This window comes from Yoonia rosea, assembly GCF_900156505.1.
Taxonomy (GTDB): Bacteria; Pseudomonadota; Alphaproteobacteria; order Rhodobacterales; family Rhodobacteraceae; genus Yoonia; species Yoonia rosea.
Window position 1 is genome coordinate 2093144 of record NZ_FTPR01000001.1, and the last position, 55115, is coordinate 2148258.

Below are 55115 nucleotides of genomic sequence, written 5' to 3' on the forward strand. Positions count from 1 at the left end.
CCTGACCGCCCGCGTGAAGTGTCACGCGACACTGGCGGGTGTAACGGATGTGTCCGCGTCAAAGCGGACCTTGCGCACAAAAAGGGTCCGCGGACAAATCCTGCCTTCGCTACGGCTTCTCCAAACGCTGCTCTTTTTACGGCGCGCGGCCCGTCTTCATGAAGCAACCTTTCAGATGGATGACAAATAAGGTTGTTCTGGGCTGAGCCACGGATCAACCGGTCATGCTAGAAATCATCAAATTCCGGAACACTGCCAAGCCTTACGAGAAAGGTTGGCGTCCCGACTTCGCCGCTGTTGGGGTCTTCACTGACCATATAGGCATCAGCACCAGCGCAATCCTTGGACTGGGCTTCGCGCTCCGCTCTATTCTGGGCCTCAGCCGCTGTCGTATATTGAAACTGCTTGCCAATTTTCAGGCTTGCTTGCCCGTCATGGGTGGGCTTCTGCGCAATGTATGTTTGACAGATATAGTGCGTTTTCATTCCGCTCTCTTCTGAGTGCGACATCGGTAAATCCCCGGAGCTTCTGGTGGCGCTACTGAAGCTTGAAAATGCGCCGGCAGCAAGCGTGTTATCGCGTCTTAAACGCTTTGGGCGAGCCTGTGTTGTGAATTACCGCGAGGTCTTGGGCGGCGTATTCTGCTCCCTTTCGAGACGTGCGTTGCGCAGCCGATTAATCTTGACTTGCCTCTGTTCGGCATCATCGTCGGCCATTTTCCGGACGATGCGTGTTGTCTTGTCCATTTGCGTTTCCGCTTTCGGGGCTTGCGCTTTGAACACGCTTGTTTTTGTGAGTTTCGCCAATTTTTAGTCTCCTGGTTGAGTTAAGATGCGCATGTCCGGTCGGAGTGTTTCATACCAATGCCAGATGCTTGTCTGTGTCCGGGGTACCGCTCCGATGCGGCGTGATGTCGTGCCGCAGTAGTTTAAGCCCGACGTCAGGGGCGGCCATGGCACGCATCAACGCGCTGTAATTCATCTGAAACCGCATTTCGGACCCGACGCGCAGCGCCGCATGTTGCGTGCCGATGACAAGATGATCGCTCGTTGCACCGATAAGGACATTTCCATCAGGCATTGAAAGCCCAAGAATGTCTGTGTCCTGATGCCCAATGGCGAGGATCAATCGTGTGGTTTCTCCGGGGTTCGGCACAAGGCACAGTTTCGCCAAAGTGGCATCAGCAAAGCTGAGGGACGGGCGCACCGATTTAACGTCGGTCTCAATAATTTCGGCGACCAGTGTAAACGCATCCCTGAACATTCCGCCTATCTGATCTCCAGAGATCGGATCACTGCCCAAAAGAATTGCCTCGCCGATCCGCAGATCGTTGATGCGACCGGTGGCATGTCCTGCAAGTGCCCAAGGCAGGTTTGCAGAGTTGCCACCCGATACCGTCTGCAAGACCGGGCCACACTGCCGCTCAACGTTATTTGCAAGGGCAGATAGGGTTTCCATATTGGCTGCATTCGGTGCCACCCCGCTCAGACAAGCGAAGTTGGCTCCGATGCCTTTCAGCGCGACACCGGGCATGTCCACCACTTGCAGTGCAATATCGCCGAGGTCTTGTGGCACGATCCCTTCGCGTTGGTCCCCCATTTCGACCATCAGGATTATGCCGTGAACCCTGTTTTGACGGATGGCGGCCGCCGCAAGGGCAACTATCACACTCGTCTCGGTGTTGTAGCTTGCCTCACAGACTTGCACGACATCATCGGCCTGGCTCAGCATTGGCGTGCGGATCAAGGTGATCGGACATATCACCCCAGCTTTGCGCAACCTCTGCACATTGTGCAAACGCGCCTCTGCAAGACCAGCAACGCCACCGTCAAGCATGGCTCTGGCGATGATTGGATGCCCGCAAATCGCCTTGGTCACTCCGGTCACACTGATACCCCGTGCATTCAAGCGCCCGACAATAGTTCTGATGTTGTGGCGTAGCTTGCTCAGATCGACTTCTACGCGGGGGCTGTTCATATCGCGGCCACGGGTGTCCCTTGCTGCAAGCCGGGATAAGCAGCAAGAACCATGGCCAACAAATGTGCCGCTGGTCGGCTGAGTGCGTCGGTGACGGGCAGTCCAAGACCTTCGCTTTGTGCCGCGATTGCATCTGTGATCTCGGCGTCTGACATATCTTCGTGATTAAGTGTGACGCCGATGACATTGGTATCCGCAAATGCCTCGATCAACGCAATTTCGCTTGCAGGTGTGGGCATTGGCATGTTCGGGAAATCGCAGCGATGGGCGCGTTTTGGTGCGTGCTGAAGGATGACAGCGTCCGGTTGGCTGCCGCGCAGAATAAAAGCGGACGTGCAGAAGGCCGGATGACTTAAGGCGCCTTGGCCTTCGATCAGAATGACATCAAGTTGCTCTGCTTGCGAGGCTGCAACAATCGCACCCTCCAGTTCGCCACAGCAGAATTGCGGCGGCACAGCATCCATAGCCACACCATATTTTGCGCCCTGCATCAAACCCGTTTGGCCGGTGCCAACAAGCACGGTCTTGATGCCTTTTGCATTCAAGGCCCGCGCCAGAACGGTGGCCGTCGTGCGTTTTCCGATGGCACAATCGGTTCCAAGTACAGCAATTCGGAGCGCATCAACATTTGCGACACTGCCATCGAACAATCGCATGTCTTTGCTGGGCTTGGGTTTGCGGATGTCGCGGATAGTGACGTTTCGTTCAGACGCTGCAGCGGCAATTTCGGCGTCGTCGCTCAGATATTCATGCAAGCCACTGACGATGTTCATGCCACGTGCGACCGCATCCAGAACCACGTCACGATCAGCAGGCGAAAGCCGCCCTGAAGACGGCGCCATCCCGTAGATGAAGGTGTCGGGAACAACAGTTTCATTGGCCACAGCAGCATCGAGGTTTTCGAAGATCGGTATGTGGTTCATTGCCTTATCAAGAACCTGACCACTGTCATTGCCGCCATGGGCGCTATCGATGACAGAAAGTATCCTGTAGGCCTGTGAATGACGTACGAGGCCATTCGCGGTTTTGCCATCAATCCTGGCAAAGTTACCCTCGCAATAGACAATTGCCGTTGGCGACAATCCAGTCTGTGTGACGGATGCCGGTTGTGTCACCGCGTCACGCGCCAGCGGCGGCGCTTGCGCACCCCTGACAGGACGGCGGATGCTGTCTAATTTTAGAAGGTCGGCGTTCATGATGTTTTTCCTATTGTTGGTCGCACCGAGGGCAACCCTGTGGTCGCCATCACGTGTTGAAGCCATGGGTTTCGCGCCAAACACACGGCCTTTCAGAAGGCACTTGCCTTTGGACTTTCGAAAGTCCTGTTGCAGTCCCATCCGTCGCCACAGCTCTTTGCGCTGCCGCTTTCGGGCATGGATTGCGCGAATGCAGGCATTGCAAGAATAAACAGAGCGATGACAGGACCGAGGCCAAACACCCAAATCATTCGGGTGTCTGCCAAGAGACGTGTTCCGCAGGTTGTTTGAGGCAATTGCAGCCTTGATTTTGAATTATCATCCATCGAGCGCAAGCCCCGCCATGCACGCGTCTGCAAGGTCGCGGTTTGGCACGTCTGAACCAGGATGGGTCGCCCAGCCTGTTTCCATCATCGCTGTGCGGCGGCGATAACCAGAGAGATCCTGAAGAATGGCAAGTTTCGCAGTGCGTTCCGGATCAATCGCCGACATGTTGACGCAAACTGGCACCATCGCCAATGTTACTTCATCAGCTGCCAGTTCCCTCGCCATTGTCTGGGCATTGGCGCTCGTTGTCCAACCACCCCAGGAGAAGCCAACGAGAGAAGCTGCGATTGCGCCACCCAAAGCACCGTAGATGCTGGGTTTCGTCCATTCTGGAAAAGTCATTTTTTGGTCCTTTGACGGAGAAAGCGCCGCCTCACTGTTTTTATGCGCAGATAAATTCTTGCGTCAGGGCCGTTTCCAAGTCGTTTTGGCCGACAGGGCGCTGTTCATATCTGGTCGCAAGTCTTGCACGTATCCGGCCGCCAACGCGGATCAATCCACCGCATCGTTCGTTGGGTCGTGCGCGATAACATCGGCAAGCTTCCCAAACATCACAGCCTTGCTAAGGGGCGTGACAGCTGAATTTACATGATAGAATGTTGCCGTTCGCTGTGTCAGACGGTGCGCCTGAGCGGCAAAAGACGACAACTGTTGTATGACTGACCTAGTCTCTCGGCACCGGGATTACAACGTAAGCTGACTGGGTTCCGGTCTTAAGACCACCAACGCCTGCCAAAAGAAGAAGACACGCAAGCTTTCCCACAATCCGTCCAACAGCTTACCTGATCCGCTTGCCCACGATGACCATGTGATCGCGCAGATGATCGCAGTTGCCCAAAGCGCATGCTGGTCGGCGCGGGCATTCGCATGTGAACGTGTAAACTGTTTTGGTCAGAGCCCAATTGGTTAAGGCCGCGCCGCGAACCGCTTCGCAGTGGCGTCTTGCAATCCAATCAATGCTGTGTTTCGTTTTGAACTCTGAAAGCTGACACGGACTCTGTCCGAACGCATCAGAAGACAAATCACCATAATGGTGACCAGGGAGGAAACATGAAAAATTCAATGATCGGCGCGCTCGCCGTATCCACAATGCTGACGCCGATTGCCGCGTCTGCGCAAACAGAAATCCAGTTTTGGCATGCGTTTACTGGCCGTCTTGGCGAATTGGTCGCGGCGCAAGTTGAAGAATTCAACGCAAGCCAAAGCGACTATGTTGTCGTGCAAAGTCACAAAGGCAACTACTCGGAAACACTGAACGCTGGCATTGCGGCGTTCCGCGCGGGCGAACAGCCGCATATTCTTATGGTGTTCGAAGTCGGCACAGCCACAATGATGGCCGCCACAGGTGCCGTGCGCCCCGCATATGAAGTCATGGCACAAGCGGGTGGGGCCCTTGATCAAGACGCATATATCGGCGCGGTCAAAGGGTATTATACGTCCACGGAAGGCGACATGCTGTCCTTGCCATTCAATGCGTCTACACCTGTTTTGTGGGTCAACCGCGATGCAATGGCCGCAGCGGGCGTCGATCCTGACACTGACCTGTCCACATGGCAGAACGTCGATGCGGTGCTGACTGCGCTTCAGGAAGGCGGAGAGGATTGCCCTCTTGTCACCGCTTGGCAAAGCTGGATCCATCTGGAAAACTTCTCGGCCTATCATGACGTCCCATTTGCATCTCAAGACAACGGGTTTGCGGGTGTGGACACGGAATTGATGCTGAACGGGGAAGCGCAGATCGCGCATCTGACGGCGATGGGTCAATGGGCGCAGGATGGTAAATTCATCTATACCGGACGTCGCAATGAAGGTGGTGCGAACTTCCGTTCCGGCGAATGTGCGTTGTTTACCGAAAGCTCGGCAGGGTACGCAGGTATCACCGCAGAGGCCGAATTCGACTTTGATGTGCGTCCGCTTCCGTATTGGGAAGGCGTTGGCAACGCGCCACAGAACACGATCATTGGCGGGGCCTCTTTGTGGGTCATGGAAGGCCACGAGGCCGATGAATACACGGGCGCCGGCGCATTCCTGAACTTCCTGTCGTCTTCGGATGTCCAAGCCAAGTGGCACCAGGACACGGGCTATTTGCCGATCACAGCCGAAGCGAGCGCCGCAACCGCGGCCTCCGGTTTCTATGAAGCAAATCCCGGAACAGACATTGCGGTAATCCAGATGACCGCAAACGAGCCGACGGCCAATTCCAAAGGCCTCCGTCTTGGGTCGTTTGACCAGATCCGCGGCATCATCGACGAAGAGCTCGAAGCGATCTGGGCTGGTGACAAATCCGCCCAGGAGGCGATGGACAGTGCCAAAGAGCGTGGCGACGCCTTGCTGCGCCGCTTTGAAGCTGCGAACCGCTAGGTTCTAAACGGCAGGCCTCGTAGGGGGCCTGCCGATTGCAGGCGGGGAGACCATGGAAAAACGCGTCATATTTCGGGGCTGGTTACTGCCCGCATTGCTGATTGCACCGCAGGTTTTGATTTCCGCGGTCTTCTTTTTCTATCCGGCGGGTCAGGCGATATGGCAGTCGCTGTTCATACCCGACCCCTTTGGCCTGTCATCGCAATTCGTGGGCCTTGGCAATTTCGAATTTCTGCTGAGTGACAGGTTTTATCGCGCCTCCTTTGCGACTACGGCGGTGTTTTCCATCCTTGTAACACTGTGCTCGATGATCCCCGCCCTTTTCCTTGCCGTGATCGCGGACCGCTTGATCAAAGGGTCAGGCGTTTACCGCACGATGCTGATCTGGCCTTACGCTGTCGCACCTGCAATCGCAGGCGTTCTCTGGCTCTTTATGTTCAACACCCGTGTGGGCGTCGTGTCCTGGTACCTTGGCACCCTTGGCTATGACTGGAACCATGTGCTGAATGGTGGCGAGGCGATGGGACTTGTTGTTGTCGCATCCGCATGGGGGCGGATCAGCTATAATTTCCTGTTCTTTTTTGCCGCACTGCAGGCTGTGCCCCGCTCCGTGATCGAAGCCGCAGCCATTGATGGTGCACGGTTCTGGAAGCGGTTCTGGACGATCGTTCTGCCACTCCTGTCGCCAACGACGTTCTTTTTGTTGGTGGTGAACGTGGTCTATTCCTTCTTTGAAACCTTTGGTGTGATCCACACGATCACCTCTGGCGGACCGCAACAATCAACGACGATCTTGGTTTATAAGGTCTTCTCGGACGGCTTTGTCGGGCAGGATCTGGGGTCGTCCTCGGCACAATCCGTCATCCTGCTTGTCGTTGTGGGCCTGTTGACGATCATCCAGTTCAAGTTTGTCGAAAAGCGGGTGCATTACTGATGGCGCGTGAAATCCATGGCATGGTCGAGAAACGTGGTGCGGGCCTTTGGCTGACCCATGTCTTTATGATCATAGGCGTTCTGGTCATCTTCTTTCCGATCTGGTTGGCATTTGTGGCCTCCACGGTCACGCAGCCTGAGATCGTCAGGCCACCCATGCCCCTTTTGCCCGGCGACCAGTTCGTCGAGAATTACACCAAGGCGCTGTTTTCGGGCGTCAACGTCCCTGTCGCGACGATGCTTTTCAATAGTCTGATCATGGCAATCGGCATTGCCGTGGGTAAAATCGTGATCTCGCTGCTCTCTGCCTTTGCGATCGTCTACTTCCGGTTTCCGGGCCGGATGATCTTTTTCTGGATGATTTTCCTGACACTGATGCTGCCGGTTGAGGTGCGCATCGTGCCAACCTATGAGGTCGTTGCGGGCTTTGGGATGCTCAACAGCTATGGAGGTCTGATCTTTCCGCTGATCGCCTCTGCCACGGCCACATTCTTGTTCCGCCAGTTTTTCCTGACGATCCCCGATGAACTGGCCGAGGCGGCCCGCGTTGATGGCGCAAGCCCGATGCGGTTCTTCTGGGATATTGTTGTTCCGATGAGCCGGACCAATGTCGCGGCGCTGTTTGTTATTCTGTTCATCTATGGGTGGAACCAATACCTGTGGCCCCTTCTGATCACGACCGATCCGGAAATGAACACCATCGTCATGGGGATTAAACAGATGTTCCCATCAGGCGATGACACGGCTGACTGGCCTGTGATCATGGCAACCTCAATTCTTGCAATGATCCCTCCGGTGATCGTTGTGATCAGTATGCAACGGCTGTTTATCCGCGGCCTCGTCGATAGCGAGAAATAAGATATGGCAACGGTTTCCCTCAAGGACGTCAAGAAAAGCTTTGGCGCAACCCATGTGATCCACGGCATCACAACCGAGATCGAGGATGGCGAGTTCATCGTCATCGTCGGGCCGTCCGGCTGTGGAAAATCGACTTTGCTGCGCCTTGTTGCAGGGTTGGAGACATTGACCGCCGGTGACGTCTTGATCGGCGGCGAGCGCGCGAATGACAAGGAGCCGATGGACCGCGACATCGCAATGGTGTTCCAGAACTATGCGCTTTATCCGCATATGTCAGTGCGCCAGAACATGGGATACGGGCTGAAAATCGCCAGAATGCCCAAGGATCAGATCGACGCAAAAGTCGTCGCTGCCGCGAAACTGTTGCAACTTGAGCCGCTGCTTGATCGTAAACCAAAGCAACTATCGGGTGGGCAACGCCAGCGCGTTGCGATGGGCCGCGCTATCGTGCGAGAACCGGCCGTGTTCTTGTTTGACGAACCTCTTTCAAATCTGGACGCAAAACTACGGGTTCAGATGCGTCTTGAAATCAAAGAGCTACAGTCCAAGCTGGGTATCACATCGCTCTATGTCACCCACGATCAGGTCGAAGCGATGACGATGGCGGACCGCATGATCGTCATGAACGGAGGGATTGCCGAACAGATCGGTACGCCTCTGGAAGTCTACGAAACACCCCGCACGCTGTTCGCGGCACAGTTCATCGGAAGCCCCGCTATGAACATCGTGGACGCCGAGGTGAGGGGTGGGAAAATTCTGTTTCAGGGGCAGATTGTAGCAGAGGCCAGTGGCGCGGATGGGCCAGTAAAACTAGGCGTTCGGCCAGAACATCTTGTCCCAGATGAGGCAGGGCCGTTGCGTGTCACCGTGAAACTGGCGGAACCGCTTGGTGCGAATACTCTTTTGCATGGCGCAATCGAAGGGTCGGCCGATAGCTTTACGGTCAGCCTGCAAGGTGTCCACCAAGCCGCCCTCGTCAGCGATGTGCGCAGCTTTCACATCGAACAGGGCAAAGCCCATATATTTGACGTTGAAACAGGCCTGCGCCGCGCGGCAGATACTGACAAATCAGTCTCTGCGGGCTGAGTTGCACCAGCGGTTTCTCTAAGTCGTCACATCCATTCGCGCAGCAGTCGATTGCGGTGCATCAGCAGCGCCTTTGAATGCCAACCAGCGACGCGCGAGACCGGGCTTAGAGCTGCCTTTCGCTGCAGCTTCTTTGAACGTCAAAGATCCTTTGGTGCACGCGGCCTAGTAGCTGTACTCGGCATAAATCCGTTTCAGATCACCGTCCCAGTCGCCGTTGTAGTGCGCCAAAAGCTCATCGGCGGGTGTCATGCCGCTCTCGACGCTTTCGTGAAGCGCATTCAGGAAATGGGTTTCATCGGCAATCAGGCCACCGGCGCCCGGTTTCGCCCGGGCCTTCAGACCTGCGTGAGAAATGGCCACGACCTCGCGCGCCAGATCATGCATGTTGATCCCGTCAACCTGCGCCTGCAAACCATCGACCGAGGCCGCCACACGCAACGCTTCGCGTTGTTCGGCGGTCCAGTTCTTGCAAAGATCCCATGCTGCATCCAAAGCGGTTTGGTCGTACATCAAGCCGGTCCAGAACGCTGGCAACGCACAAAGCCGCCGCCAAGGGCCACCATCCGCGCCGCGCATTTCAATGTACTGCTTTACGCGGGCCTCGGGGAACACGGTTGTCAGGTGATCGGCCCAGTCTGACAAGAGCGGTTTTTCCCCCGGCAGTGCAGGCAATTCACCTTTCAGGAAATCACGGAACGACATGCCCAGCGCGTCGATATACTTGCCATCGCGATAGACAAAATACATCGGCACATCGAGAACCCATTGCACCCATGCCTCAAACCCGAAACCCTCTTCGAACACAAATGGCAACATGCCTGTGCGCGCCGCATCCAGATCGCGCCAGATGCGTGACCGCCAAGATTTATGGCCGTTGACCTTGCCCTCAAAGAACGGGGAATTTGCAAAAAGGGCGCAGGCCACGGGCTGCAACGCCAAGGCCACGCGCATCTTTTGCACCATGTCCGCCTCGGACCCGAAATCGAGGTTCACCTGCACCGTACACGTCCGGCGCATCATCGCCGTCCCCATGGTGCCCACTTTTTCCATATAATTGTTCATCAGCTTGTAGCGGCCCTTGGGCATCAGCGGCATTTGCGCATGCGTCCACTCAGGCGCGGCCCCAAGGCCGATAAACTTTACGCCGATCTCATCCGAGACGGATTTGACCTCGGCCAGATGGACATTCACCTCGTCACAGGTCTGGTGGATGGTCTCGAGCGGTGCACCGGACAATTCCAAAGCGCCACCGGGCTCAAGGCTCACGTTGGCACCATCTTTGGTCAGGCCGATGATCTTGCCATCTTCCTCGACACGGTCCCAGCCGAAACGGCCCTCAAGCCCTTCAAGCACCGCTTTGATCGACCGCTCACCTTCATAAGGCAGCGGAAGCAGTGAATCCTGACAAAAGCCGAATTTCTCATGCTCGGTGCCGATGCGCCAATCTTCTTTGGGTTTGCACCCTTTGGACAGGACTTCGGCCAGTTGATCGTGATTCTCGATGGGGCCGCCGCCGGACTGAGGAATGGACATGAGGCAACGCTCCGCTGTTGATCAAGTGTTATCGGAGACCTGCACCAAGCTCGGTGTCAATGCAAGAGCGGCTTGACACGGCTCCATACTGTTACCCGCGCATCAGGTGTGTGTGACAGCACATCCAGCACGGTGTTGGTTTTGATGTCGGGCAAGGCGGCAAAGACGTCGAACAGACCTTCGGCCCCTGCCGCGTTGATCGGAATCGAGAGCACATGTCCGTCAATGCCCGTCAATATCCAGCTTGGGTCAGGATGGCTTGTGGGGTCTAACTCGAGCTTGCTCAGATCACCCACATCCATCACGCCGCCATCCAGCGGGCCGAAATAGGCAAGGCGCCGTTCCCTGATCTGCACCACGCCAGCGCCATCCCCGTCCTGAGCAAAGCGCGCGCGTTGCAGGGCTGCGACGGCCCAACCGGCACCCAGCACTATAAAGATCACACCGAGCCATTGGGTAATCCCAACACCCGTCAGCGCCCACCATATGCCAAAGACAGCGAGGCCTGCGGCGATGATGACCTCCTGCCAGTGCCGGAAAAAGGCGCGGACCTCGGGGCGGAAAAAATCATCCATAGATCACCTGTGGGTCTTGATAGATCAGAATACGGAAATCGCCTGTGCGGCGAAACCCGATCGCTTCATAGGCTTTGCAAGCTTGCGGTGAGGCGGCAAAAAGACTGGCATTTTTTGTGCCCGCATCGCGGGCCTGTGAAAGATGCAGCGCAACGGCACGGCGGGCATAGCCGCGCGCGCGCAGCGCGGGGGGCGTGTAGACGCCGCCGATCTGTACCGCTTCGGGCAGGACTGCGTTGAACCCCGTCATCGCGACAGGCGTGTTGCCTTCATACAGCACACGGTGGGTATCCGCTTCGATATAGCCAACAATATCTTTGACGGCGGTCATGGCATTATCCTCACCCGGCATCGGCAGCACTTCTTCCAGATAGGCACGCCGCCAGCCGACCACCAGTGCGCGCGGCGCATCTTTCAGGGGGGCCAGACGAAATCCGGTGACATCGGGGATAACCAGATCATCCAGCGACAAAGCATAGAGCGGCTCAGCCGTATCCAGCCCCGGATCACCCGATAGTCCCAAGACTGTGCGCAGGGCAGCAACCTGTGCGGCATCGCCCAAGACTCCCTTTATGCTATGTCCATGCAAAACCACCTTCACATCGCCCCATGGGCTGGTGGGGCATTGCGGGAACACCATGCCTTCCTCGGATATGCAGAGCACATCTACCAAAGCCCCCGCTTGCCAGCGCAGCCAGAACCGCATTGCACGTGGATGCCCTCCCGCCATGCCATACCGCCGCAGGTTCGACAGCGGGAACATGGATGTCGTGATGTGCCGGGTCAGGAAAGCCTCAATTGCCGGGCGGTCCGCGTCAACCGCAGGGATCATTGCCAGTCGCCCAGGGCCTGCTGCCAGACGGTCAGCGCAGCCACTGCCGCTGTATCCGCACGCAGAATGCGCGGGCCGAGGCTGACAGGATGCGCAAAAGCCAAGGCGCGCAAGCGATCACGTTCGGCAGGTGAAAACCCGCCCTCCGGTCCGATCAGGATCGCCCAAGGGCCATGCATGTCAGGGAGCGCCACAGGATCACCGATCAAAACTTCGTCACAAAACATCAACTGCCGCTCTGGCGGCCAGTCTTTGAGAATACGGTCCAGCTTTACCAGATCATCCACGGGCGGCACAAAAGTACCGCCACATTGCTCGGCGGCCTCGACGGCATGGGCCTGCAACTTATCCTGTCGGATCCGGTTTGCGCTTTGCGTGAAATCGGTTTGCACCGGACAAATCCGCGCCGCCCCCATTTCAACAGCTTTTTCGACGATAAAGGCCGTGCGTTCCTTACGGATTGGCGCAAACAGGAACCATAAATCAGGGGGATTTTGCTGGGGGTTGGTCTGGGCAGAACACAAAAGCACCCCACCCTTCTTGCCCGCCTTCACCACCTGCGCATCCCACTCACCATCAGCCCCGTTGATGAGCGACAGCACAGCGCCTTCCTCCAGCCGCATCACCCCGAAAAGGTAATGCGCCTGTTCGCGCGTCAGCGGAACCGTTTGCTCTTCCCCCAGAGCCTGATCTACATAAAGCCGAACCTTGGATGCCATGAGCGGACCATATGACCGAAAATTCCCAGATGCCAGAGCCGAGCAGCGCCGTTGCCGACGCCGTCAAAGACAATTGGGTGGACCGCCTAGCACCGCGCTTTAGCCGGCCCTATCTCCGGCTCAGCCGCGCTGACCGCCCGATCGGGACATGGTTGCTTTATCTGCCATGCCTTTGGGGCCTGTCGCTCGCGGTATTGGCGACGGACAGCTATGGCAGCCATGATCTTTGGACAATTGTCGGCTGCGGGATCGGGGCGTTCTTGATGCGCGGCGCGGGCTGCACTTGGAACGACATCACAGACCGCGATATTGACGGATCGGTTGCACGTACACGGTCGCGGCCTATTCCTTCGGGTCAGGTCACAGTGCGCGGTGCGCTGATGTGGATGGTCGCACAGGCGTTGGTCGCCTTCCTGATCCTGATCACGTTTTACCCGACCGCAATCATTCTCGGCATACTCGCATTGGCACCGGTGGCGATCTATCCTTTCGCAAAGCGTTTCACATGGTGGCCGCAGGTCTTTCTTGGCATCGCGTTCAACTGGGGGGCTTTGCTGGCATGGGCCGCACATACCAATAGCATCGGCCCTGTCCCCATCGTGCTCTACTTCGCAGGTATCGCATGGACGCTGTTTTACGACACCATCTATGCGTTTCAGGACGCCGAAGATGACGCGCTGATCGGGGTGAAATCCACCGCGCGGCTCTTCGGTGAAGACGCCCGCAAATGGCTGCGTTTCTTTTTGACTGTCACGATTGTGCTCTTTGGTCTGGCTGTCCTGCTTGCGGCCTCGGAACGGTCTATCCTGTCTTTGGTCATCGCCATCGGCGGGCCATGGGCGCTTGGCTGGCACCTGACATGGCAACTCAGCCGCTTTGACCCTGATGATAACGACGGATTATTGCGGCTCTTCCGTTCAAACAGGAACGCCGGACTAATCCCTCTGCCGTTTTTCGCCTTAGCTCTTCTGGTGTGATTGAACACCGCGACGACTGGGCCTATGCAGAGACCAAACGAGTAGTGGACCCAGATGCGCCTATCCGCCATTTTCATACGCCTGATTGTTTTCTCGGCCGCAGCCTTTTTGTCGGTCGCCGCAGCCCGCACAACGGTAGCGGTCGTCGAAGAGCGCTCTGTGATGGCGGTGCAAGAAACCCTCGTAGATCAAGGCTACGAATGGGCCTCGGTACTTGGTGACGGGCTTCAGGTCATCCTCGAAGGCGAGGCACCGACAGAGGCCGTACGCTTTCGGGCCATTTCGGCTGCTGGCGGCATGGTTGATGCAAGCCGCGTGATCGACAATCTTTCAGTCGCCGATTCGGCGATCATCCAGCCCCCGCAATTCGCAATCGAAATCCTGCGCAACAATGCCGGTGTCTCGCTGATCGGGCTGATCCCCGCTACAACCGACCGCGATGCGCTCGCCGAAAGGATCACCGATATCGCCGATGGCCTGCCGGTGACAGACCTTCTGGAGGTCGCGGATTACCCAACGCCACCGAATTGGCGCGCCGCAGTAAGCTATGCCCTGCGGTCGCTCGAGATTCTGAACAAATCAAAGATATCGGTGAACGCGAACCGCGTGATCGTGAATGCGATCTCTGACAGCCCCGAAGAAAAGCGCCGCTTTGAGGTCGCGCTGGCGCGTAACATGCCAGACGGGATCCGCGTCTCGGTCGAGATCAGTGCGCCACGGCCAGTCATTTCGCCTTTCACAACACGGTTTATTCTTGATGAGGAAGGCGCACGTTTCGATGCCTGTGCCGTCGACACCGAAGAGGCGCTGAGCCAGATCATGGCCGCCGCTTCCGAGGCCGGCTTTGATGCGCAGGCGAACTGTGTCTTTGCACTCGGCGCACCCTCACGGACATGGGGCGAGGCCGTTGCACAGTCTATAACTGCGGTAAAAAACATTGGTGGCGGCACGATCACTGTCTCTGACACAGACGTCACGCTCATCGCTCCCGCGGGCACCGGACAAGCCACATTTGACAACATTGTAGGCCGTCTGGAAAACTCGCTCCCCGATGCCTTCGCCCTGACGGCTGAACTGCCCGATCTGCCAAGCGATACGGCCGAGGAACTGCCCCAGTTCACGGCCACGCTCAGCCCCGAGGGTGAGGTGCAACTGCGCGGACGCGTGCCGGATGACATCACCAATACGGTCGTCGAGAATTTCGCCAGCGCCCGCTTTGCCCAGCGCAATATCACGATGGGAACACGGGTGGCCGAGGGTCTGCCAGCGGGCTGGTCGGTCCGCGTTCTTGCAGGGATCGAGGCGCTCTCGGAGCTTTCCAATGGCGCGGTGATCGTGGAGCCGGAAAATATGACAGTCCGCGGCAATACCGGCAACGAAAATGCCAGCGCCGCAGTCTCACGGTTGCTGATCGAAAAGCTGGGGCAGACCGCCGATTTTGATATCGACATCACCTATGTCAAAGAACTTGACCCCATCGCAGGCCTGCCCACACCAGAAGAGTGCATCGCCCAGATTATCGCGGCAACCGAAGGACGCAAAATCACCTTCGACCCTGGATCAGCAGACCTAACCATCGACACACAACCTGTCGTCGATGACATTGCAGACATCCTGAAGAAATGCGGCGATCTTCGGATCAGGGTGTCCGGCTTTACCGATAGTCAGGGGCGTGAAGTGATGAACCAACAGTTGTCCCAAGACCGCGCCGATGCGGTTCTGACAGCTTTGCGCGCACGCCGGGTGCCGGTCTCTACTTTCGAATCCATTGGTTTTGGCGAGGAAAATCCGATTGCCGACAATGACACCGAAGAAGGCCGCGAGGCAAACCGGCGCATTGAGTTCAGCCTGATCCTGCCGGAACCGCCCGCCGAGGACGTGTCGGTCCTTGATGAACTCGCCGAGGAATTGACCGAAGAAGAGGCCGCGACAGATGCAGATGACAGCGCAGCAGAAAGCGAATAGACGAAACCAATGAACAGAACAGAATTCATCATCGCAACGGCCGTTATCCTTTTTGTGGCCTTTGTTCTGGGTTGGTTTGCAAGCTGGCTGGTGAACCGCTTTACGCGCGTGACCAAAGCGGAGATCGGCGAATTGGACAAGATGGCCCAAGCGCTGCACGAAGCCGAGGAAACCCGCGATCAGGCGATCACCTATCTGCAACAACGCGAAGCCGAGATCACCAACCAGCTCAGCCAGACCGAAGCCGAGCTGCGCGCTGCAATGGACGGTTTGCGGGAAGCACGCCAGGAAGCCGAAGAACTGCGCGGCTATATTGAACGCAAAGAAGGTTAAAACGCGCTAGCGCGGGGCGGCTGCGCGTTTCAGGCGGTCATTGATTGCCTGCCCCAATCCATGATCCGGAATAGGTGAAACGGCAATCTTGTCGGCCCCCATCGCGTCAAGCTGATGCAGACAGGCAAAAAGACGCGCCGCCGCCTCGGTCAGATCGCCCGCAGCAGACAGGTTCAGATCCGCATCCACCGGACCAAACCCCAGCAGGACTTCGCCCTCTTCGGCGTAAGGTGCGTTTAAACGCACCTTACCGCGCGGCGCGTAATGCGATTCCAACTGCCCGGGTGCGGTCGGCATGGCCGGATCTGCCGGACGCGCCAGAGGACGCCCCAAACAGGCCTCAAGCGCCTCGCGGGGAATACCACCTGCGCGCAACAAAGCCGGTTCACCCACGCAATTCACAATCGTTGATTCCACGCCGACCGGGCAGGCGCCCCCATCCACGACGGCATCAATCCTGCCCCCCAGCCCAGCCGCAACATGCGCGGCTGTCGTCGGGCTGATACGGCCCGAGGGATTGGCCGAAGGTGCGGCCACAGGACCACCAAAACGCGCCAGCAACCCGAGTGCGACAGGATGGTCCGGAACGCGGACTCCCAAAGTCCCAAGTCCCGCCGTCACAAGTTGTGACACCCCTGCATCGGCCCGCAGTGGCAGCACCAGCGTCAGCGCACCGGGCCAGAACGCCTGCGCCAGTGCGCGGGCTGTGTCATTGAAAACGCAAAATGTCTCGGCCCCCGCCAAATCTGCCACATGCACAATTAGCGGGTTAAAGCTGGGGCGGCCCTTGGCGGCAAAAATCTTTGCGACTGCCGTATCATTGCGCGCATCCGCACCCAGCCCGTAGACCGTCTCGGTCGGAAATGACACCAATCCGCCACCCGCCAACAAGGCCGCAGCCTTCTCCAAACCGGCAACATCCGGCGGCAGTATCAGGGATTGTTCATCGGTCATGACGTGGCGTTTTGGTTGATGGGTGGCCGCACTACGATAGGTTAGCCGCATAGCGGATGCTTAGCCCGCACCTTGGCCTTTGCCAAGCGGCTGCATAATTTGGAGATGAAGCAATGCCTTATCGCGCGCCTGTCAGCGATTTCCGGTTTTTGATGGACCATGTGGTCGGCTTTGATCAGGTCACAGCGACCGATCATTTTTCTGAAGCCACGCCTGATATGACCCAAGCGATTCTCGCCGAAGCTGCCAAGATGTCCGAAGACATCATCGCCCCGCTGAACCGCGCGGGCGATCTGCACCCCGCCCATCTTGAGAACGGCATTGTGCGCACCAGCCCCGGTTTTGCCGAAGGGTACGACGCTATCGCGACAGGTGGCTGGATCGGCATGTCCGCCAGCCAGACGAACGGCGGCCTTGGCCTGCCCATGACACTCACAACGTCGGTCAATGAAATGCTCGCCGGCGCCTGCCTTGCGCTGCAACTCAGCCCGCTGATGACCCAAGGCCAGATCGAGGCGCTGGAACACCATGCCTCGGACGCGATCAAGGACCTCTACATTCCCAAGCTGATTTCCGGCGAATGGAGCGGCACGATGAACCTGACAGAACCGCAAGCGGGGTCTGATGTGGGTGCATTGCGCACCAAGGCCGAACCCAATGGCGACGGGACTTATGCGATCACCGGTCAGAAAATCTATATCAGCTGGGCCGACAATGATTTCACGCAGAACGTCTGCCACCTTGTGCTGGCACGCCTGCCGGACGGTGTGGCGGGCACCAAGGGTATCAGCCTGTTCATGGTCCCGAAACTGATCCCTGATGCAGATGGCAACCCCAGCACACCGAATGATCTGCGCGTGGTCAGCCTTGAACACAAAATGGGCTTGCACGGCTCGCCCACCGCGGTAATGGAATATTCCGGCGCCACAGGTTGGCTAGTGGGCGAAGAGCACGGTGGCATGGCCGCGATGTTCACCATGATGAACAACGCGCGGCTGGGCGTCGCAACCCAAGGCGTCGGCATCGCCGAGGCGGCGCTGCAACACGCCCTCGCCTATGCCCAAGACCGCAAACAGGGCAAAGCGCCCGGAAGCGGGGCGATCCTTGAACATGCTGACGTGCGGCGCATGCTGACTACTATGAAGGCCGACACCTATGCCGCCCGCGCAATCACTTTGATGAACGCTATGGCGATCGACATGGCACATGCCACAGGCAGCGCCGAATGGCAGGCGCGTGCAGCCTTCCTGACACCCATCAGCAAAGCTTTCGGTACCGATGTGGGCTGCGAAGTTGCAGCGACCGGTATTCAGGTCCACGGCGGCATGGGCTTTATCGAGGAAACCGGCGCCGCCCAATACGCCCGCGACGTGCGCGTAGCCACGATTTACGAGGGCACCAACGGCATTCAAGCCATGGACCTTGTGGCGCGCAAACTGATGGACGGGGGCGAGGCCGCATTCCGTATCCTAGAAGAGATCGAACAGGGTGCCGAAGCTGCCAAAGCAAGCCATCCACAACTGGCCGAAGCGGTCTGGCAAGCGGCAGAGAGCCTGCGTGAAACCACTGAATGGCTGGCCACTCAGGACGATCTGAACGCCCGCTTTGCAGGGGCCGTCCCCTATCTGCGGGCCTTTGCGCGGGTTCTTGGCGGACATGTGCATCTTGCCAGCGCCGTCAAAGGCGATGCCAGCCGCGCCCGCCTTGCAACCTTCTACATTAAACGTATGCTTCCCGAACACACAGGCCTTTTGGCACACACTCGTGAAGGGGCAACTGATCTTATGGCCATCACCGCAGACGATCTTGCCGCATAATGCCTGACGACCAACGCGGCATCCGGTATCCTTTTCAGGATCTGCCCGCAGAGGGTGAGGCAATCACGGTCGCACCAGACGTGCTGTGGATGCGCCTGCCCCTGCCGATGAAACTGGATCACGTCAACGTCTACGCGCTGGACGACGGCGACAGCTGGACAGTGATCGACACAGGCTTTGCGTCCAAACGCGGGCGGGCGAACTGGAGCACTCTGCTGCAAGGTCCGCTGGCTGGCAAACCTGTGGGACGCGTCGTTGTCACCCACCACCATCCCGATCACGTCGGGCTAGCCGCGTGGTTCATGGACCAAGGTGCAAGTCTTGCCATGCCGCGCACCGGCTGGCTGATGGCGCGGATGCTGACGCTGGATGTGCAAGAAGTGCCAAACGCGCAAGCGCTGCATTTCTATACCCGCGCAGGGATGGACCCCGCGGTGCTGGAAAGCCGCAAAACCGAACGTCCCTTTAATTTTGCCGATTGCGTCGCTCCGCTGCCGCTGGGTTACACCCGTCTCGTGGATGGCGACACAATCACAATGGGCGGGCGCACATGGGATATCCGCATGGGCGACGGCCACGCCCCCGAACACGCAACATTCTGGAGCCAAGACGACAATCTGGTCATCGCTGGAGACCAGCTTCTGCCGTCAATCAGCCCGAACCTCGGCGTCTACCCCACAGAACCCGAGGCCGATCCCGTCACCGACTGGCTGACCTCCTGCGAAAAGTTTCAAAGCGTGGCACAGAATGATCACCTCGTGCTTGGTGGCCATAAACTGCCGTTCACGGGGCTGCCGACGCGGCTGGCGCAACTGATCGACAATCACCACGGCGCGCTGAAACGCCTGATGGAGCACCTGACGGAACCCCATAGCGCGGGCGAGTGTTTCATCCCACTTTTCAAACGTAACATCAGCGGGGGCGAATACGGTCTGGCGTTGGTCGAGGCGGTCGCCCACCTTAATCACCTGCACCAGGCGGGCCTTGTGACACGGCAACTGCGCGATGATGGCGCATGGGCTTATCAGGCGGCCTAGGCCGCGACCAATCCATCCAGCGTTTTTACCCCTGCGACCGTCATCGCACACATCGTGTCGGTCGGAATGGCACTCCACCGTGCAGCAGTCCCGCACAAAGGCTCGGACGCGAGCGAACGGCCGCCATTATCCAGTACACCCGAGGCATAAAGTGACGGTGCGTTGCCGGTAGTCGCATGGCGGAACGCGAAAAGCGTTTCTCCATCGGAGAAAACACACGTGATCTTGATAGGGCCATTATCACCGGCAGGGCCGATTTGCGCCAGCGTCGCGCGCATCGCCGCAGCCGGATCAGCCTCGAGCCCGTTTGCCAGCAGGGTGAAGAAAATCATCTCGCTGTCGGTTGTACCCTGCATCGCCTCAAACAGTTGATCGGGGAGTGCGGCCAGCATACGACGCCGGATCGCTTTGAAATGCGGGATCTGGCCATTATGGCAAAACGACCATTTACCAAACTTGAACGGATGACAGTTCGCGCGGCTGGTCTCGCCCACGGTAGAGGCACGGATATGCGCGATGAACAGACGCGAATGTACCATGCGGCACAGGTTTGTCAGGTTCTCATCCGCCCACGCAGGCAGGACATCACGGTAAAGGCCGGGGGCTTTATCCGCGCCATACCAGCTGATCCCGAAGCCGTCACCATTCACGGTCAGCTTGGCTTCATTCGCATGCTGGCTTTGCGCCAGCAACGAATGGGCAGGACGCACAATAATATTCTCGAGCGGGATTTCAGGGCCGGTATAGGCCGCGATACGGCACATATCAGTGGCGGCTTTCGATCCGGGCGTGAAGGCGCTTGAGAATGCGGCTAGCGGTGGTCTCACACAGCGCGGGCACAATCGCATGGACCAAAGCGGCAAGCGCAGCGGTGCCCAACCAGAACGCAAAGCCGAATGCAAAACGCATGTGCTGGAAATAGGTCTCATCCACGGTGGCAGGGTGATCCAAGAAAAGGGAGGCGAGCGGGTTTTTGCGGGATGAGGTGTGCGATGCGTCAGACATGAGAGCGGGTTCCTTTTTTGCTTTCCAGCAAACTATCGAAGACCGGCTGCGCAGCGATCCCAAATATGATTGCCTAATCTAATCGTTTTGGGATAATGTCCCAATTATGAGCCATTCTCTGGACACTATAGACCGCGCAATCCTGCGGATCATTCAAACCGATGCCACACTGTCGGTCGATGACATCAGCGACGCCGTGAACCTGTCGCGCAATGCCTGCTGGCGGCGGATCAAAGCGCTCGAACAGTCGGGTGTTATCAAAGGGCGCGTCGCATTGGTCGATCCCGCCAGCGTGGGGGTACCATTGACGGCAATGGTCCTGATCCGCACGAACGCCCATGACGCGGATTGGATGAAGCGCTTTCAAACGACGCTACACAGTTTTCCGGAAGTGGTCGGCGCCTACCGGATGACGGGGGATCTTGATTATGTCTTGCGTGTCCGCGTGGCAGACGTGCCGGCCTATGACGCCTTCTACAAACGCCTGACCTCACGGATTTCTGTCTCGGATATCTCGGCCAGTTTCGTTATGGAGGAGATCAAGGAAACAACCGCGGTGCCGCTATGACAAAGACGACTATGGAAATTGAAACGTCAGCCGAATTGCTGGAAAACGACATCCTGCCAAAGTGCCGCGAGATCCACACGAACCCTGACGCGCAAACCCTCACGGCGCATAAAACACCCAAAGCACTCAAAACGCCCAACGCGCAAAAGAGCCCCGCGCAATGGGCCTATGAGCGGATCATCATGTACATCCAGAACTTTGAAGCGCAGCTGGACAACGATCACGAGGTCGGACTGGGCCTTGCCGGTGGCAACACTGGTGTGATCAAGATCGAGGGTCTGGGCTATTATGACCCCGACATCGTGACGTATTACGGCATCGACAACAGCGGCGCACGCACCCAGCTGATCCAACATGTGAGCCAGCTGAATGTGACCCTGGTCGCGAGCCCAAAACACAGTGACCAGCCCGAACCCACACGGATCGGGTTTCAACTGGCCACGGCTTTGGATAACGACGCAGATGTGACCACCTGACCGCGTGACAGCACGAAATGAATCGGCTATGCGCAGTACAAACAGATAACGAAGGAGCCAACCGATGGCTGACCACAAACACGGTGAAATGGATATTACTGTTCAGGAAAAAACCTTTGAGGGTTTCATGAACATGACAACGAAGGCAACGATCGCGATTGTTGTTTTCCTGATTTTCCTCGCGCTGATCGCTGTATAATCTGTCGTGAACCGGCGCAGTTTTCTAGTCGGCCTGCCTCTGGCGCTTTCAGCCTGCACCGCCCAAGAGGTGTGGGCCCCTGAGGATGTCGTGACGCGGGCAATCCACCGTAAGCCCGGACGCAATTACCTGACGCTTTATACGATGAAGTATGTGCGCACTGATGCCGGCGCTCATACCGCACTACTGATCAACGCGAGCCAGCGGGTGCTTTTTGATCCTGCGGGCACGTTCGAGCAAGAGGTCATGCCTGAACGCAATGACGTGCTCTTTGGGGTCACCCCACGGCTGGAGAAGTTCTACGTCAGCTTCCACGCACGAGAGACATTTTACGTCGTCGGACAAACGGTTGACGTCTCACCCGAAGTTGCCGAACAGGCGCTGAACATCGCGCTTGTTTCCGGCCCGGTCCCTCAGGCGAACTGCGCCCGCGCGACGTCACGCCTGCTGCGACAGCTTCCAGGGTTCGAAAGCATTAATCAGTCTTGGCGGCCGAACAAAGTCGAAAAAGACTTCGCAGAGCTTCCCGGTGTCACCACCTTGGAGTACCGCGAAAACGACTCTGATGACAAAACCCTCGCACTGGCAGAGATCTCGGCCATCCTCAGAGAACGGCCGTGATCCCAATTCCGGCGTAAAGCGTGATGGCACCGGCGAAAATGGCCCATAGCACGTTGCGTGTCCAAAGGCCGGCCGCGACCGTGGCAATTGCCGCCAGCATCCGCACAGGATCAAACTGCCCATCGGTTGCCGCCGGCCAGAGCACCAAAGGCGCCACCATCGCGGGCAGAACGGCAACAGGTGTGTAGCGCAGCAGGCGCAGCACAAACTGCGGCATCGGACGGTCACCGATCAGACCCAAAAACGAGAACCGGATCAGAAATGTCCCAATCCCCATCAGCGCGATAATCGTCCAGATTTCAACCGTCGAGTAATTCATTGCGCACGCTTCTCCAGCCAAACCTCGACCAATGCGCCGGTCAGCATCGCCGTCCCCGCCGCAATCAACAGGCCTGTTCCCGACGGCAACCCCACCAGTAACACTCCCACTGACACCGATACCGCTGCCGCTGCGGCATGCGCCAGCGATTTCACCATAGGGGCGACCAACGCCAAGAACATGATAGGCATAATGAAATCCAGCGCCCAAGCGTCCGAGATCGACTTGCCTGCCACAACGCCAACATATGTCATTAAAAACCACAGCGGCGTAATTGGCGTAGCTGCTCCGACAAAATAGGCAAACCGTTCGGGCACGCTCATCGCTGGGAGCGCCTCATAACGCGAGATCGACAAAAGATAGGGCTGATCGAAGTTCAGATAGGCGACACAGGCCCGCTGCCATAAAGGGGCAGCCCCCAGATAGGGCACAAGCGATGCCGAATACATCGCCATCCGCAGGTTGACCGCCAACGCCGCCAACAAGACAAAGGCAATGCTCGCGTTTTCAACCATCATCTGCAGGGCGGCAAACTGCGACGCGCCTGCAATGACGAGCACCGAAAACCCCATAACCTGTGCCAAGGTCAGGCCTGCATCGGTGGCGATCACACCAAACACCATGGCAAAAGGTGCGGCGACCAGAATGAATGGCGCACCATCGCGCAGCCCGGCCCAATAGGCCGAAGTTGCAGGTGTTTTCATGGTAGAAGTCGTCATGGCTTTGCCCTAGCCTCACGCAGGTTATATCTGCCTTTACCCATGCGCACAGGAAATGACAATTGGCACAGAACTTCGATACCTCTGGCTACCTGATCGCCCCTGATCCGGGTGCTGCGCGCCTGACGCGGGCGGTCACCGGCACGGATCAGACAGGGGCAACTGTTGCACTGAACGTGGTTGAGGAACGCCCGCTGACAATCTTTCTCAATTCCCAGGAAATTGTCACCGCCATGACGATAGGCGACTATCCCGCCTATCTGGCACTTGGTTTTTTGCGCAATCAGGGCATGTTGCGCGCGGATGATGTGATCACAGGTGTGGACTACGACGAAGAGCTTGAAACCGTTGTGGTGCGCACCGAAGCGCAAACCAGCTATGAAGACAAGCTCAAGAAAAAAACCCGCACCAGCGGCTGCGCTGTCGGCACGGTCTTTGGTGACATGATGGAAGGGCTTGAAGGTGTCACGCTGCCACCTGTCCAGATCCGCACATCCGATCTTTACGCGCTGGCCGCACAGATCAACCGCACCCCCTCACTCTATCTCGAAGCCGGCGCAATCCACGGCACGATCCTGTGTCAGGACAACCGTCCGCTGGTCTATATGGAGGACGTGGGCCGCCACAACGCCGTCGATAAAATCGCAGGCTGGATGCTCTCCGAAGGGATCAGCGCTGCTGACAAAATTCTCTACACTACAGGCCGTCTGACTTCCGAGATGGTGATCAAAACCGCGATGATGGGCATCCCTGTCCTCGCCTCCCGCTCCGGCTTCACCGCGTGGGGGGTTGAGATCGCCAACCAGATCGGCCTGACGCTGATCGGGCGCATGAAAGGGCAACGTTTTGTCTGCCTCTCGGGCGAAGAGCGCCTGATCCGTGACGCGGACCCCGCCCTGATCGCCGATGAGCCCCGCAAAATGGGACGTAAGGCAAGCACATGAGCATCGCATCATCTTGCCCCATATACTCCCGCCGGAGGCTCCAACAGACAACCAACACGCAGGTTTCCCGATGAAGCACCCCCTCGGCGTCATTCTCGCAGGCGGTCAGGCCACACGCATGGGTGGGGGCGACAAGGGACTGCTGCCTTTGGGCAGCGGCACAATCCTGTCGCATGTGATCGACCGACTGGAACCGCAGGTCGCAGGCCTCGCGTTGAACGCCAACGGGGATCCCGCACGCTTTGCCCACCTAAACCTGCCGGTAATCGCTGACAGCATCGACGGGTTCGCGGGCCCCCTCTCGGGTGTGCTCGCGGGGCTGGACTGGGCCGCCACACAAGGGGCCAGCCATATCGTGACAGCCGCGGCTGACACGCCTTTCTTTCCATGCGATCTGGTGCCGCGCCTGTTGCAAGCCGCCGAAGATGCGGGCACGCAAATTGCCCTGTCCCGCACGCCGGATGGCCGCCACCCCACCTTCGGGCTCTGGCCCACCGTCCTGCGCGATGACCTGCGCGCAGCCCTCAATGACGGGTTGCGCAAGGTCGTGCTGTGGACAGATCAACACGGCTGCGCCACTGCCGCATTCCCTGACGACTCTGCCTTTTTTAACGTCAACACCCCTCAGGACCTCGTACAAGCGGAACATATGCTATGAAAATCTACGGCGTCACGGGCTATAAGAACGCAGGCAAGACCGGCCTCATGGAACGGCTGGTTACAGAGATCACAAGCCGCGGCTTCACTGTCTCGACCCTGAAACACGCGCACCACAGCTTTGATGTCGACCACCCCGGCAAAGACAGCTATCGCCACCGCCACGCTGGTGCCCATCAAGTGCTGCTTTCATCAGCGACCCGCTGGGCACTTATGACGGAATTGCGCGACAATGACGAAGTCCCGCTTGCTGATCTTCTGGCAAAACTCGACCCTGTCGATCTGATTTTGGTGGAAGGTTACAAACGCGACGCCCATCCTAAAATCGAGGCCTATCGCGCTGAAAACAAGCACCCCGTTCTGGCCCAAGAAGACCCCACCGTGCGTGCCGTCGCAAGTGACTGTGCGCTTGACGTGACACAACCACGCTTTGATCTGAATGATACCAAGGCCATCGCCGATTTCATCCTCTCCGAGGTCGGCCTGTGATCTTCGACACTTTCCTCATGGTCGACTGGTCGGGCGGCAATGACCGCGGGGCGACCCCGAAGAAAGACGCCATCTGGGTCTGTGCAGCACGCGGCGGCATGGCCGATGCCCCCCTTTACATGCGCAACCGCCACGTTGCCGAAGAATGGATTACCGATTTTCTGAAAGCGGAGACAGACGCAGGCCGCCGCGTCCTTGCCGGTTTCGACTTTGCCTTTGGCTACCCCGCTGGTTTTGGCAGAACCTTGATCGGCACCGATGATCCCTTCGCTTTGTGGGACTGGTTCGCCGCGCGCGTGCAGGACGACCCCAAGTCCAACAACCGCTTTGATCTGGCTGGTGACATCAACGCACACTTCCCCGGCACAGGCCCCTTCTGGGGCAACGGGCTGCAACGCGATATTCCGCATCTGCCGCGCAAAGGATTGGCACGCGACGGCCACGGCATGCCTGAGAAACGCAAAGCTGAAGAGCAGGCCAAAGGCGCGTTCCCCGTCTGGCAGCTGTCGGGTGCGGGGGCGGTAGGCAGTCAGGTGATCATGGGATTGCCCATGCTCGCCCGCCTGCGCAAAACCTTTGGCGAGACACTCACCACTTGGCCGTTCGAACCGCTCTCGACACCTATCGCACTGGTCGAAATCTGGCCCTCGCTGATCGCAAAAAACATCGCCGCAACCCTGCCCGAGGGTCAGATCAAAGACGCGCATCAAGTGCAGGTCATGGCCGAGACGCTTTCGGCGATGACCGCAGAAAACCTTGCCCGCCTCCTCGACGTACCCGCCAACACAGAAGGCTGGATTCTCGGCCTTGGCCATGAAGCGCTGCTGACACAAGGGGCCCTTCCGCCCCCGCTGAAAAACGACTGCTTTGCGATGCCGCAAGGCGCACATTGGACACCTGTCGACACGGCCCTCGACCATTTGCGCCGCGAGCTGTCCTGCGTCACAGGCACGCGGAACATCCCCCTCAAAGACGCCGCGAACTGTATTCTGGCAGCGGATGTCGTGGCTGCACGCGCGCATCCGCCCGCCCCCAATGCCGCCGTTGACGGCTATGGTTTCGCAGGCCCCGCCCCCGAAGGCATCAACCGCTTGCCCTTGGTGCAAGGCCGCGCGGCGGCAGGCGCACCATTTGCCGGAAACGTCCCCGCAGACCACGCGATCCGTATTCTGACAGGGGCGAACCTGCCGCAAGGCGTCGACACCGTGGTGCTGCAAGAAGACGTCAGCGCGACCGCCTCGGACGTCAGCTTTCACGGCCCTATCAAACAGGGCGCGAATGCGCGCAAAGCAGGCGAGGATATGCAGGCAGGGCAGGTCATCCTGCATGCAGGGCGCAAGCTTACCGCAGCAGACATTGGAACGATGGCCGCTGCCGGTGTGAACAAACTTCGCGTTCATCAGCAATTGAAGGTTGGCATTCTCTCGACCGGTGACGAGCTGCGCGATCCCGGCGACGCGACGACCGACGGCCAGATCTTCGATGCAAACCGCCCCATGCTATCGGCTTTGGTCGGGCAATGGGGTTACGATGTGATCGACCTTGGCCGCGCGCCTGACAACCGTGACCGCCTGCGCAACATTCTGGATGACGCTGCACGCCGCTGCGATGTGATCGTGTCATCCGGCGGCGCATCTGCGGGGGACGAGGACCATATGTCTGCCCTGCTCGAAGACACAGGGTCCTTCGCGCTTTGGCGGATTGCCATGAAACCCGGACGCCCGCTTGCCATGGGACAATGGCAGGGTAAGCCCGTCTTCGGCCTGCCCGGTAATCCGGTTGCGGCGATGGTTTGCGCGCTGGTCTTTGTCGCGCCTGCTCTGCGGGTTCTGGCAGGTGGCACATGGCAAACCCCCGCGCGCTATATGGTGCCCGCCGGTTTCACCAAATCCAAAAAGGAAGGCCGTCGTGAATACCTGCGCGCGCGGATCGAAAACGGCACCGCAGTGGTTTTTCCCTCCGAAGGATCAGGCCGCGTATCCGGGCTTAGCTGGGCAACAGGGCTTGTGGAGCTCGCTGATCCGGCGCAAAAGGTCGCACCCGGTGATCCGGTTGCGTTTCTTCCATTCCATAGTTTTGATGCATGAAAATTACTGTTGGCATACCCGAAAAAGACCGCGAGGAAGCGGCTATCCTTTACTGGGATGCCTTTGGTGAGAAGCTCGGCTTTACGATGGGCCCCAAATATCAGGCATTGATGTTTGTGCGCTCGGTTCTGCGACCAGATCATGGCATCTGCGCCCATGACGACAACGGACGGCTGTTGGGCATTGCGGGTTTCAAGACCGCGCAAGGGGCTTTGGTTGGTGGCGATTTCAACGACCTGCGCAAGGTCTATGGCTGGGTCAGTGCCGCTATTCGTTGTTCGCTTCTGTCCTTGCTGGAACGCGACACCGAAAATGAGCGCTTCTTGATGGATGGGCTTTTTGTCGCCCCCGAAGCGCGTGGTAAGGGCGTGGGCACTGCGCTGCTGGACGCGATCGTGGATGAGGCACGGCGGCGGGGCTTTGATCAGGTCAGACTGGATGTGGTCGACACCAACCCGCGCGCCAAGGCGCTTTACCGGTACGTGGGTTTCAAAGAGGTCAAAACCAGCAAAATCGGCCTTTTGAAACACGTCTTTGGCTTCAGCGCCTCAACGACAATGGTCCGTGACGTCTAGCCCGCACCAATCAACGCACCCGCACCAAAGACCAGCGCACCGCCCAGAACCACCTGAAAAATGGCCTTGAGCCAAGGTGTCTGCATATAGCGGTTCTGGATCCAAGCGATCGCCCAAAGCTCGACGAAGACGACCATCAATGCGATAATCGTAGCGGTCCAGAAATCGGTGATGAGATAGGGCAAAGCATGGCCCAGCCCCCCGATTGTTGTCATCACGCCCGCCGCCAGACCGCGTTTGTATGGCGATCCGCGGCCCGAGATCTGGCCGTCATCCGAAGCGGCTTCCGTGAAGCCCATCGAGATGCCGGCACCTACCGATGCTGCCAAACCGACAAGGAAGGTGGTCCATGTGTCTTGGGTCGCGAAAGCCACCGCAAAGATCGGCGCAAGGGTCGATACCGAGCCGTCCATCAAGCCGGCAAGCCCCGGCTGTACCCATGTCAGCACGAACTGCCTGTGCGCCGCCGTCTCTTCCTCTGATTTGGTGTCACCCGCAAGATGCACTTCGGCCAGTTCCTGGGCCTTGTCCGAATGACCTGCCTCGGCAGCCGCGAGATCACCCAAGAGTTTACGCGTTGCCGCATCGGTCGTTGCAGCGGCAGCCGCCAGATAGAACCGCTCCGCATCACGCTCCATCTGGGCGGCCTCATCACGGATGCGTTCAAGCCCGAGGTTTTCGACCAGCCAGACTGGACGGCGGGCATAGAAGCCCGAAACATGTTCGCGGCGGATCAGCGGGATCACTTCGCCAAAACGTGTGCGGTGCAAATCAATCAGCCGTTGGCGGTGGCCGTCCTCTTCTTTGGCCATCCCGTCAAAGATGGCCGCTGAGGCGGGGTATTCCGCACGCAGCCGTTCAGCATAGCCACGATAGATACGGGCATCATCTTCTTCCGATGAAATCGCCAGCGCCAGAACCTCTTGCTCTGACAGTTCGCTAAAGCGGCGGCGGTAACCGAATGATTGCAACATACGTGCGATCCTTTCTTAGAATGGTTCTAAGTTAGGATCTGTAGCAGAAATCTCAAGCAAAAAGGCAAAACAAATCATTCACTAAATGTCTTGCAATCTGAACTAAACGGTTTAGATAGGGGTCACGCACAGAAAAAGCAGGACTCAGCCATGTCTCGTCTCTTCTTTATCCTGATCGCCGCTGGCATCGCCGTTGCTGCCGGCGCCGTGTCTGCCCAGTCAACGCAGACGGATACATCCACACAAACCCAAACGTCTCAACCTTCACCTGAGACGACCAAAGGATGTGCCAACCTTGGCACGCTTTCCAGCGAGACTTGCACCCTGCTGGGCAAGTAGCGCTGTAGCAGCGATGGGGTTATATTCTCCTGGCGCCCTGTCGCTGCTATGTCCTTGCCGCTAGTGAACTGATCGCTTTATGATGAAGTCCTGTAAGGAGCCCAAGATGCCCGACGGTACAATCGAACCCAAAAAAGGACGGAAATTTGATCAGGTGCTGGAAGGCGCCCGACATGTCTTTTTATCCGACGGTTTTGAAGGGGCCTCGGTTGATGATATCGCCAAGGCAGCAGGTGTGTCAAAGGCAACGCTCTATAGCTATTTCCCCGACAAGCGCTTTTTGTTCATGCAAGTGGCCAAAACCGAATGCGCCCGTCAGGCCGAACATGCGATCGAAACGATCAATATGGATGCGCCCGTGCGGCAGGTGCTGAATGCGATTGCGATCGACATGGTCGATTTCATCACATCACAATTCGGCAAACGCATTTTCCGGATTTGTGTGGGCGAAAGTGACCGTTTCCCGGAGTTGGGGCGTGAGTTTTACGAAAGCGGCCCGCTTTTGATCCGTGGCCGATTGGTGGATTTCTTCCACAGAGCCGTGGAAAATAACGAATTGGCGATCACCGATTTCGAACTGGCGGCGGAACAATTCCACGAACTCTGCAAAGCCGACCTGTTTCCGCGCATGGTGTTCAACATGGATGATGAGTTCACGCCAGCCGAGAAACAGCGCGTGATCGACGGTGCTGTTGATATGTTCATGGCGCGCTACGGGGTTTAATCCAGCCGCCGCACCTCGACATTGCGCCCTTGGGCTTTTTTGATCTCGAACCGCCCGGTCTTTTCCAGCAAATCGCTCAGTTTTGGGCTGCCATAGGTACGCGGATCAAAGTCCGGACTGGCTCGGGTAATATACTGACCAAGCTGGCCAAGCGAAAACCACTCGCCCTCGGGATCAATACTATTCATTGCCTTGATCACCAGCGGGATCGCCTCGGACGGCGGGTGGCGGTCATTTGAGGTTTGCGCGGACTTTCCGGTTTTCTGAGGTTTGTCCGCTTCTTTTTCGGCGCTGACGATATTCTCGATCAGGATAAAGCGATTGCAGACATTGCGCAGACTGACCGGCGCTTTGCTTTCACCGATGCCGATCACCTCAACCCCGTTTTCGCGCATGCGGTTGGCAAGCGCGGTGAAATCACTGTCTGACGAAACCAGAACAAAGCCGTCAAAACGGCCTGTGTGCAAAATATCCATCGCATCAATCACCAGCCCGATATCGCTGGCATTCTTGCCCTTGGTATTGGCGGTTTCCTGATTGGCGACCATGCCCAACTCCATGACCACCTTTTTCCAATTGCCCAGCGCGGGACTGGACCAATCGCCGTAGACACGACGTAACGCAGGCTCACCGTAGGTCGTGATCTCGCGCATGATATCGGCGGCATATTTTGCGGGAATATTATCGGCATCAATCAAGACGGCCAGCAGCATACGGTCTTTGGACAAGGGGGTTTTCCTAGACTTGGGATAATTTGAAATCGCGACGACGACAGACGAACGCTACCGCGTTCGGTTCAAAGATGGAACCAAGTTCCCTCAAACGCAAAAGGCCCGATCAACGACCGGGCCTTTGTGACCATTACGTGTGTTCTAAAACTCGACGACAGCGCGAATTGATTTGCCCTCATGCATCAGATCAAAACCCTTGTTGATGTCGTCAAGGCTCAGCTTGTGGGTAATCATCGGATCAATCTCGATCTTGCCCTGCATGTACCAGTCCACGATCTTGGGCACATCTGTCCGGCCGCGCGCACCACCAAAGGCGGTTCCGCGCCAACTGCGGCCTGTCACCAACTGGAACGGCCGTGTTGAAATCTCGGCACCTGCGGGTGCCACACCGATGATGATGCTTTCGCCCCAACCCTTATGCGCCGCTTCCAGTGCTGTGCGCATCACACCTACGTTGCCAGTCGCATCAAAGGTATAATCGGCACCGCCGCCTGTCAGCGCAACCAGATGCGCGACCAGATCACCGTCAACTTCGCTGGGGTTCACAAAATCGGTCATACCAAAACGTGTGGCCATCTCGACCTTACCCGCGTTCAGATCAACGCCGACAATCTGATCCGCACCTGCCAGTCGCAGGCCCTGGATCACGTTCAGGCCAATCCCGCCCAAACCAAAGACAATCGCGGTCGAGCCGATCTCGACCTTGGCAGTGTTGATCACGGCACCGATGCCTGTCGTCACGCCGCAGCCGATATAACAAATCTTGTCGAACGGTGCGTCCTCACGCACTTTCGCCAAGGCGATCTCTGGCAGGACAGTGTGGTTCGCAAAGGTCGAGCACCCCATGTAGTGCAGGATCGGCGTACCATCGAGCATGGAAAAGCGCGAGGTGCCATCCGGCATCACGCCCGCACCTTGGGTGCTGCGGATCTTTTGGCACAGGTTGGTTTTCGGGTTCAGGCAATACTCGCACTCGCGGCATTCAGGTGTGTAAAGCGGGATCACGTGATCGCCGGGCTTCAGGCTCGTCACACCGGGGCCGACCTCAAGCACGACGCCCGCACCTTCATGCCCAAGGATCGCAGGAAACGCGCCCTCCGGATCAGCGCCCGAACGTGTGAATTCATCGGTATGGCATAGACCGGTCGCCTTGATTTCAACCAGCACCTCACCGGCCTTGGGGCCTTCGAGGTTCACTTCCATCACTTCCAGCGGTTTGCCCGCTTCTAGTGCCACGGCTGCACGGGTGCGCATATCGGGTATCTCCTTATTGATTGCTTAGACGATCAGTCAAACAGGACAAAAGTTCAACCACTCTGTGCGCTATGCCTTGTGTTTGAGACCAAACACCGGAAAATGGCAGGATGAAACGCTATCTCGCACTGACCCTTATTGCCGGTTGCACCGCAGCCCAAGCCCCGCTGCCCCCGCAAAGCGAAGACACTTGCGGTGCATCGGAATTCGCGCATCTCATCGGGCAACAGGCAACAGCCCTTGAACGGACATTGCTGCTTGGCCCTGTCCGCGTGATCAGGCCCGGCGATGCCGTCACAATGGATTTCCGGACCGATCGTGTGAATTTCCGGATCGGCGAAGACGAAACAATCCAGCGGATTGATTGCGGCTAAAGCTGTGGGAGCAACGAAAGTCCCCGATGTCACGAACTGGGTGGGGGCTATTGACCGCAACACCGGGGTAGCATTTCGCTATATGCAAGTGTTCGCAATCAGTTGTGTTCCCAGTTGGCAGGCGTTGTGACGTTGCGTCGTTCATTTCATGGCAGAACAATGGCAATGAAAGATGGACCCTTGATTTTGTTGGGGTTTGGCGCAACTCTGAACTATGACTATTCAACCACTCTCTCAGTTTCACGCGCCCGAACAGGTCGCGTTCCATCGGACAGAACTGAATGTGATTCTCGGGCTGTACGGGCGCATGGTCGCCGCGGGCGAATGGCGCGACTACGGCATGTCGCATCTCCGCGATGTTGCCGTATTCTCGGTTTTCCGCCGCACCGCTGAACACCCACTCTACCGCATTGAAAAGCGGCCAAAGTTACGGATGCGTCAAGGGCAATACGCCGTCATCGGGATGGACGGACAAATCCTCAAGCGCGGCAATGACCTGCGTCAGGTCCTGCGCCTGCTTGAGCGCAAACTGATCCGCGCTGTCGATTAGAGCCGTTTGCGCGCCACAACGGGGCCGTCACCCTGTGCCTCAATTCGCAGGATTGCCCGTTCCACCGGTTCATAGGCTGTCGCCATATGATGGGCATTCGCGTGGATAAGCGTGGTATCATCCACCAGCATCCCCACATGACCTTTCCAGAAAAGCAGATCTCCGCGCTGAAAAGCGCCCTCAAAGGGTGCGCCCAGATCGGCCTGCTGCATGTCGCTGTCGGCGGGACAGGGGATCGCACAAGCCTGTAAAGCCGCAGCAATCAGCCCCGAACAATCAATGCCACGGGTAGAATTCCCCCCCCAGAGATAGGGCACACCGAAATGCAGCTGTGCGACGGTTGCCGGATCGGTAAAGGGCCGGTCCAAGGCGCGCAGATGGCTTTTTGGCACAAACCCGACATTCGTTTCAAAGAACTTGCGTCGTTCATCCAGCACCTGCACCCGCGCCCCGAATGGCAGACCAAGCAGATCGGGGGATTTGAAGTCTTCTTCCTCATAAGCATGGGTCGCGGCGGTCGCGACAAAATGCGAGGGCGGCATCATTGTGGCCAAACGATCTGACGGCACATAGCCCACATAACCGTCGCCGCCTTGAACAAAGGACCAACCGTTCAAATCCTCAAACACGGTAACGACCGCCCCCAGCAGCAGTTGCCGGTCACGCGGTCCATCAGGTGCAGCGCGCAAATCCACAACTGGCGCGGCAACCATGGCGGGCCAGCCTTCAAGATAGCGTTCAGCATCGACCTGCCCCGCAAGATGCATCGCAGCGACACGGCCATTCGCGGGGGTCAGGCGCCTGTCGGTCACAACTTCAGCATCTCTGGCAGGGCCTCGAGCACCGCACGCGCGCCCATGCCGACACCGCCACGCGGACGGGACGGCGCCGCCGTTGGCTGCCAGCCGTAAATGTCGAAATGCATATAAGGGCTTTCCACAAAACGGCGCAGAAACAAGGCCGCCGTGATAGACCCCGCAAAACCACCTTTGGGCGCGTTATCCAGATCGGCGATCCCGGGCTCGATCATCGCCTCGTAGGGTTCATAGAACGGCATGCGCCAGACCGGATCGGCAACCTTGCGCGCGGCCTTCGCAAGCGCATCGGCGTGATCATCATTGTCGGTGTAGAACGGCGAGATGTCAGCCCCCACCGCCACACGCGCAGCCCCTGTCAGTGTCGCCATCGAAATCACCAGCGCCGGATCATCCTCATCCGACAGTGTCAGCGCATCAGCCAGAACCAAACGCCCCTCGGCATCTGTGTTGTTAATCTCGACCGTCAAACCCTTGCGCGACGTCAGAATATCCTGCGGCCGGAAAGCACTGCCATCAATGCTGTTTTCCACCGCAGGGATCAACACGCGCAGACGCAAAGGCAGATCCAGCGCCATGATCATATGCGCAAGGCCCAGCACCGTGGCCGCACCGCCCATGTCTTTCTTCATCAACCCCATCGAACTGCCGGGTTTGATGTTCAGACCACCGGTGTCAAAACACACGCCCTTGCCCACAAGCGTCAGCTGCGGGCCAGTGTCACCCCAACGCATGTCAATCAAACGCGGTGCGCGCGATGACGCACGCCCGACCGTATGGATCATCGGGAAATTGCTGGTGATCAGATCATCACCCGTAATCACATTGATGCTGGCCTCATGTTCTGACGCCAAGGCGCGCGCGGCCTCTTCCAGCTCAGCCGGACCCATATCCGAGGGGGGCGTGTTGATCAGTTCCCGCGTCAGCGCCTCGCCATTTGCAATAATCGCGATTCGGCCGGCATCAACATCCTCGGGCGCAACAAGGCGCGGGGCGGGTTTGGACGGCTTGGAGTAGCGGTCGTAACTATACCCGGCCAAAAGCCATGCAAGTGCGGCTTCCTCAAGTTCATCGCCGTGCAGGCCGCTTGCGATGTCATAGGTTCCTGCTGGCAGCTTTTGCACTGCAGCCCCCATATGAAATCTGTCGCGCGCGCGCCGTGCCGCGGTGCCATAGCCCACCAGAACCCGCGCAATGCCGCCCTTTGCATCCGGCAGACATAGCACCTGACCCAACGATCCGTTAAAGTCCTGCGCCTTGGCCCAAGCCTGTGCTTCCGAGGACAGAGCCTCTAGCACGGTATCAACACCATCACTTTCGATGACATCAACAGGGATTGCGGCATCGCTGGGGTCTGCAAAAGCAAGTGGCATGACGGGTCCTTATGAAAATTGTCATGTCCAACCCTATCTTTCTGCCCGGAGCCTGCAAGCGCGGATCACACCGTCACGAGAAATCCCTGAAATTCCACACCTCGCTGACGGCCATGTCAAAGCCCCGCTCAAGCCGTGCCATGGTGGCATCGAGCGCGATCCAGTCCTTTTGTGCGATACAGGCGCAGACGTGGCCCGCCGCGACAGAGACCTCTGTCAGACCGATATGATCGGCGACGACGCCAATTCGCACCGCAGGGCGCTGCATCTTGGCGAATGCGTCGGCAGCACGGGCGCGCTGCAACATGTCCAACCGCATTGCGATGTCTTCCAACATACGGCAGACAATCGCTTCGGCGTCATCGTCATCCTTTTCGGCAAACAGCCGGATAAGGGGCGAAGGATCAAAGAACAGCCTATGCTGGCAATTGAGAACAACCACATCAGAAGATGGGTCAGAAACAGGTGCGGGGAAGGGTGTAATATTTTCCATGGTCGTCGTTTTATGACGACAAGGTTCCCAGAAGGTTGAGACGAGCGTAAAAATCGCTCGAAATTCATGAAAATGCCACGTATCTCTGCGGAAGTAATGAAAGACGTACCTATGGAACATGCCCGCCCCCTTCCAGCCTATCTGGTCAACCGCTATCACGGTTGGAAGGCAACGATTTATACAGAAAACCGTGGCTGGTACCGGCGTCTGGCCGAAGACGGACAGCACCCGCGCTCGATGGTGATTTCCTGCTGCGACAGTCGTGTGCATGTTACCTCGATCTTTGGCGCTGATCAGGGCGAGTTCTTTATTCACCGTAACATTGCCAATCTGGTACCGCCGTTTAACCCTGACGGCCACCATCACGGCACCTCTGCGGCCGTGGAGTATGCGATTTCGGGCCTGAAAGTGGCACATCTCATCGTTCTGGGTCATTCGGGCTGCGGCGGTGTTGAAGGCTGCTACAATATGTGTTCCGGCAAAGCCCCCGAGCTCGAAGAATCCAGCAGCTTTGTGGGCCGCTGGATGGAAATCCTCCGCCCCGGCTATGAGGCACTGGACCCGGGCGATGATGCGACCCGCAAGACAGCGCTTGAAAAGGCATCTGTCGTGATCTCTTTGCAAAACCTGATGACATTTCCCTTTGTGAAAACGGCGGTCGAAAGTGAGCGTCTGTCGATTCACGGCCTGTGGAATGATATCGGCGAGGGCGGGCTCGAAGCCTATGATCCCAAAAAAGAGTTGTTCTACCCCATTTAGAACCAATCATTTCCCGGGGCATCGGTTGCCCGAAATCACGCATATTCAAGGACTGAGACGAAATGCAGGAAATCCTATCGCTGGCAGGGGCCAACCTCATTTCACCGATCATCCTCAGCTTTGCCTTGGGCCTCGCAGCGGCTTTGGCGCGTTCTGACCTGACCATCCCAGAAGCCGTGGCCAAAGGCATGTCGATCTATCTTTTGTTCGCCATCGGTTTCAAAGGCGGCGTCGCAGTCAGCACACATGGCATTGACCAAACGCTGATCCTGTCGCTGATTGCCGGCCTGATCCTGTCTTTCGGATTGCCATTGATTGCCTTTGCGCTGCTACGCGTCATGACCGGCCTGTCCAACATCGACGCCGCCGCCGTCGCCGCGCATTATGGCTCTATCAGCATCGTGACCTTCGTGGCCGCAACCTCCGTACTGCAGGGCCGCCTGATCGACAGTGAAGGTTACATGGTCGCTGTCGCAGCCGTCATGGAAGCCCCCGCGATTCTGTCTGCCCTCTGGCTTGTCGCCCGCAGCGGTGGCGGTGGCAAAATGGAACCGGGTTTGATGCGCGAACTTCTACTGAACGGCTCAATTGTCCTGCTGGTTGGCGCGTTCTTTATCGGCGCAATCACCGGCGAACAGGGCCTTGCAGAGATCAGCCCCTTCATTGTGGCCCCTTTCAAAGGTGTGCTCTGTCTTTTCCTGCTCGACATGGGCCTGATTGCAGGGCGTGGCCTGCGGCAATCGCGCGGGGTGGTCGGCATGGGGGCCGTCGGCTTTGCGATCGTGATGCCGCTTGTCGGTGCGATGATCGGGCTTGGCGCGGGTCTGCTTGTCGGCCTCTCGCTCGGCGGCGTGGTGCTGATGATGGTGCTTAGCGCCTCGGCCAGCTATATCGCCGTGCCCGCCGCGATGCGCGTGGCCCTGCCCGAGGCAAATCCTTCGGTCTATCTGACCCTGTCACTCGGGGTCACCTTTCCCTTTAACCTCACGCTTGGCATTCCGCTTTATTTGGCCGTAGCGCAAATCGTTGTCGGAGGCTGACATGCAAACCCATACAGCAAAACGGGTCGAAATCGTGATTGAGGCCCCTTTGGAAAACCGCCTGACAAAGGCCCTGACAGAGGCGGGGGTGACCGGCTTTACGATCCTGCCCGTATTGGGCGGTTCTGGACGGTCGGGGGTTTGGACCCGCGAAGGTCAGGTCGGGCGCGCGGGCATGGTCCAAGTGGTCTGCCTGATCAAGCCCGAGCGGCTTGACGGATTGTTGGATGCCGCATTCAGCGTGGTGGAAAAACACATCGGCGTGGTGAGCATCACCGACGCACAGGTGCTGCGCGCGGAGCGTTTCTAAGCGCCCCAAACCGCCGCGCCCAACGACCGGTCGAACGCGAAACACTGTCCATTCAAAGACCCTGAATTGACGTTGGTGAGTGCAGCCTTGTGCCCTTTGCGAGGGAATCCGGCGTGTGCAAAGCGATTTGGAACCTGCCTTAACCAATTCTTAACATCTGCAACAAAAACGTGTGCCAGATCACAGAGCAGCGCGGATCGTTAGGCTACTGTCCTCCATATTCTACACCGTATTTTTATATGAATTGGAGTAAACAAATGGCTAACGAAGAACTGTATGTCGGACAAAAACTCACGGCTGTGTTGGAGGATGTCGAAACCAACACCGCGATCGCGACATGGGAATATGAAATCCTTGCGGTAACAGACAAGCTAGATGCCTCTCAGGGGCTTGAGACCAAGCTGATTTCGGAGAAATGGATCACCCCCGAAGCACAATCAATCCACACGATGGAGGAAAGCGCTGCGGGTGCATCGCTTGAAGGCAGCGCCGACACCGCGCTTGAAGTCACGAAATTTGCGTGGGATTTCATCAAGGATAACAAGGCCGTCAGCAACGCCAAAGACACCACGACATCGGTGATCCTGAAGGGCACTGATCCGCTCGATTATCAAAATGCAAAAGAAGGCAAAACCGGCGACATCCGGTTCTATGTCCACGATTCACTCATCAAGGACTGGATTTTGGTCGAAGTCATCTCGCGCTTGCAAGGCACCTATCATGCGACCCCAAGCAAGCCGGACATGGCTTTTGGTCACTACTTGCCATCGGTGCATTTCAATGTGGTCAAGATTTTCGTCGGCTTTTCCTTCCGGCTTGATGCCCATGCCGAGGTGACTGCGCCCTCTAACCTTGGCCCGAAAGATGATGTGCAGCCACAGGTCGGCATCTATGCCAAATTCAAGGTCAGCTGGCTGAGCAGCCATACATATACCGCCTCATTTGGTGCCAATGGCCTCAGGGGCTTCAGCTTTAAAGGCTGGAACTAGCACAAGAGGCGGGGTGCGGCGACTGATGCCCTACCCCGCCCAATCCGCTGACTGCATCTCGCGCAAACGGCTGGCGGTACGCTCGAACTCGAATGTGCCAGTGCCTTCAACATAGAGCATCTCAGGCACGGCTGCGGCTGAGCAAATCAGTTGCACCTTCGCTTCGTACAATGCGTCGATCAGCGTGACGAAACGCTTGGCTTCATTGAAATTATGGCGCGACAGGATCGGGATGTCCTCGAGGATCAGCACCCGCACCGCATCTGCCAGCGCCAGATAATCCCCCGCGCCCAATGGCCGGCCACACAAATCAAAAAATTTCGCGCGCGCGACCCCGTTGTGAAACTGTGGCAAGGTGACTTCGCGCCCTTTGACATGCAGCACCAGCGCTTCCGACACCCCGTTGCTCAGGTGATCCCAGATCTTGGCGATGGCTTGGTGCGCGGCCGCGTCATTGGGTGTGAAATAGCTGGGGCTACCCGCCAACCGGTCCTGACGGTAATCCGTCGGGCTGGCCAATTCATGCACAACCATCCGCTCTTTCAGCAAGGCGATGAACGGCGTGAACAGCTGCCGGTTCAATCCGTCCTTGTAGAGATCATCCGGTGGGCGGTTCGATGTCGTGACAATGACCACACCGCGCGCAAACAGCGCTTCAAACAGGCGCCCCACAAGCATCGCATCGGTGATGTCGGAAATCTGCATCTCGTCGAACGCCAGAAAGCGCACCTCATCCGCCAGCTTTGCGGCCACCGGGGCCAGCGCATCATCTACGCCGGTTTTGCGCGCCGCCGTCATCTCGCTGTGAACCCATTGCATGAAGGCATGGAAATGGCGGCGCTGTTTCGGGACTGTAACCAGATCATAAAGCAGGTCCATCAGCATCGACTTGCCGCGCCCGACCCCACCCCACATGTAAAGGCCCCGAACAGGCGGTGGCGCTTTGCGGAAGAGACCACGTTTCACCGGCGTATCAACCGCGGCACGCACGCGTTCCAATTCGGGCAGAACCCCGATCTGGGCATCATCCGCGTGTAGCCTGCCTGCGGCAACCGCCGCGTGATATGCCTCTTGTACTGTCATCGCGTTTGGATAGCGCGCAGCCCTGCCGATGAAAAGCGTGTCATATGTGCGAGGTTGCAGAATATCGGTGCAAAGGCGCTGCGACCTGCCTAGCGCCTGCGCCGCAGATATATTTCGACACCAAGAAGATAGGGCAAAAAGAACGCAAAATTCTGCACCAGATCAAAACCACCCGTGAACTGCGGGTTCGACCAGAGCCCATCGGTCGCCAGATACCAAAGGCCGTAGTGGACACGGTAAAACCAGGACCCCAGCGCCAACCAGAAGAACCGCAAGGCCCAAGCGTTGTGATCTACAAAACGCCCCGCCCGCGCATGGCGGATCGTTTGCAGCGCAGTCCCCAGCAACAACACCCCGTAAAGCGAAAACCCGATATCCATCGGTGTGCCGCCAATTGTGCCCCGCAGCGCAATATAAACCAGCCCGCCCACTGCGGTTGCGACGCCGGCTACGATAATCAGCCGCCCCGACCAGCGGTGCAACGCAGGCCACCGCCGCCGGATTGCGGGGACCAGTTGGAAAGGCACCAAGGCGGTGATTGCCGCGCCCGTCGCCATGTGGACAAAAACCGAGACATTCGCGACAGTATTTTCGGATTGTATGTAGTGCGGCTCTGGCAAGGCATCCCTGAGGCCCGATTGCCCGAAATCAATCGCGTAAAGTGCAAAAGGAACTATGAGCAGCGCCAAAAGCACCAGCGATGATGTTTGAAGAAAGGGTCTCATAGACGATCCAGATAACGCATTTCAAACCCTGCGCCAGTTTTGAGTATGGCATGAAAGCAGCGCACCGAAGCAAAAGGCACGCCAGCCTGACGCCTTAAATCAGTCAATCCCGCAGCGTGGCGCGCAAAGCTGCTGCCACTTCGGCCTTGTGGGTGTAAGGCAGCGCATGATCAGCCCCCTCCACAACCTCTTGCCGTGCATCCCTGTTCCACAATCCCAAAAGACCCACAGCGCGGATCGAGATCACCGGATCTTCCCGCGCCCATATCGCCGCGACAGAGATGCCCTGACGGTGCAGCTTGCGGTGGTCGTCTTCCTGGCTCTCATTGAGCATTCCACGCCGCGACAACAGCTGCGCAGGCAGATAACCGCGCCGCCTCAATTCCTTGCGCTGCGCGTTCAAGACCCGCTCAATTTCAGGCGTTTCGCCGCGGGAGGGGATCGCTTTGCGCATGCGCTCATGACCAAAGGCGGCATGCACCCAATCCCCCAGCAGCGGGACCCGCCGACAAAACCGCGAAAAACGGCTTTCGTTTGTGGCGATGCCGGAACTCGCGATCAGGATCACCTGCCTCACGCTATGGGGGTATTCGCTGGCAAATGCTGTCGCAATGCCGCCACCCATGGAAAAACCGGCAATCGTGATTTCTTCCGATACGCCTTGATCAGCGCAAAGATCGGCCAATTGCCGCACAAAAAACGCACGGTCCTGTTTGCCGGCCGGGGCATCCGACAAACCACGCCCGTAAAGGTCATACATCAAGACACGATACCCCAAGCGGCCCAAGTCCTCGGCCACCCCTTCCATCGCAATCATCGGCGTCGAGATGCCATGCACGACAACAGCCACCGGACCGCGCACAGACCCTGCCCAGCGGAAATGAGTCACACCTTGCGACAGCGTGACAAACTCACCGCGCGCACCTTGTCGTTCTGCATCACCGATCACGGGACGGCGGCGTTCAACCAGAAACGGTTGCGCGGCGACATAGGCACCCAACGCGACGACCAGAACAATAAGCACCCAAAACACGACAGCTGTCCCTTTCCAAGACCTTCAGGGGGCTCTTAACCCTCTGCCGACCAGGCTTCTAGTATGTATCGGCTCGTCATCAGATCCAGATGCGCGCCACCGCCATTCTTAAACAGGGTAATCTCGTCGTCATTGTGGCGCTTGAATTGCGCAAGCTGATAATAGTCAGCGACCACATCTGCCGCGTGAAATGCACCAGAGGCGATCGGGATTTTCAACTCGCCGATATGCCCGATTGTCGTTTCGCGACTATCGACAAAGACCCGCGCCTTTTGCAGCGCCGCATCGTCCACCTCGCGCATATCGGGACGGTAGGCGCCAATCAGGTCTACATGCTGGCCGGGTTGCAGCCACGCCCCCTTGATCACGGGATCGGTCGACATCGTGGCCGACGTAATCACGTCGGCGCCGCGCACCGCCTGCTCCAGATTGTCCGCAATCGCGACATCCGGATGCTGCGCTTGAAAGGCCTTGGCACCCTCGGGGGAGCGGTTCCAGATTGTAAACGCCGCATCCGGGAAGGCCGCGCCATAAGCTTCATAAAGCGAATGCCCCACAGTGCCCGCACCCACAATCAGGATATTCCGGCTATCGGGCCGTGCCAGACGCCGCGCTGCCAAAAGGCTGTCGCCTGCGGTTTTCCACTTGGTCACGAGCGCAAAATCAAGGATCGCCTCAAGTGCGCCATCCTGACCGGAGAACAGGTTCACCGCCCCGCCAATCGCGGGTTTCCCAGCGGCTTTGTTGCCGGGAAAAATCGTGGCGCATTTAACGGCCAGACCGAGGCCCGCAATCCACGCCGAACGGTTCAACAGCGTGTTGTTGCCTTCATAAAGAAACACATCCGCCACATCCGCCTTCGGCCCATCGTGCCCCACAGCCAAAGCATCGGTCAGCGCCAGCCAATCCAGTTTCTTCTGGCCTTCCGCGAAAGGGATCATCACAGTCATTGCGCCGCCTCCTCACTTAAGACACCTTCTGCGACCAATCGGTCAGCCCAGCCTTGGGGGTGTTCGAATAGATGCGTCTGCCACCCGCGTGACGCAGCCGCGTTGATATTGTCGATCCGGTCGTCAGTGAACAGCAGGCCATCGGGCGGCACACCGCAATCCGCCTCGACCTGCGCATAGATTTCGGCATCGGGTTTGATCACGCCCATATGGCCCGAGATGTAGCGGCGGTCGAATTCACCCAAAAAGGGATAGACGGGTTCTGCAATCTCGAAGGTCTGGATGCCGAAATTCGTCAAGGCAAAAACAGGCACCTCCGCCGCCCGCAAGGCCCGCAACAAGCGGACCGAATGGTCAATCGCGGGGGCCGCCATATCGATCCAGCGATCGTGCCACATCATCACTTCGTCATGCCATTCGGGGTTGGCCTTGGCCGCCGCCGTTATCGTTGCGTGAAAATTGCCGCCACGGTCCACCTCATCATTGATGCCGTGCAGATCAATCGCCGCAAACATCGCACGGCGCCGTTCTTCGCCGATCATACTGTCGAAAAACCGCTCAGGCTGCCATTCGATCAGCACGTTTCCAATGTCAAAAACAACCGCCTGAACGCCTGCCATAGAGCGACTCCTTCTTGCAATTCACGCCAGCCTAACGCCGCAAGGGACGCTGTAAAGCAACCGGTTTGGCCCGCGCCTCGCGCCAGACCATGAAAAGCCCCGCGCCAAGGATTAAACCCATCCCCACAAAATCCCAAAGGTCAGGAAATTCGTCAAATACCACGATCCCCCAGACCACGGCCATGGGCAGCGCAAGATACTCGAACGGGGCCACATAAGACGCCTCGGCAACACGGTAAGCCTGAGAGATCAGATACCCGGCAACCGCAGTTCCCGCACCGATCAGCAGAAAAATCGGATAGTCCGCGACGGCAGGCCAGCTCCATGCGCGGAACAAAAAGGCCAACGAAAGGTCAGTTTGGTCGCCAAAACGCCCGTCGCCTGCGATCAGGCCAAACGACACCCCGACAAAGAGAAAGACGACCTGAATATAGAACGCCATTGTCGCTGCACTCTCGGTACCGCCGATCCGGCGCGTCAGGATATGGAGCCCCGCATAGCATACCGCCGCCGCCAGCGGCAAAAGCGACGCAACCTGAAACGCAGCCGTACCGGGGCGCATCATCACCAGCACACCGATTAATCCCACAGCAATGGCTGCCCAGCGCCGCGGGCCGACCACTTCGCCCAGAAAGACCACTGAGAACAGGGTGATGACCAAAGGGCTGACAAAGAAGATCGCGACCGCATCCGCCAACGGCATCGCCGCCAACCCAAGGAAGAACGTCATATTGGCAAACACCACGCAAAGGCCGCGTAAAAGGTGCATTTTCAACCGCTTGGTCCGCGCGATTGCCCAGCCCGAAGTGAAGGGTGCGATCACAGTCACAATAATCAAAAGGCCAATCACCGAGCGGATCAGCACGACCTGATGCAGCGCGTACCCTCCACTCAGGAACTTGATGGCGACGTCATTGATCGAGAAGAACAGCACCGACACCGCCGCGCAAATAGCGCCCAGCTTGGCCCCTGACATCTGCGTCACAGCTTTGCCGCCGCGCGCACGGCCCGTTCCAACCCGTCCAGAAACCGCGCGCGGTCTGCTTTGCTGAACGGCTTGCCACCGCCTTGGCGAAACGGATCGGCCGCGCGCATATCCGTCATCAAATCGCGTGTTGCCAGCACATTGCCGATATTGGCCTGCGTCAGTGCCTCACCGTTATGCTTTAGCACCAGCGCACCGTTCTCGATACAGCGCGCCGCCAGAGGAATATCGCCCGTAATCACGACATCACCCTTGGTTGCACGATCCGCGATCCACATATCGGCCACATCGGGGCCATCGGGCACGACTACCGTTTCCACCAACGGGTTCTGCGACGGCCGGATACCCCCGTTCGACACCACAAACATCTTCAGCTTATGCCGTGTGCCGACACGTTCGACCTCGGCCTTCACCGGGCAGGCATCGGCATCGACATAAATCACGAATAAAGCGCCTCGGCATGGAAGGCGACGTGATCTTCCATGAAGGTAGCGATAAAGAAGTAAGAGTGGTCATAGCCCTTTTGCAAGCGCACCTGTCCCTCTTGCCGCTTCGCCGCCATGGCTTGCGCGAAATGTTCTGTTCCCAAGAGATCACCGAACTGGTCATCGGTGCCGGTATCAATCAGGACCGGCCCGTCAAAGCCAGCTTTCTGCATCAACAGCGTCGCGTCATGTGCCGCGCCTGCGGCGACATCCCCGAAGTAGGCGGTAAACTGTTTGCGGCCCCAGTCGCTGGCGGTGGGGTGGCAGATCGGCGCAAAAGCCGACACGGACCGGAACCGCCCGGGCAAAGACATCGCGAGCGTCAGCGCACCATGCCCGCCCATCGAATGCCCAGTGATCGACTGGCGCGCCATATCCAGCGGAAATTTCTCGGCCAAGAGGGCGGGCAATTCCTCACTCACATAGGTCCACATTTTGAAATGCTTGTCCCAAGGGGCCTCGGTCGCATCAACGTAGAACCCAGCCCCTTGGCCCAGGTCATAGGCCTCGTCATTGGGCACATCGTCACCGCGTGGCGAGGTATCGGGATAGACCAGTGCAATCCCCTGTTCGGCGGCCCAGGCCTGCGCGCCGGCCTTGGTCATGGCGTTTTCATGGGTGCAGGTCAGACCCGACAGGAACCACAAGACCGGCACAGGGCCATCGGCGGCCTCGGCAGGCAGAAAGACCGCAAAAGCCATATCACAAGAACAGGCCGCTGAGGCGTGCTTGTACACCCCCTGCGTGCCACCAAAGGCGCGGTTTTCCGAGATCGTTTCCATGTGCTTCCCTTTCGTTTGTCCAAGGGCTAGCGCAGGTTCAGAAGCTTGTCACCCACGCAATGACCAACGACACAGTCACCACGCTTGCCGCAGTCGAGATCAGGATCGCTGCAGAGACGCGTGTGGGGGCGACGCCATAGTGCTGTGCCAGAATATAGACATTGCCCGCGACCGGCAGCGCAGCAGCGGCAATCATTACGCCCGCAGTATAGGGATCAACGTCAAAAAGCATCAGTGCGGCAAATGCCACCGCCGCCGGATGCAGGATCAGTTTGCAAAACGACAGCCAGCCTGCAACGGCCACACGCTCGGCCGATTTGGTGGCCAGAGACGCCCCGATCGCAAAAAGCGCGCCGGGCGTGGCGGCGGCCCCCAGCAAGGTCAGAAACTCGTTTACCGGCACAGGCACCGGAATAGTGTTGGCCGACACCAGCAGACCCAACGAGATCGAAACGATCATCGGGTTCTTGATGAGCCCAACCGTGACAGTCCACAAGACACGCGGCGACATGCGCCCGTCGCGCGAGCCGGTGATCAGGATCACAATCAGACTGCCAAAGACGATCAGATCAACCGCCAGCACCATCATGACGGGGCCAACCGCGCCCTCACCCAAAAGCAGGACCAACATCGGGATACCCAAGAATCCAACGTTGCCGATCACGGCACACTGGCCCTCAACCGCCGCTTCGGTCATCGGCAAGCCGCGTCTGCGCGCAACAGCGACAGCCAGCAGATAGATCACCGTTGTAGCGCTCAGGTAGGCCAGCACGAATTGCCAATCAAGGATCTCTGCCAGCGACAGGTTGGCCGAAAAGCGAAACAGCATCGCCGAGAGCGCAAAGTAGAATACGAATTTCGTCAGATAGGCCGTGGCCTCGGGCGTAAAAAACTTGGTCAGCCCCGATCCATAGCCCAGCGCGATGAGCATAAAGAAAGGCAAAGTCTGAAGAAAAATATCCCACATACGGGTTAATCAAACGTCCCTGTGGTGCGGGCCAGCAGCATGAACGCCCGCGACGTGCGGGTTTCGGCGAGCGCGAGCAAATCCGTATCGGTGGCGTCTTCCGCGAAGGTCACAAGGAACTGATCGTAGCAGCGCAGGAAATGGTGCACTGCGTCCCGAAAAATAGCATCTTCGCGGGTCCGCCTGCTCAGCTGCGACAGGTAAGCCTGATCACGGATAGCACCCAGCTGCTCGACCGACCGCCCCCGCTCGCCCTTGGCAAACCGGCGCCAAAGATCCGCGCTGACAGGTGCGGGGCGCAGATCATCCATATAGATGCCTTCCTGCGACAAAAGCGTCAGCACATCCTGACTGGCCTGCACCAGTTTGCGCGCATCGCGGTCACGCAGGGCGCGGCGCAGGGCCCCGAAACCGTCCGTATCGTTTTCATCATTCGGAAAATGCAGCGCCTTGACCAGATCAGGGCGCGCGATCGGCGGGCGGGCCTCCTCGGACGGGGTATCAAACGCCAAGACCGGTTGATCAGCGGGCATCTGCGGTGCGGCGCGCGGGACGATCAGGCGGGACACCTCGCGCCGGGAGGCGAACTGCGACACAGGCGCCTCTTGCTGCGCTTCCGCAAGCGGCGGAGTTGGCGGCGCAGGCGCAGGTTCCGGCGGCGGAGGTGCCTTGGGCACCGCAGGTTGAAGGGCAGCGGGCTCTTTTGCTGCGCTTTTGCTGGCCAGCATATCAGCCAGCCGGTCGATGCTGGTCTGCGCCTGAAACAACTCGTGGCGCAGGTTGCGCACAGCCCGCGCCGCGGCGACCGCCACCCAGATCAATGCCGCAGGCAAGATAATCGCGAGCGCAACAAGAACGAACCACGCCGTGGCAAACCCGTCAGCGGGTGCAGGGTCGGGCCACGTCAGCCAAAACAGAAACGTCGCAACAATGACCCATGCGACTGACGCCGCAATCGCCAATGGCTCGATCTGGCCAGGACCTGCGTCCAAGCCGGCACGATCAGTGTTGGACTTCTGCGCCATTTTTTGCGCACTTCCTATTTGAAGGCGATCGACAAGATCTCATAGCTGCGCACACCACCGGGCGTGCGGACCTCAACGCTGTCACCTTCGTCCTTGCCGATCAGCGCCCGCGACAATGGCGACTTCATATTCAGCTTCCCGCTTTCAATGTCGGCCTCATACTCGCCCACGATCTGATAGGTCTTTTCCTCATCAGTATCCTCGTCGACCAGCGTCACAGTCGCCCCGAATTTGACGGTGCCCGACAGTTTGGCGGGATCAATCACATCCGCCAGCGAAATCACGCCTTCAAGCTCTTTCACGCGCCCTTCGATAAAGGACTGCTTTTCCTTGGCCGAGTGATATTCCGCGTTCTCGGACAAATCGCCATGCTCACGCGCCTCCGAGATTGCGCGGATAATCGCAGGGCGTTCCACGGATTTCAGGTGCTTGAGTTCGGCATCCAGCTTGTCAAAGCCAGCGCGGGTCAAAGGTATCTTATCCATCGCTACTCCCCTCCCGGGGGAAAATCATTCGTCCAGCGTTCATAGTCTATTAGGCAGAGGCCAAGTCAAGGCTTAGCCGCGATTAGATGTCGCGTGCGCCAATTTTGACGTCGTGTCTTGATTGCCCCTTAATCCGTCATCAGGTAACCCTTGCTACGACTGAATAAAAGGGGGCAAGCGCCCCGTATTTTGAAGGATTTGCCGATGGCCGAGATTGAACGCGAAGCAATGGAATATGATGTCGTGATCGTGGGCGCAGGCCCTGCCGGTCTCTCTGCGGCAATCCGGCTGAAGCAACTGGATGCCGAACTCAGCGTGGTTGTGCTGGAAAAAGGCTCGGAAGTGGGCGCGCATATCCTGTCGGGCGCGGTGCTTGATCCGGTTGGTCTGAACAAGCTGATCCCCGATTGGAAAGACAAGGGCGCACCACTGAACGTGCCTGTGAAAGAAGACAATTTCTACATGCTGGGTGAGGCCGGACAGCTGCGCATCCCCAACATCCTGATGCCACCGTTCATGAGCAACCATGGCAATTACATCGTGTCGATGGGCAATGTCTGCCGCTGGATGGCCGAACAGGCCGAGGAAATGGGCGTCGAGATTTTCCCCGGCATGTCCTGCTCGGAACTGGTTTATGGCGAAAACGGCGAAGTCAAAGGCGTGGTCGCAGGCGAATTCGGCAAGAACGCCGATGGCACCCCCGGACCGTCCTATGAACCCGGCATGGAACTGCACGGGAAATACGTGTTCCTTGGCGAAGGCGTACGCGGATCGCTGTCGAAACAGGTGATCGCAAAATACGACCTTGATGCAAAATCCGATGTCCAGAAATACGGCCTTGGCATGAAGGAAATCTGGGAAATCGACCCTGAAAAGCATAAAGAAGGTACCGTTACACACACCATGGGCTGGCCGTTGAACGGGAATGCAGGTGGCGGATCGTTCATTTACCACCTTGAGAACAATCAGGTTTACGTGGGTTTCGTGGTTCACCTGAACTACAAGAACCCGCATCTGTTCCCCTACATGGAATTCCAGCGGTTCAAGCACCACCCGCAAGTGGCCGAACTCCTGAAAGGCGGCAAGCGCGTGGCTTACGGCGCGCGCGCCATTTCCGAGGGTGGTTTCCAATCCATGCCGCAGCTTGAATTCCCCGGTGGGGCGCTTTTGGGCTGTGCGGCCGGCATGGTCAACGTCCCCCGTATCAAGGGCAACCATAACGCCATGCTGTCCGGCATCGCCGCAGCCGAGGCCGCCATGGACGCGATCAAAGCAGGGCGCAGCGGTGATCTGCTGGAAGGTTACGACGCTGCCGTGCGCAAAGGCGAGATTGGCAAAGACCTCAAGAAAGTGCGCAACGTCAAGCCGCTCTGGTCTAAATATGGCCTGCTCGGGTCACTGACCATCGGCGGCATGGATATGTGGATGAACACTTTCGGCAACGGTTTTCTTGGCACGCTGTCACACGGAAAATCAGACGCCGAAGCGACCGAACCCGCCAGCAAACACAAAGAGATCACCTACCCCAAGCCCGATGGCACGCTGTCGTTTGACCGTCTGACCAACGTCTCGTTCAGCTTTACCAACCACGAGGAAAGCCAGCCGGCACACCTGCACCTGACTGACCCAGACGTGCCGGTGAACGTGAACCTTGCGAAATACGCAGGCCCCTCAGCGCGCTATTGCCCTGCAGGTGTCTATGAATTCGTCGGCGAAGGGGCTGACACCAAGTTCCAGATCAACTTCCAGAACTGCGTGCACTGCAAAACCTGCGATATCAAAGACCCGAGCCAGAATATCACCTGGACAGTGCCACAAGGTGGCGACGGGCCGAACTATCCGAATATGTAAACTATCAAGGGCCCCTCGCGGGGCCCTTTCTATTCATGCGCATGAGGGCGATGAATGGCGGCTTCGAGCCCCAGTCTGCTGACCGAGGTGCAGTTCGGCCATCGTCCGACCTGGAGGGCTTTGCGCTGTCAGAGGCACTGGCTCGTGCAGAAGAAGCAGGGTGAGATACCTTTGAAAGCGTCGCAAAATCGCCCTCCTGGGGGGAGGTCGGGCGATGGCCGGACTGCGCCGGCCGTTTGTGCTGTGGGGGTGCTTCTGGGTAAAACGGAGAAGGCAATTATGTCCCGCACTGCCGCCATTCCCAATAGCCCCACTTACTGCAGCACATAACCGTTCGGCCATGTCAGCGTATAGTCCAGCTTTACCTCTTGCTCGGCACCCGCCGCCACATCGAGGTCCCATTCCAAAATACCGCGCAGCCCTTCAGGATCAAGCCGGGTGACCGCGGGGCTTGCGGTAAACTCCACCTCAAGATCGTCCTGCTCGGAATATGGGATCGCGTCGCGCAGTTTCACGTCCCAATCCTGCCCGGTCAGGTTTTCCACTGTCATCACCGCCTGTTCGGTCAACTGGTTTGCACTGGTAAAGACCCCCACATCCCCTTCGGATTTATTCGGCACAGCACGGGTCAGGCGCAGACCATCCAGCGGCCCGAACCCCATTTCCGTATCCGCCCCTGCCGCGAGCAAAGGCAACTGTCCGAACCCGATCATCGTGCCGTCCGCATAGAGAAGCGCCTGACCGGGCAACATGACTTCGCCGGTATCATTGGTAAATTCCGCCATGCGATAGCCAATCTGGTCACGGCTGGGCACCGCTTCGGCCCAGACATCCGCGGCGAAATTCAGGGTATCCAGTGGCAGGCGCAGATCCTCGACACCGTTGCGGATATCAACCCGGCCCGGATAAATGTAAGTAACGGTCGCGCCGCTGAAATCCGCCTTGGCTGTCACGGGCATCGGCGCCGCCGCGACCTCAGCCACGGCCCCCGAACGCGCAAAGGATGGCATACTGTCAGCCATCATCATGAGACCGTCATCACGGCCCAGTTCTTCCTCGGATATGATCCGCCGCAAAGGTGCCCAGACACCGCTTGGCCCCGTCTGCTCGCCTGGGCGCGCCGTCGAAAGGATCAACTGCACATCATTCCAGTCCTGTCCGGTTTGCTGGCTGATCACGACCGAGCGCTCGACCGCCAAAGCCGCCTCTGCACCCGTGGTCAAGCGCATGTCATAGACGGGTGACCAGTTGGCAAACCCTTCGACCGAGCTGACATCGACAGTCACCTCGCCTGCCTCTTCAACGGCCAACGTAAAGGTTAATACAGCACCCTGCTGTTCAGGTGCCAGTAGCGCCGCCAAGGTCTGGCGGGCATCCTCCAAAGCCTCCACGTCGTCTTTGCGCGCCAGTTCCGCCGCCTGCGCCTCTTGCTCGGCGGCAAATGCAGCTTCACGCACGGCCAAAGTCTCAGCACCGACCATCTGTGCGAGGGCCTGAATATCGGCCGCATTCAAAGCCTCGCTTGCGCTGGCCTGTGACAAGCTTTGCAAAAAGGATACCTGTTCTTCGGCGGCCTGCACCCGCAGGCGGATCTGCGCAATCGCGGCGTCACGCGCGCGCAAGACGCTTTCCAGACGCTCCACCTCATCGCGGGCGGCCACGATCTCGGGCGCGCTTTGGTCGGGTGTCACCGGCAAGCGATCAAAGGCAAGGTTCACCGCCCCAAGCTGTGCGCCGCCAGAGGCTGCCAAACGCAACCCTGCGGTCGACAGGCCCTCTGGCATATCCGGCACAACAATCTCGTGCTGGCCCGCAGGCAGATCAAGGCTGATCTGCCGCGTGACAGTTGCAAGCCCCGGATAGATCGTAACGGTATCAACCCGCGCCGGCGCAGTGAAGGTATCGGCGAGTGATGGGGCGGCCAGTGCAATCAGGCTTGTCGTCAGAAAAAGGCGAAACATGAATGGTCTCCTGCTTATGTCAAGTATCTTTATACAGGCTTTGACGGATGGCAGCAGGCAATCCTTGGCGCGATTAGCAAAAAATCTTTCGGGGCATTTTACGGGTGCATGAGATCGGAGGCATTGATGGCCAGAGTGAGTGTCGGGTTAAAGGCCAATCTGCAAGATGCTGCATACTGCACAAACGTCAGGTATGTCGGAAGACTGCCAAAACGACCATTCTTGGCACATAGGTATTGGCAGGGGGGTTTGCCTTGCCTGACAATCGGCTTGGCGAGTATCGCGATTTGCGGTACACTTTCGTACGGTCGGCAGACACCGAGGCGTCGCTGCTCCTGTTGGAGAGCTAAACCTGCCAAAACGACTATCGGCATCGCATCTAATCATTCAGATAAGAGCGCCGCGTCATTAAGCCAGCGACCGATGATGACCACTGGTGCTCGATGTGGATAACCCATGCCGAAGATTCCTTTACCGCTATCCGCGGAAGATTTGACGATTTTTGTGCGCGCGCTCTCCGAACAGTTGGGAGGCGCAAGCCCGACGCATCTCACTCTCATGAACATGGCCGCGCGAGCAGCAGGTTATCAGAACGTACAGCACATGCGTTCGGCGCATGCAGCGGCTCAACGGCTGAAGCGCACGGTTGATGAACTGCCAGCTAACACGCGGGCTGTTGAACGCGCTTTGCACCATTTCGACGCCGAAGGTCGCCTGAAGCAATGGCCTTCGAAGCGAGGCGTTCAGACGCTTGCTCTCTGGGTGCTTTGGGCAGCATTGCCCGCTGGCCAAGCCATGAAAGAGCAAGAGATCAACGATAGCTTGAACCGGCAGCATCTGTTCGGTGATCCCGCGACACTACGCCGAACAATGATTGCTTGCCATCTTCTTTCGCGGCGCAACGATGGAACAGACTACCGGCGGGTCGAGCAGGAACCGCCCGCTGATGCAAAGCTGCTCATCCGGGAACTTGGACAGCGCACGCGTATGCGTTCTATGGGGCCAAATAATGCATAGGGGCAGCTGTTTGTGTGGCGCGGTTCGGATCACTGTCGAAGGTCGTCTGCCTCGACCGAACGCTTGCCATTGCACTGCCTGCAGAAAGCAGACAGGCCATTTCGGTGCTTCACTCGACGTCCCGCGGACACGGGTACAGGTGGAGGGTGAAAATGCGATTTGCTGGTATCAGTCTTCAGAGAAGGTCAGGCGCGGTTTCTGCGGGACTTGTGGCGTGACACTGTTTTGGGACCCGATCCAATACGATTGGACTGCCATTGCTATGGGTGTCTTCGACGGACCAACCGATACTTCACTGTCGATGCACATCTTTGTCGCGGAAAAGGGCGACTACTACGAAATCGGGGATGGCTTACCGCAGAACGCGCGGTAGCAACACGTGGAACCAGCCAAAACCCATGCGTTTTGTCGTCTGCGATCGCGTCCGTTTTTGGCGCATGGGTTCTACCAGCGGGTTTTTAGCTTGTTTGCGGACCAACGGGTCCGCGCCCGAATTTGGCCAAACGGCCGGTTCAGGTGCTATCGATAGGGTTCTCATTTGCGCCTTCAACAAGAGGGCATATTTGCTCTGCCCTGTTTGCGGCAGCCCAACGTGAAGCGCAGCTCTTCAAGCGTCGCTCAGAACAATTGACGGCCACAGTTGGTCCGATTCCGCTGCCGCACGATCAAAAATCAGGCGCATATTTGACATATTCGACACCTATGAACTTGTCATTGTGAGTGAGTTAAGTGCCGGAAACGGCATCGTAATGAGTAAAGGACATCAAATTGAAACACCCTATCGTAAAAGCATTTTTGTGCTCTGCGGTGGCATCTGCCGCCTGTGTCGGAAGCGCCCAAAGCGCAGAAATAACATGCGGGACCACCTATTCAGTCGTTGGCGGTGACACGCTGAGCCACATCAGCATGCTGAGCTACGGATCGCCTTTGTACCAGCCGATCTACACTGCGAACATCGACACAATCGGGTCAAATCCTGATCGTATTTTCATCGGCCAGTCCTTGTCGATACCTTGCTTGTCATCAGACGCGACAATCCTGTCTGTCAGTGCTGAAAACGATGACGGCGCTGTGGACGGCGCTCTGGTGTTTACCTTTAACAGAGCCTCCGCCCCACCCTTTATCATCAACAGCGGTATCGTTGACGCATACCTTGCCGACATCACCGAGGCGACAGAGGGCCGGGTGACGTTTATTGATCCCGAAGTAGTCAACCGTAACCATGCCGATCAATTCGCGCTTGTTACCTCTGGCCAAGTAGATGGGGCATATGTGCTGAACAGTACAATTGCGGACTCCCATCCACTGCTGCAATTGCCAATGTACCCGATGCTTGGCGGTTCTGCAGAGCAAACGGCTGTGGCGCTGTGGCGTCTGCACGACGAGTATCTCGCGCAAACAGACTACTTCAGCGATGCGCAGCTTCTGGGCTTTATCGCTGCACCAGCGGCGCATATCTGGCGTGACGCCAGCATGCCGGTTACGCCAGATGAGGATATCGTCACGAAGAACGAATACGCTGTTCCGTACTTCATGGGGCTCGACACACGCGGTCCGGCTGTGATGCGTGCCGATATGGAACAAAGAACGCTTGCCCAGCGCGACACTCCGCCTGCCTATTTCATGGCACATGGCGCGGCTTTGGCGACGGGTCTTTGGAATGAAGATGCGAACGTTTCAGTCATGGAAGTCGACAATGGCGCCTATACACCTACCTTTTCAGTCGTCCTGTCAAATGATGCGTGGATGCAAATTTCACCCACAGACCAGAACGCAATTCAAGCGATCTCAGGCGAAGCACTTTCTTATCGATCGGCAGCTTGGGACGAGTTCGACAACGCGTTCCGCTCGCGCATGATGGATATGGGGTTGGACTTTGTGAAAGCCGACAAACCGCTGTTGGATAACCTTTGGAAAAGCTCATTCCCGGATTTGGCCGCATGGATCGCAGATGTCGACTCCCGTGGTGTTTCCGGCACGATGGCGCTGAATTCCTACCTCAAAAGCTTGCGGTCATTGGAAGGTAGCTTGATCTATCGCGGTCAAGAAACCTATGTTGATCAGCATCCCTTCTTTACCGGCGGAAACTAACTCTGCCGCGGCTGCGCCCCGTTATGGGGCGCAGCTCGTTATTCCCGATAGCTAGCTCGTCGCAGATTTGCCGCACCAATAGCGGTTATCTATGCCGCGCGCGGCATGTTTGATTTTGGGCTCCCTTTCCGACCTTCTCCGCATCGCAGGATGTGCCAGAACTCTACCGTTTGTGATCCGGTATAATC

At 58.0% G+C, this 55115-nt stretch carries 63 protein-coding genes (1 of these 63 cut by a window edge); 31 read left to right on the forward strand and 32 right to left on the reverse strand.

The features are described 5' to 3' along the window. On the forward strand, positions 1-5 hold the 3' portion of the coding sequence (plsY, locus tag B0B09_RS10415; RefSeq protein ID WP_076659499.1) for a glycerol-3-phosphate 1-O-acyltransferase PlsY. The gene continues 610 nt to the left of window position 1, outside the view; the window shows 5 of its 615 coding nt (coding positions 611-615); the start codon falls outside the window, past its left edge; it ends in the stop codon at positions 3-5. Between the two features lie 222 nt (positions 6-227). Here the strand turns inward: plsY and B0B09_RS10420 are convergent, their stop codons facing one another. From B0B09_RS10420 to B0B09_RS10440, 5 genes are all read right to left on the reverse strand, one after another. After that, complete coding sequence (locus B0B09_RS10420; protein WP_242654374.1) at positions 228-485, reverse strand: hypothetical protein; 258 nt, start codon at positions 483-485, stop codon at positions 228-230. A gap of 129 nt (positions 486-614) precedes the next feature. Beyond that, on the reverse strand, positions 615-806 hold the full coding sequence (locus B0B09_RS18070) for a hypothetical protein (protein WP_055293622.1): 192 nt from the start codon (positions 804-806) through the stop codon (positions 615-617). A gap of 49 nt (positions 807-855) precedes the next feature. Continuing rightward, on the reverse strand, positions 856-1977 hold the full coding sequence (locus B0B09_RS10430) for an alanine/ornithine racemase family PLP-dependent enzyme (RefSeq protein ID WP_076659501.1): 1122 nt from the start codon (positions 1975-1977) through the stop codon (positions 856-858). Then, on the reverse strand, positions 1974-3173 hold the full coding sequence (locus B0B09_RS10435; RefSeq protein ID WP_084190819.1) for an N-acetyltransferase DgcN family protein: 1200 nt from the start codon (positions 3171-3173) through the stop codon (positions 1974-1976). The genes B0B09_RS10430 and B0B09_RS10435 overlap by 4 nt, the downstream gene beginning before the upstream one ends. Before the next feature lie 318 nt (positions 3174-3491). Continuing rightward, positions 3492-3842, reverse strand: coding sequence for a hypothetical protein (locus tag B0B09_RS10440; RefSeq protein ID WP_076659502.1), 351 nt, complete (start codon positions 3840-3842; stop codon positions 3492-3494). Between the two features lie 708 nt (positions 3843-4550). On the opposite strand from B0B09_RS10440, the gene ugpB reads away from it, so the two are divergent. From ugpB to B0B09_RS10460, 4 genes are read left to right on the forward strand one after another with little or no spacing between them, the layout of a single operon-like run. Further along, entirely contained in the window at positions 4551-5861 is a 1311-nt protein-coding gene (ugpB, locus tag B0B09_RS10445) for a sn-glycerol-3-phosphate ABC transporter substrate-binding protein UgpB (protein ID WP_055293614.1), read from the forward strand. Positions 5862-5913: 52 nt separating this feature from the next. After that, positions 5914-6795 carry a sn-glycerol-3-phosphate ABC transporter permease UgpA gene (gene ugpA, locus B0B09_RS10450; RefSeq protein WP_055293612.1) on the forward strand — a complete coding sequence of 294 codons (882 nt, stop codon included), beginning with the start codon at positions 5914-5916 and terminating at the stop codon, positions 6793-6795. A 20-nt stretch (positions 6796-6815) separates the two neighbouring features. Then, on the forward strand, positions 6816-7652 hold the full coding sequence (ugpE, locus tag B0B09_RS10455; RefSeq protein WP_055294657.1) for a sn-glycerol-3-phosphate ABC transporter permease UgpE: 837 nt from the start codon (positions 6816-6818) through the stop codon (positions 7650-7652). A gap of 3 nt (positions 7653-7655) precedes the next feature. Next, positions 7656-8738, forward strand: coding sequence for an ABC transporter ATP-binding protein (locus tag B0B09_RS10460; RefSeq protein ID WP_076659503.1), 1083 nt, complete (start codon positions 7656-7658; stop codon positions 8736-8738). Between the two features lie 165 nt (positions 8739-8903). Here B0B09_RS10460 and B0B09_RS10465 read toward each other — a convergent pair whose 3' ends face one another. From B0B09_RS10465 to B0B09_RS10480, 4 genes are read right to left on the reverse strand one after another with little or no spacing between them, the layout of a single operon-like run. Next, entirely contained in the window at positions 8904-10274 is a 1371-nt protein-coding gene (locus tag B0B09_RS10465) for a glutamate--cysteine ligase (RefSeq protein ID WP_076659504.1), read from the reverse strand. 56 nt (positions 10275-10330) lie between these two features. Next, positions 10331-10849, reverse strand: a complete 519-nt coding sequence (locus tag B0B09_RS10470; RefSeq protein WP_076659505.1) for a hypothetical protein — start codon at positions 10847-10849, stop codon at positions 10331-10333. Next, on the reverse strand, positions 10842-11681 hold the full coding sequence (locus B0B09_RS10475) for a GNAT family N-acetyltransferase (RefSeq protein ID WP_076659507.1): 840 nt from the start codon (positions 11679-11681) through the stop codon (positions 10842-10844). The genes B0B09_RS10470 and B0B09_RS10475 overlap by 8 nt, the downstream gene beginning before the upstream one ends. Next, a complete protein-coding gene (locus B0B09_RS10480; RefSeq protein ID WP_076659509.1) occupies positions 11678-12400 on the reverse strand; it encodes a 16S rRNA (uracil(1498)-N(3))-methyltransferase in 723 nt (240 codons plus the stop codon). Before B0B09_RS10480 ends, B0B09_RS10475 begins: the two co-directional genes overlap by 4 nt. Positions 12401-12411: 11 nt before the next feature. Between B0B09_RS10480 and ubiA the strand changes: the two genes are divergently transcribed. From ubiA to B0B09_RS10495, 3 genes are read left to right on the forward strand one after another with little or no spacing between them, the layout of a single operon-like run. After that, the gene (gene ubiA, locus B0B09_RS10485; protein ID WP_076659510.1) at positions 12412-13377 is read left to right on the forward strand and encodes a 4-hydroxybenzoate octaprenyltransferase; all 966 of its coding nucleotides are present in this window, start codon (positions 12412-12414) and stop codon (positions 13375-13377) included. Positions 13378-13431: 54 nt separating this feature from the next. Then, positions 13432-15342, forward strand: coding sequence for an OmpA family protein (locus B0B09_RS10490; protein WP_076659512.1), 1911 nt, complete (start codon positions 13432-13434; stop codon positions 15340-15342). 9 nt (positions 15343-15351) lie between these two features. Further along, positions 15352-15675 (forward strand): hypothetical protein, encoded by a 324-nt coding sequence (locus B0B09_RS10495; RefSeq protein WP_055293595.1) that lies wholly within the window; start codon positions 15352-15354, stop codon positions 15673-15675. A gap of 6 nt (positions 15676-15681) precedes the next feature. Here the strand turns inward: B0B09_RS10495 and B0B09_RS10500 are convergent, their stop codons facing one another. After that, positions 15682-16629 (reverse strand): L-threonylcarbamoyladenylate synthase, encoded by a 948-nt coding sequence (locus B0B09_RS10500; protein ID WP_076659513.1) that lies wholly within the window; start codon positions 16627-16629, stop codon positions 15682-15684. Positions 16630-16742: 113 nt separating this feature from the next. On the opposite strand from B0B09_RS10500, the gene B0B09_RS10505 reads away from it, so the two are divergent. After that, a complete protein-coding gene (locus tag B0B09_RS10505) occupies positions 16743-18446 on the forward strand; it encodes an acyl-CoA dehydrogenase (protein WP_076659514.1) in 1704 nt (567 codons plus the stop codon). Further along, complete coding sequence (locus tag B0B09_RS10510; RefSeq protein WP_076659516.1) at positions 18446-19483, forward strand: MBL fold metallo-hydrolase; 1038 nt, start codon at positions 18446-18448, stop codon at positions 19481-19483. Before B0B09_RS10505 ends, B0B09_RS10510 begins: the two co-directional genes overlap by 1 nt. Here B0B09_RS10510 and B0B09_RS10515 read toward each other — a convergent pair. Both B0B09_RS10515 and B0B09_RS10520 read right to left on the reverse strand, forming a co-directional pair. Next, positions 19480-20310, reverse strand: a complete 831-nt coding sequence (locus B0B09_RS10515; protein ID WP_242654375.1) for a class II glutamine amidotransferase — start codon at positions 20308-20310, stop codon at positions 19480-19482. The genes B0B09_RS10510 and B0B09_RS10515 overlap by 4 nt on opposite strands. Next, positions 20249-20488, reverse strand: a complete 240-nt coding sequence (locus tag B0B09_RS10520; RefSeq protein ID WP_055293584.1) for a DUF6356 family protein — start codon at positions 20486-20488, stop codon at positions 20249-20251. The genes B0B09_RS10515 and B0B09_RS10520 overlap by 62 nt, the downstream gene beginning before the upstream one ends. Positions 20489-20594: 106 nt before the next feature. Between B0B09_RS10520 and B0B09_RS10525 the strand changes: the two genes are divergently transcribed. The 4 genes from B0B09_RS10525 (at position 20595) to B0B09_RS10540 (ending at position 22352) form a co-directional block, all read left to right on the forward strand. After that, complete coding sequence (locus B0B09_RS10525; protein WP_076659520.1) at positions 20595-21056, forward strand: Lrp/AsnC family transcriptional regulator; 462 nt, start codon at positions 20595-20597, stop codon at positions 21054-21056. Then, on the forward strand, positions 21053-21532 hold the full coding sequence (locus tag B0B09_RS10530) for a DUF6173 family protein (RefSeq protein ID WP_084190777.1): 480 nt from the start codon (positions 21053-21055) through the stop codon (positions 21530-21532). Before B0B09_RS10525 ends, B0B09_RS10530 begins: the two co-directional genes overlap by 4 nt. Positions 21533-21596: 64 nt before the next feature. Then, positions 21597-21731, forward strand: a complete 135-nt coding sequence (locus tag B0B09_RS10535; RefSeq protein ID WP_076659524.1) for an aa3-type cytochrome c oxidase subunit IV — start codon at positions 21597-21599, stop codon at positions 21729-21731. A gap of 6 nt (positions 21732-21737) precedes the next feature. Then, positions 21738-22352 (forward strand): hypothetical protein, encoded by a 615-nt coding sequence (locus B0B09_RS10540; RefSeq protein WP_110549934.1) that lies wholly within the window; start codon positions 21738-21740, stop codon positions 22350-22352. Here B0B09_RS10540 and B0B09_RS10545 read toward each other — a convergent pair. Both B0B09_RS10545 and B0B09_RS10550 read right to left on the reverse strand, forming a co-directional pair. Continuing rightward, on the reverse strand, positions 22336-22671 hold the full coding sequence (locus tag B0B09_RS10545; RefSeq protein WP_076659525.1) for a branched-chain amino acid transport AzlD family protein: 336 nt from the start codon (positions 22669-22671) through the stop codon (positions 22336-22338). The genes B0B09_RS10540 and B0B09_RS10545 overlap by 17 nt on opposite strands. Continuing rightward, complete coding sequence (locus tag B0B09_RS10550) at positions 22668-23390, reverse strand: AzlC family ABC transporter permease (protein WP_076659527.1); 723 nt, start codon at positions 23388-23390, stop codon at positions 22668-22670. The genes B0B09_RS10545 and B0B09_RS10550 overlap by 4 nt, the downstream gene beginning before the upstream one ends. A 62-nt stretch (positions 23391-23452) precedes the next feature. Between B0B09_RS10550 and B0B09_RS10555 the strand changes: the two genes are divergently transcribed. The 5 genes from B0B09_RS10555 to B0B09_RS10575 all read left to right on the forward strand — a co-directional run bounded on the left by B0B09_RS10555 (position 23453) and on the right by B0B09_RS10575 (position 28142). Then, positions 23453-24334 carry a formate dehydrogenase accessory sulfurtransferase FdhD gene (locus tag B0B09_RS10555; RefSeq protein WP_076659529.1) on the forward strand — a complete coding sequence of 294 codons (882 nt, stop codon included), beginning with the start codon at positions 23453-23455 and terminating at the stop codon, positions 24332-24334. 70 nt (positions 24335-24404) lie between these two features. Further along, positions 24405-24992, forward strand: coding sequence for a molybdenum cofactor guanylyltransferase MobA (gene mobA / locus B0B09_RS10560; RefSeq protein WP_076659530.1), 588 nt, complete (start codon positions 24405-24407; stop codon positions 24990-24992). Further along, complete coding sequence (gene mobB / locus B0B09_RS10565) at positions 24989-25480, forward strand: molybdopterin-guanine dinucleotide biosynthesis protein B (RefSeq protein WP_055293569.1); 492 nt, start codon at positions 24989-24991, stop codon at positions 25478-25480. The genes mobA and mobB overlap by 4 nt, the downstream gene beginning before the upstream one ends. 17 nt (positions 25481-25497) lie before the next feature. Further along, positions 25498-27567 (forward strand): molybdopterin-binding protein, encoded by a 2070-nt coding sequence (locus B0B09_RS10570; RefSeq protein WP_207552150.1) that lies wholly within the window; start codon positions 25498-25500, stop codon positions 27565-27567. Beyond that, positions 27564-28142, forward strand: a complete 579-nt coding sequence (locus B0B09_RS10575) for a GNAT family N-acetyltransferase (protein WP_076659534.1) — start codon at positions 27564-27566, stop codon at positions 28140-28142. Before B0B09_RS10570 ends, B0B09_RS10575 begins: the two co-directional genes overlap by 4 nt. Here the strand turns inward: B0B09_RS10575 and mbfA are convergent. Further along, positions 28139-29116 carry an iron exporter MbfA gene (gene mbfA, locus B0B09_RS10580; protein WP_055293563.1) on the reverse strand — a complete coding sequence of 326 codons (978 nt, stop codon included), beginning with the start codon at positions 29114-29116 and terminating at the stop codon, positions 28139-28141. The genes B0B09_RS10575 and mbfA overlap by 4 nt on opposite strands. Before the next feature lie 150 nt (positions 29117-29266). Here mbfA and B0B09_RS10585 point away from each other — a divergent pair, with 150 nt between their 5' ends. Next, complete coding sequence (locus tag B0B09_RS10585; protein ID WP_055293561.1) at positions 29267-29455, forward strand: hypothetical protein; 189 nt, start codon at positions 29267-29269, stop codon at positions 29453-29455. Between the two features lie 106 nt (positions 29456-29561). Continuing rightward, positions 29562-30179, forward strand: coding sequence for a TetR/AcrR family transcriptional regulator (locus B0B09_RS10590; RefSeq protein WP_076659536.1), 618 nt, complete (start codon positions 29562-29564; stop codon positions 30177-30179). Here the strand turns inward: B0B09_RS10590 and B0B09_RS10595 are convergent. Both B0B09_RS10595 and B0B09_RS10600 read right to left on the reverse strand, forming a co-directional pair. After that, a complete protein-coding gene (locus tag B0B09_RS10595; RefSeq protein WP_055293557.1) occupies positions 30176-30907 on the reverse strand; it encodes an NYN domain-containing protein in 732 nt (243 codons plus the stop codon). The genes B0B09_RS10590 and B0B09_RS10595 overlap by 4 nt on opposite strands. 144 nt (positions 30908-31051) lie before the next feature. Further along, positions 31052-32164 (reverse strand): S-(hydroxymethyl)glutathione dehydrogenase/class III alcohol dehydrogenase, encoded by a 1113-nt coding sequence (locus B0B09_RS10600; RefSeq protein ID WP_076659537.1) that lies wholly within the window; start codon positions 32162-32164, stop codon positions 31052-31054. A 110-nt stretch (positions 32165-32274) separates the two neighbouring features. Between B0B09_RS10600 and B0B09_RS10605 the strand changes: the two genes are divergently transcribed. Continuing rightward, a complete protein-coding gene (locus B0B09_RS10605) occupies positions 32275-32538 on the forward strand; it encodes an I78 family peptidase inhibitor (RefSeq protein ID WP_076659539.1) in 264 nt (87 codons plus the stop codon). A gap of 214 nt (positions 32539-32752) precedes the next feature. Next, positions 32753-33088, forward strand: a complete 336-nt coding sequence (locus B0B09_RS10610) for a DUF2794 domain-containing protein (protein WP_076659540.1) — start codon at positions 32753-32755, stop codon at positions 33086-33088. Here the strand turns inward: B0B09_RS10610 and B0B09_RS10615 are convergent. The 3 genes from B0B09_RS10615 to B0B09_RS10625 all read right to left on the reverse strand — a co-directional run bounded on the left by B0B09_RS10615 (position 33085) and on the right by B0B09_RS10625 (position 35769). Continuing rightward, on the reverse strand, positions 33085-33900 hold the full coding sequence (locus tag B0B09_RS10615; RefSeq protein ID WP_076659542.1) for a C40 family peptidase: 816 nt from the start codon (positions 33898-33900) through the stop codon (positions 33085-33087). The two genes, B0B09_RS10610 and B0B09_RS10615, sit on opposite strands and share 4 nt — an antisense overlap. Then, positions 33897-35276, reverse strand: a complete 1380-nt coding sequence (locus B0B09_RS10620; protein WP_076659544.1) for a leucyl aminopeptidase family protein — start codon at positions 35274-35276, stop codon at positions 33897-33899. Before B0B09_RS10620 ends, B0B09_RS10615 begins: the two co-directional genes overlap by 4 nt. Positions 35277-35349: 73 nt before the next feature. Continuing rightward, on the reverse strand, positions 35350-35769 hold the full coding sequence (locus B0B09_RS10625; RefSeq protein ID WP_055293546.1) for a hypothetical protein: 420 nt from the start codon (positions 35767-35769) through the stop codon (positions 35350-35352). 111 nt (positions 35770-35880) lie between these two features. Here B0B09_RS10625 and B0B09_RS10630 point away from each other — a divergent pair, with 111 nt between their 5' ends. The 4 genes from B0B09_RS10630 to B0B09_RS10645 all read left to right on the forward strand — a co-directional run bounded on the left by B0B09_RS10630 (position 35881) and on the right by B0B09_RS10645 (position 38867). Next, positions 35881-36528 carry a carbonic anhydrase gene (locus B0B09_RS10630; protein ID WP_055293544.1) on the forward strand — a complete coding sequence of 216 codons (648 nt, stop codon included), beginning with the start codon at positions 35881-35883 and terminating at the stop codon, positions 36526-36528. Between the two features lie 62 nt (positions 36529-36590). Further along, the gene (locus B0B09_RS10635) at positions 36591-37568 is read left to right on the forward strand and encodes a sodium-dependent bicarbonate transport family permease (protein ID WP_076659546.1); all 978 of its coding nucleotides are present in this window, start codon (positions 36591-36593) and stop codon (positions 37566-37568) included. Position 37569: 1 nt separating this feature from the next. Continuing rightward, positions 37570-37878, forward strand: coding sequence for a P-II family nitrogen regulator (locus B0B09_RS10640; protein ID WP_055293541.1), 309 nt, complete (start codon positions 37570-37572; stop codon positions 37876-37878). Positions 37879-38135: 257 nt separating this feature from the next. Next, positions 38136-38867 carry a hypothetical protein gene (locus tag B0B09_RS10645; protein WP_076659548.1) on the forward strand — a complete coding sequence of 244 codons (732 nt, stop codon included), beginning with the start codon at positions 38136-38138 and terminating at the stop codon, positions 38865-38867. Positions 38868-38897: 30 nt separating this feature from the next. Here the strand turns inward: B0B09_RS10645 and zapE are convergent, their stop codons facing one another. The 11 genes from zapE to greA form a co-directional block, all read right to left on the reverse strand. Continuing rightward, entirely contained in the window at positions 38898-39950 is a 1053-nt protein-coding gene (gene zapE, locus B0B09_RS10650) for a cell division protein ZapE (protein WP_055293537.1), read from the reverse strand. A gap of 89 nt (positions 39951-40039) precedes the next feature. Then, entirely contained in the window at positions 40040-40675 is a 636-nt protein-coding gene (locus tag B0B09_RS10655) for a DUF2306 domain-containing protein (RefSeq protein WP_076659550.1), read from the reverse strand. Positions 40676-40778: 103 nt separating this feature from the next. After that, positions 40779-41708 carry an alpha/beta fold hydrolase gene (locus B0B09_RS10660; protein WP_076659551.1) on the reverse strand — a complete coding sequence of 310 codons (930 nt, stop codon included), beginning with the start codon at positions 41706-41708 and terminating at the stop codon, positions 40779-40781. 35 nt (positions 41709-41743) lie between these two features. Next, entirely contained in the window at positions 41744-42658 is a 915-nt protein-coding gene (locus tag B0B09_RS10665; RefSeq protein WP_076659553.1) for an ornithine cyclodeaminase family protein, read from the reverse strand. Continuing rightward, positions 42655-43278, reverse strand: a complete 624-nt coding sequence (locus B0B09_RS10670) for an HAD family hydrolase (protein ID WP_076659555.1) — start codon at positions 43276-43278, stop codon at positions 42655-42657. The genes B0B09_RS10665 and B0B09_RS10670 overlap by 4 nt, the downstream gene beginning before the upstream one ends. A 31-nt stretch (positions 43279-43309) precedes the next feature. After that, positions 43310-44254, reverse strand: coding sequence for a DMT family transporter (locus tag B0B09_RS10675; RefSeq protein ID WP_076659556.1), 945 nt, complete (start codon positions 44252-44254; stop codon positions 43310-43312). Between the two features lie 5 nt (positions 44255-44259). Then, positions 44260-44706: a YaiI/YqxD family protein gene (locus B0B09_RS10680; RefSeq protein ID WP_055293526.1), complete on the reverse strand. Its 447-nt coding sequence runs from the start codon at positions 44704-44706 to the stop codon at positions 44260-44262. Continuing rightward, positions 44703-45530, reverse strand: a complete 828-nt coding sequence (fghA, locus tag B0B09_RS10685) for an S-formylglutathione hydrolase (RefSeq protein WP_076659557.1) — start codon at positions 45528-45530, stop codon at positions 44703-44705. The genes B0B09_RS10680 and fghA overlap by 4 nt, the downstream gene beginning before the upstream one ends. A gap of 37 nt (positions 45531-45567) precedes the next feature. Further along, positions 45568-46497, reverse strand: a complete 930-nt coding sequence (locus B0B09_RS10690) for an AEC family transporter (RefSeq protein ID WP_076659558.1) — start codon at positions 46495-46497, stop codon at positions 45568-45570. Positions 46498-46502: 5 nt separating this feature from the next. Then, complete coding sequence (locus B0B09_RS10695; protein ID WP_076659560.1) at positions 46503-47522, reverse strand: hypothetical protein; 1020 nt, start codon at positions 47520-47522, stop codon at positions 46503-46505. A 14-nt stretch (positions 47523-47536) separates the two neighbouring features. After that, positions 47537-48007, reverse strand: a complete 471-nt coding sequence (greA, locus tag B0B09_RS10700) for a transcription elongation factor GreA (RefSeq protein WP_076659562.1) — start codon at positions 48005-48007, stop codon at positions 47537-47539. 204 nt (positions 48008-48211) lie between these two features. Between greA and B0B09_RS10705 the strand changes: the two genes are divergently transcribed. Then, positions 48212-49858 (forward strand): electron transfer flavoprotein-ubiquinone oxidoreductase, encoded by a 1647-nt coding sequence (locus tag B0B09_RS10705; RefSeq protein WP_076659563.1) that lies wholly within the window; start codon positions 48212-48214, stop codon positions 49856-49858. Positions 49859-50172: 314 nt separating this feature from the next. On the opposite strand, the gene B0B09_RS10710 is transcribed toward B0B09_RS10705, so the two are convergent. Then, the gene (locus B0B09_RS10710) at positions 50173-51819 is read right to left on the reverse strand and encodes a DUF4139 domain-containing protein (protein WP_076659565.1); all 1647 of its coding nucleotides are present in this window, start codon (positions 51817-51819) and stop codon (positions 50173-50175) included. A gap of 456 nt (positions 51820-52275) precedes the next feature. On the opposite strand from B0B09_RS10710, the gene B0B09_RS10720 reads away from it, so the two are divergent. The 3 genes from B0B09_RS10720 (at position 52276) to B0B09_RS10730 (ending at position 54927) form a co-directional block, all read left to right on the forward strand. Next, on the forward strand, positions 52276-52836 hold the full coding sequence (locus B0B09_RS10720) for a DUF2087 domain-containing protein (RefSeq protein ID WP_076659568.1): 561 nt from the start codon (positions 52276-52278) through the stop codon (positions 52834-52836). Then, the gene (locus B0B09_RS10725; RefSeq protein ID WP_076659569.1) at positions 52829-53209 is read left to right on the forward strand and encodes a GFA family protein; all 381 of its coding nucleotides are present in this window, start codon (positions 52829-52831) and stop codon (positions 53207-53209) included. Before B0B09_RS10720 ends, B0B09_RS10725 begins: the two co-directional genes overlap by 8 nt. Positions 53210-53604: 395 nt before the next feature. Then, on the forward strand, positions 53605-54927 hold the full coding sequence (locus B0B09_RS10730; RefSeq protein ID WP_076659571.1) for a hypothetical protein: 1323 nt from the start codon (positions 53605-53607) through the stop codon (positions 54925-54927). Positions 54928-55115: the final 188 nt, after the last annotated feature.

Coding starts and splice junctions, on each gene's coding strand:
- B0B09_RS10420 (WP_242654374.1), bottom strand. CDS start 485: ATGAAAACGCACTATATCTGTCAAACATACATTGCGCAGAAGCCCACC.
- B0B09_RS10430 (WP_076659501.1), bottom strand. CDS start 1,977: ATGAACAGCCCCCGCGTAGAAGTCGATCTGAGCAAGCTACGCCACAAC.
- B0B09_RS10435 (WP_084190819.1), bottom strand. CDS start 3,173: ATGAACGCCGACCTTCTAAAATTAGACAGCATCCGCCGTCCTGTCAGG.
- B0B09_RS10440 (WP_076659502.1), bottom strand. CDS start 3,842: ATGACTTTTCCAGAATGGACGAAACCCAGCATCTACGGTGCTTTGGGT.
- ugpB (WP_055293614.1), top strand. CDS start 4,551: ATGAAAAATTCAATGATCGGCGCGCTCGCCGTATCCACAATGCTGACG.
- ugpA (WP_055293612.1), top strand. CDS start 5,914: ATGGAAAAACGCGTCATATTTCGGGGCTGGTTACTGCCCGCATTGCTG.
- ugpE (WP_055294657.1), top strand. CDS start 6,816: ATGGTCGAGAAACGTGGTGCGGGCCTTTGGCTGACCCATGTCTTTATG.
- B0B09_RS10460 (WP_076659503.1), top strand. CDS start 7,656: ATGGCAACGGTTTCCCTCAAGGACGTCAAGAAAAGCTTTGGCGCAACC.
- B0B09_RS10465 (WP_076659504.1), bottom strand. CDS start 10,274: ATGTCCATTCCTCAGTCCGGCGGCGGCCCCATCGAGAATCACGATCAA.
- B0B09_RS10470 (WP_076659505.1), bottom strand. CDS start 10,849: ATGGATGATTTTTTCCGCCCCGAGGTCCGCGCCTTTTTCCGGCACTGG.
- B0B09_RS10475 (WP_076659507.1), bottom strand. CDS start 11,681: ATGATCCCTGCGGTTGACGCGGACCGCCCGGCAATTGAGGCTTTCCTG.
- B0B09_RS10480 (WP_076659509.1), bottom strand. CDS start 12,400: ATGGCATCCAAGGTTCGGCTTTATGTAGATCAGGCTCTGGGGGAAGAG.
- ubiA (WP_076659510.1), top strand. CDS start 12,412: ATGACCGAAAATTCCCAGATGCCAGAGCCGAGCAGCGCCGTTGCCGAC.
- B0B09_RS10490 (WP_076659512.1), top strand. CDS start 13,432: ATGCGCCTATCCGCCATTTTCATACGCCTGATTGTTTTCTCGGCCGCA.
- B0B09_RS10495 (WP_055293595.1), top strand. CDS start 15,352: ATGAACAGAACAGAATTCATCATCGCAACGGCCGTTATCCTTTTTGTG.
- B0B09_RS10500 (WP_076659513.1), bottom strand. CDS start 16,629: ATGACCGATGAACAATCCCTGATACTGCCGCCGGATGTTGCCGGTTTG.
- B0B09_RS10505 (WP_076659514.1), top strand. CDS start 16,743: ATGCCTTATCGCGCGCCTGTCAGCGATTTCCGGTTTTTGATGGACCAT.
- B0B09_RS10510 (WP_076659516.1), top strand. CDS start 18,446: ATGCCTGACGACCAACGCGGCATCCGGTATCCTTTTCAGGATCTGCCC.
- B0B09_RS10520 (WP_055293584.1), bottom strand. CDS start 20,488: ATGTCTGACGCATCGCACACCTCATCCCGCAAAAACCCGCTCGCCTCC.
- B0B09_RS10525 (WP_076659520.1), top strand. CDS start 20,595: ATGAGCCATTCTCTGGACACTATAGACCGCGCAATCCTGCGGATCATT.
- B0B09_RS10530 (WP_084190777.1), top strand. CDS start 21,053: ATGACAAAGACGACTATGGAAATTGAAACGTCAGCCGAATTGCTGGAA.
- B0B09_RS10535 (WP_076659524.1), top strand. CDS start 21,597: ATGGCTGACCACAAACACGGTGAAATGGATATTACTGTTCAGGAAAAA.
- B0B09_RS10545 (WP_076659525.1), bottom strand. CDS start 22,671: ATGAATTACTCGACGGTTGAAATCTGGACGATTATCGCGCTGATGGGG.
- B0B09_RS10550 (WP_076659527.1), bottom strand. CDS start 23,390: ATGACGACTTCTACCATGAAAACACCTGCAACTTCGGCCTATTGGGCC.
- mobA (WP_076659530.1), top strand. CDS start 24,405: ATGAAGCACCCCCTCGGCGTCATTCTCGCAGGCGGTCAGGCCACACGC.
- mobB (WP_055293569.1), top strand. CDS start 24,989: ATGAAAATCTACGGCGTCACGGGCTATAAGAACGCAGGCAAGACCGGC.
- B0B09_RS10570 (WP_207552150.1), top strand. CDS start 25,498: ATGGTCGACTGGTCGGGCGGCAATGACCGCGGGGCGACCCCGAAGAAA.
- B0B09_RS10575 (WP_076659534.1), top strand. CDS start 27,564: ATGAAAATTACTGTTGGCATACCCGAAAAAGACCGCGAGGAAGCGGCT.
- mbfA (WP_055293563.1), bottom strand. CDS start 29,116: ATGTTGCAATCATTCGGTTACCGCCGCCGCTTTAGCGAACTGTCAGAG.
- B0B09_RS10585 (WP_055293561.1), top strand. CDS start 29,267: ATGTCTCGTCTCTTCTTTATCCTGATCGCCGCTGGCATCGCCGTTGCT.
- B0B09_RS10590 (WP_076659536.1), top strand. CDS start 29,562: ATGCCCGACGGTACAATCGAACCCAAAAAAGGACGGAAATTTGATCAG.
- B0B09_RS10600 (WP_076659537.1), bottom strand. CDS start 32,164: ATGCGCACCCGTGCAGCCGTGGCACTAGAAGCGGGCAAACCGCTGGAA.
- B0B09_RS10605 (WP_076659539.1), top strand. CDS start 32,275: ATGAAACGCTATCTCGCACTGACCCTTATTGCCGGTTGCACCGCAGCC.
- B0B09_RS10610 (WP_076659540.1), top strand. CDS start 32,753: ATGACTATTCAACCACTCTCTCAGTTTCACGCGCCCGAACAGGTCGCG.
- B0B09_RS10620 (WP_076659544.1), bottom strand. CDS start 35,276: ATGCCACTTGCTTTTGCAGACCCCAGCGATGCCGCAATCCCTGTTGAT.
- B0B09_RS10625 (WP_055293546.1), bottom strand. CDS start 35,769: ATGGAAAATATTACACCCTTCCCCGCACCTGTTTCTGACCCATCTTCT.
- B0B09_RS10630 (WP_055293544.1), top strand. CDS start 35,881: ATGGAACATGCCCGCCCCCTTCCAGCCTATCTGGTCAACCGCTATCAC.
- B0B09_RS10635 (WP_076659546.1), top strand. CDS start 36,591: ATGCAGGAAATCCTATCGCTGGCAGGGGCCAACCTCATTTCACCGATC.
- B0B09_RS10640 (WP_055293541.1), top strand. CDS start 37,570: ATGCAAACCCATACAGCAAAACGGGTCGAAATCGTGATTGAGGCCCCT.
- B0B09_RS10645 (WP_076659548.1), top strand. CDS start 38,136: ATGGCTAACGAAGAACTGTATGTCGGACAAAAACTCACGGCTGTGTTG.
- zapE (WP_055293537.1), bottom strand. CDS start 39,950: ATGACAGTACAAGAGGCATATCACGCGGCGGTTGCCGCAGGCAGGCTA.
- B0B09_RS10655 (WP_076659550.1), bottom strand. CDS start 40,675: ATGAGACCCTTTCTTCAAACATCATCGCTGGTGCTTTTGGCGCTGCTC.
- B0B09_RS10665 (WP_076659553.1), bottom strand. CDS start 42,658: ATGACTGTGATGATCCCTTTCGCGGAAGGCCAGAAGAAACTGGATTGG.
- B0B09_RS10670 (WP_076659555.1), bottom strand. CDS start 43,278: ATGGCAGGCGTTCAGGCGGTTGTTTTTGACATTGGAAACGTGCTGATC.
- B0B09_RS10675 (WP_076659556.1), bottom strand. CDS start 44,254: ATGTCAGGGGCCAAGCTGGGCGCTATTTGCGCGGCGGTGTCGGTGCTG.
- fghA (WP_076659557.1), bottom strand. CDS start 45,530: ATGGAAACGATCTCGGAAAACCGCGCCTTTGGTGGCACGCAGGGGGTG.
- B0B09_RS10690 (WP_076659558.1), bottom strand. CDS start 46,497: ATGTGGGATATTTTTCTTCAGACTTTGCCTTTCTTTATGCTCATCGCG.
- B0B09_RS10695 (WP_076659560.1), bottom strand. CDS start 47,522: ATGGCGCAGAAGTCCAACACTGATCGTGCCGGCTTGGACGCAGGTCCT.
- greA (WP_076659562.1), bottom strand. CDS start 48,007: ATGGATAAGATACCTTTGACCCGCGCTGGCTTTGACAAGCTGGATGCC.
- B0B09_RS10705 (WP_076659563.1), top strand. CDS start 48,212: ATGGCCGAGATTGAACGCGAAGCAATGGAATATGATGTCGTGATCGTG.
- B0B09_RS10710 (WP_076659565.1), bottom strand. CDS start 51,819: ATGTTTCGCCTTTTTCTGACGACAAGCCTGATTGCACTGGCCGCCCCA.
- B0B09_RS10720 (WP_076659568.1), top strand. CDS start 52,276: ATGCCGAAGATTCCTTTACCGCTATCCGCGGAAGATTTGACGATTTTT.
- B0B09_RS10725 (WP_076659569.1), top strand. CDS start 52,829: ATGCATAGGGGCAGCTGTTTGTGTGGCGCGGTTCGGATCACTGTCGAA.